Origin of the sequence: Sporosarcina sp. BP05, from assembly GCF_014282005.1 — a bacterium.
Classification (GTDB): Bacteria; Bacillota; Bacilli; order Bacillales_A; family Planococcaceae; genus Sporosarcina.
The window spans coordinates 113,445-171,115 of record NZ_JACFTD010000008.1 but is presented as its reverse complement, the minus strand read 5'-3'; the positions used below and the strand labels follow the sequence as shown (position 1 = coordinate 171,115).

58 protein-coding genes, 5 tRNA genes and 1 pseudogene (2 of these 64 cut by a window edge) are annotated in these 57,671 nt (G+C 41.5%); 7 read left to right on the top strand and 57 right to left on the bottom strand.

Features of this window, described 5'->3' with window-relative positions; genetic code table 11:
- From H2672_RS11810 to H2672_RS11615, 40 genes and pseudogenes are all read right to left on the bottom strand, one after another.
- Positions 1-922 carry the 5' portion of a YceG family protein gene (locus H2672_RS11810; RefSeq protein ID WP_186671547.1) on the bottom strand. 707 nt of this gene lie to the left of the window's left edge, so only the first 922 of its 1,629 coding nucleotides appear in the window; it begins with the start codon at positions 920-922; its stop codon lies beyond the left edge, outside the window.
- Between the two features lie 60 nt (positions 923-982).
- Entirely contained in the window at positions 983-1,786 is an 804-nt protein-coding gene (locus H2672_RS11805) for a haloacid dehalogenase (RefSeq protein WP_186671545.1), read from the bottom strand.
- Positions 1,783-2,895: a cysteine protease StiP family protein gene (locus H2672_RS11800; RefSeq protein WP_186671543.1), complete on the bottom strand. Its 1,113-nt coding sequence runs from the start codon at positions 2,893-2,895 to the stop codon at positions 1,783-1,785. The genes H2672_RS11805 and H2672_RS11800 overlap by 4 nt, the downstream gene beginning before the upstream one ends.
- A gap of 16 nt (positions 2,896-2,911) precedes the next feature.
- Positions 2,912-4,288 carry a phosphoribosyltransferase family protein gene (locus tag H2672_RS11795; protein ID WP_186671541.1) on the bottom strand — a complete coding sequence of 459 codons (1,377 nt, stop codon included), beginning with the start codon at positions 4,286-4,288 and terminating at the stop codon, positions 2,912-2,914.
- Positions 4,251-5,429 (bottom strand): HpcH/HpaI aldolase/citrate lyase family protein, encoded by a 1,179-nt coding sequence (locus H2672_RS11790; RefSeq protein WP_186671539.1) that lies wholly within the window; start codon positions 5,427-5,429, stop codon positions 4,251-4,253. Before H2672_RS11790 ends, H2672_RS11795 begins: the two co-directional genes overlap by 38 nt.
- Positions 5,430-5,507: 78 nt before the next feature.
- Positions 5,508-6,263 (bottom strand): TerC family protein, encoded by a 756-nt coding sequence (locus H2672_RS11785; protein ID WP_186671536.1) that lies wholly within the window; start codon positions 6,261-6,263, stop codon positions 5,508-5,510.
- Positions 6,264-6,320: 57 nt separating this feature from the next.
- Positions 6,321-6,899: a TerD family protein gene (locus H2672_RS11780; protein WP_186671534.1), complete on the bottom strand. Its 579-nt coding sequence runs from the start codon at positions 6,897-6,899 to the stop codon at positions 6,321-6,323.
- A gap of 225 nt (positions 6,900-7,124) precedes the next feature.
- Positions 7,125-7,703, bottom strand: coding sequence for a TerD family protein (locus H2672_RS11775; protein WP_186671532.1), 579 nt, complete (start codon positions 7,701-7,703; stop codon positions 7,125-7,127).
- 31 nt (positions 7,704-7,734) lie between these two features.
- The gene (locus H2672_RS11770) at positions 7,735-8,352 is read right to left on the bottom strand and encodes a TerD family protein (protein ID WP_186671530.1); all 618 of its coding nucleotides are present in this window, start codon (positions 8,350-8,352) and stop codon (positions 7,735-7,737) included.
- A 381-nt stretch (positions 8,353-8,733) separates the two neighbouring features.
- Positions 8,734-9,114 (bottom strand): hypothetical protein, encoded by a 381-nt coding sequence (locus tag H2672_RS11765; RefSeq protein WP_186671528.1) that lies wholly within the window; start codon positions 9,112-9,114, stop codon positions 8,734-8,736.
- A 168-nt stretch (positions 9,115-9,282) separates the two neighbouring features.
- On the bottom strand, positions 9,283-10,437 hold the full coding sequence (locus H2672_RS11760; RefSeq protein ID WP_186671526.1) for an RNA-guided endonuclease InsQ/TnpB family protein: 1,155 nt from the start codon (positions 10,435-10,437) through the stop codon (positions 9,283-9,285).
- Positions 10,421-10,999 (bottom strand): annotated as a pseudogene (locus tag H2672_RS11755) (IS607 family transposase). Before H2672_RS11755 ends, H2672_RS11760 begins: the two are co-directional and overlap by 17 nt.
- 224 nt (positions 11,000-11,223) lie before the next feature.
- The gene (locus H2672_RS11750; protein WP_186671524.1) at positions 11,224-11,679 is read right to left on the bottom strand and encodes a GNAT family N-acetyltransferase; all 456 of its coding nucleotides are present in this window, start codon (positions 11,677-11,679) and stop codon (positions 11,224-11,226) included.
- A complete protein-coding gene (locus tag H2672_RS11745) occupies positions 11,669-12,169 on the bottom strand; it encodes an NUDIX hydrolase (RefSeq protein ID WP_186671521.1) in 501 nt (166 codons plus the stop codon). The genes H2672_RS11750 and H2672_RS11745 overlap by 11 nt, the downstream gene beginning before the upstream one ends.
- Positions 12,166-12,318 carry a hypothetical protein gene (locus tag H2672_RS11740; RefSeq protein ID WP_186671519.1) on the bottom strand — a complete coding sequence of 51 codons (153 nt, stop codon included), beginning with the start codon at positions 12,316-12,318 and terminating at the stop codon, positions 12,166-12,168. Before H2672_RS11740 ends, H2672_RS11745 begins: the two co-directional genes overlap by 4 nt.
- 12 nt (positions 12,319-12,330) lie before the next feature.
- Positions 12,331-12,621, bottom strand: a complete 291-nt coding sequence (locus tag H2672_RS19960) for an ATP-binding cassette domain-containing protein (RefSeq protein ID WP_370569636.1) — start codon at positions 12,619-12,621, stop codon at positions 12,331-12,333.
- Between the two features lie 48 nt (positions 12,622-12,669).
- Positions 12,670-13,290, bottom strand: a complete 621-nt coding sequence (locus tag H2672_RS11730; protein ID WP_186671517.1) for a LysE/ArgO family amino acid transporter — start codon at positions 13,288-13,290, stop codon at positions 12,670-12,672.
- A gap of 268 nt (positions 13,291-13,558) precedes the next feature.
- Positions 13,559-14,761, bottom strand: coding sequence for a class I SAM-dependent rRNA methyltransferase (locus H2672_RS11725; protein WP_186671515.1), 1,203 nt, complete (start codon positions 14,759-14,761; stop codon positions 13,559-13,561).
- 209 nt (positions 14,762-14,970) lie between these two features.
- Positions 14,971-17,040 carry a DUF2339 domain-containing protein gene (locus tag H2672_RS11720; RefSeq protein WP_186671513.1) on the bottom strand — a complete coding sequence of 690 codons (2,070 nt, stop codon included), beginning with the start codon at positions 17,038-17,040 and terminating at the stop codon, positions 14,971-14,973.
- 109 nt (positions 17,041-17,149) lie between these two features.
- Complete coding sequence (locus H2672_RS11715; RefSeq protein ID WP_255485738.1) at positions 17,150-17,746, bottom strand: hypothetical protein; 597 nt, start codon at positions 17,744-17,746, stop codon at positions 17,150-17,152.
- Between the two features lie 402 nt (positions 17,747-18,148).
- Positions 18,149-18,865, bottom strand: a complete 717-nt coding sequence (locus tag H2672_RS11710; protein WP_186671511.1) for a MerR family transcriptional regulator — start codon at positions 18,863-18,865, stop codon at positions 18,149-18,151.
- 132 nt (positions 18,866-18,997) lie between these two features.
- Positions 18,998-19,417, bottom strand: coding sequence for a GyrI-like domain-containing protein (locus H2672_RS11705; protein WP_186671509.1), 420 nt, complete (start codon positions 19,415-19,417; stop codon positions 18,998-19,000).
- 175 nt (positions 19,418-19,592) lie between these two features.
- Positions 19,593-21,059, bottom strand: coding sequence for a carbon starvation CstA family protein (locus H2672_RS11700; protein WP_186671507.1), 1,467 nt, complete (start codon positions 21,057-21,059; stop codon positions 19,593-19,595).
- A gap of 145 nt (positions 21,060-21,204) precedes the next feature.
- Complete coding sequence (locus H2672_RS11695) at positions 21,205-21,936, bottom strand: LytR/AlgR family response regulator transcription factor (protein ID WP_186671505.1); 732 nt, start codon at positions 21,934-21,936, stop codon at positions 21,205-21,207.
- Positions 21,933-23,633 (bottom strand): sensor histidine kinase, encoded by a 1,701-nt coding sequence (locus H2672_RS11690; protein ID WP_255485737.1) that lies wholly within the window; start codon positions 23,631-23,633, stop codon positions 21,933-21,935. The genes H2672_RS11695 and H2672_RS11690 overlap by 4 nt, the downstream gene beginning before the upstream one ends.
- 297 nt (positions 23,634-23,930) lie before the next feature.
- Positions 23,931-24,494, bottom strand: a complete 564-nt coding sequence (locus H2672_RS11685) for a maltose acetyltransferase domain-containing protein (RefSeq protein ID WP_186671503.1) — start codon at positions 24,492-24,494, stop codon at positions 23,931-23,933.
- A gap of 41 nt (positions 24,495-24,535) precedes the next feature.
- Entirely contained in the window at positions 24,536-26,389 is a 1,854-nt protein-coding gene (locus H2672_RS11680; protein WP_186671615.1) for a glycoside hydrolase family 32 protein, read from the bottom strand.
- A gap of 160 nt (positions 26,390-26,549) precedes the next feature.
- A complete protein-coding gene (locus tag H2672_RS11675) occupies positions 26,550-27,416 on the bottom strand; it encodes an ROK family protein (RefSeq protein ID WP_186671501.1) in 867 nt (288 codons plus the stop codon).
- A 24-nt stretch (positions 27,417-27,440) separates the two neighbouring features.
- Positions 27,441-28,895, bottom strand: coding sequence for a glycoside hydrolase family 32 protein (locus H2672_RS11670; RefSeq protein ID WP_186671499.1), 1,455 nt, complete (start codon positions 28,893-28,895; stop codon positions 27,441-27,443).
- Positions 28,896-28,913: 18 nt separating this feature from the next.
- The gene (locus tag H2672_RS11665) at positions 28,914-30,518 is read right to left on the bottom strand and encodes an extracellular solute-binding protein (RefSeq protein ID WP_186671497.1); all 1,605 of its coding nucleotides are present in this window, start codon (positions 30,516-30,518) and stop codon (positions 28,914-28,916) included.
- A 17-nt stretch (positions 30,519-30,535) separates the two neighbouring features.
- On the bottom strand, positions 30,536-31,411 hold the full coding sequence (locus tag H2672_RS11660; RefSeq protein WP_186671495.1) for a carbohydrate ABC transporter permease: 876 nt from the start codon (positions 31,409-31,411) through the stop codon (positions 30,536-30,538).
- Positions 31,412-31,431: 20 nt separating this feature from the next.
- Positions 31,432-32,373, bottom strand: coding sequence for an ABC transporter permease (locus H2672_RS11655; protein WP_186671493.1), 942 nt, complete (start codon positions 32,371-32,373; stop codon positions 31,432-31,434).
- 115 nt (positions 32,374-32,488) lie between these two features.
- Positions 32,489-33,454, bottom strand: coding sequence for a LacI family DNA-binding transcriptional regulator (locus H2672_RS11650; protein ID WP_186671491.1), 966 nt, complete (start codon positions 33,452-33,454; stop codon positions 32,489-32,491).
- 421 nt (positions 33,455-33,875) lie between these two features.
- A complete protein-coding gene (locus H2672_RS11645; protein WP_186671489.1) occupies positions 33,876-34,394 on the bottom strand; it encodes a YcxB family protein in 519 nt (172 codons plus the stop codon).
- A gap of 90 nt (positions 34,395-34,484) precedes the next feature.
- Entirely contained in the window at positions 34,485-34,802 is a 318-nt protein-coding gene (locus H2672_RS11640; RefSeq protein ID WP_186671487.1) for a hypothetical protein, read from the bottom strand.
- Positions 34,795-35,697, bottom strand: a complete 903-nt coding sequence (locus tag H2672_RS11635) for a DMT family transporter (protein WP_186671485.1) — start codon at positions 35,695-35,697, stop codon at positions 34,795-34,797. Before H2672_RS11635 ends, H2672_RS11640 begins: the two co-directional genes overlap by 8 nt.
- A 34-nt stretch (positions 35,698-35,731) precedes the next feature.
- Positions 35,732-35,905, bottom strand: a complete 174-nt coding sequence (locus H2672_RS11630) for a hypothetical protein (protein WP_186671483.1) — start codon at positions 35,903-35,905, stop codon at positions 35,732-35,734.
- 128 nt (positions 35,906-36,033) lie between these two features.
- Positions 36,034-36,225 (bottom strand): YwbE family protein, encoded by a 192-nt coding sequence (locus tag H2672_RS11625; RefSeq protein WP_186671481.1) that lies wholly within the window; start codon positions 36,223-36,225, stop codon positions 36,034-36,036.
- A gap of 3 nt (positions 36,226-36,228) precedes the next feature.
- The gene (locus H2672_RS11620; protein WP_186671479.1) at positions 36,229-36,834 is read right to left on the bottom strand and encodes a class I SAM-dependent methyltransferase; all 606 of its coding nucleotides are present in this window, start codon (positions 36,832-36,834) and stop codon (positions 36,229-36,231) included.
- A gap of 94 nt (positions 36,835-36,928) precedes the next feature.
- The gene (locus tag H2672_RS11615) at positions 36,929-38,497 is read right to left on the bottom strand and encodes an amidohydrolase (protein WP_186671477.1); all 1,569 of its coding nucleotides are present in this window, start codon (positions 38,495-38,497) and stop codon (positions 36,929-36,931) included.
- A 107-nt stretch (positions 38,498-38,604) separates the two neighbouring features.
- Between H2672_RS11615 and H2672_RS11610 the strand changes: the two genes are divergently transcribed.
- The 5 genes from H2672_RS11610 to pstB all read left to right on the top strand — a co-directional run bounded on the left by H2672_RS11610 (position 38,605) and on the right by pstB (position 42,942).
- Positions 38,605-39,045, top strand: a complete 441-nt coding sequence (locus H2672_RS11610; protein ID WP_186671475.1) for a YtoQ family protein — start codon at positions 38,605-38,607, stop codon at positions 39,043-39,045.
- A gap of 196 nt (positions 39,046-39,241) precedes the next feature.
- Positions 39,242-40,174, top strand: a complete 933-nt coding sequence (locus H2672_RS11605) for a PstS family phosphate ABC transporter substrate-binding protein (protein WP_186671474.1) — start codon at positions 39,242-39,244, stop codon at positions 40,172-40,174.
- A gap of 120 nt (positions 40,175-40,294) precedes the next feature.
- Positions 40,295-41,233 carry a phosphate ABC transporter permease subunit PstC gene (gene pstC, locus H2672_RS11600; RefSeq protein ID WP_186671473.1) on the top strand — a complete coding sequence of 313 codons (939 nt, stop codon included), beginning with the start codon at positions 40,295-40,297 and terminating at the stop codon, positions 41,231-41,233.
- A gap of 1 nt (position 41,234) precedes the next feature.
- Positions 41,235-42,107 (top strand): phosphate ABC transporter permease PstA, encoded by an 873-nt coding sequence (pstA, locus tag H2672_RS11595; RefSeq protein ID WP_186671472.1) that lies wholly within the window; start codon positions 41,235-41,237, stop codon positions 42,105-42,107.
- 13 nt (positions 42,108-42,120) lie between these two features.
- Positions 42,121-42,942: a phosphate ABC transporter ATP-binding protein PstB gene (pstB, locus tag H2672_RS11590; protein WP_186671471.1), complete on the top strand. Its 822-nt coding sequence runs from the start codon at positions 42,121-42,123 to the stop codon at positions 42,940-42,942.
- A gap of 136 nt (positions 42,943-43,078) precedes the next feature.
- Here pstB and glmM read toward each other — a convergent pair whose 3' ends face one another.
- The 12 genes from glmM to H2672_RS11530 all read right to left on the bottom strand — a co-directional run bounded on the left by glmM (position 43,079) and on the right by H2672_RS11530 (position 52,342).
- A complete protein-coding gene (gene glmM / locus H2672_RS11585; RefSeq protein WP_186671470.1) occupies positions 43,079-44,428 on the bottom strand; it encodes a phosphoglucosamine mutase in 1,350 nt (449 codons plus the stop codon).
- Positions 44,429-44,467: 39 nt separating this feature from the next.
- On the bottom strand, positions 44,468-45,739 hold the full coding sequence (locus H2672_RS11580) for a CdaR family protein (RefSeq protein ID WP_186671469.1): 1,272 nt from the start codon (positions 45,737-45,739) through the stop codon (positions 44,468-44,470).
- Positions 45,732-46,568: a diadenylate cyclase CdaA gene (gene cdaA, locus H2672_RS11575; RefSeq protein WP_186671468.1), complete on the bottom strand. Its 837-nt coding sequence runs from the start codon at positions 46,566-46,568 to the stop codon at positions 45,732-45,734. The genes H2672_RS11580 and cdaA overlap by 8 nt, the downstream gene beginning before the upstream one ends.
- Positions 46,569-46,700: 132 nt before the next feature.
- Positions 46,701-47,336 carry an anti-sigma factor family protein gene (locus tag H2672_RS11570; RefSeq protein WP_186671467.1) on the bottom strand — a complete coding sequence of 212 codons (636 nt, stop codon included), beginning with the start codon at positions 47,334-47,336 and terminating at the stop codon, positions 46,701-46,703.
- A 12-nt stretch (positions 47,337-47,348) separates the two neighbouring features.
- On the bottom strand, positions 47,349-47,912 hold the full coding sequence (gene sigW / locus H2672_RS11565; RefSeq protein WP_186671466.1) for an RNA polymerase sigma factor SigW: 564 nt from the start codon (positions 47,910-47,912) through the stop codon (positions 47,349-47,351).
- Positions 47,913-48,883: 971 nt separating this feature from the next.
- Entirely contained in the window at positions 48,884-49,789 is a 906-nt protein-coding gene (rocF, locus tag H2672_RS11560; RefSeq protein WP_186671465.1) for an arginase, read from the bottom strand.
- 87 nt (positions 49,790-49,876) lie between these two features.
- Positions 49,877-51,601 (bottom strand): sensor domain-containing protein, encoded by a 1,725-nt coding sequence (locus H2672_RS11555; protein ID WP_186671464.1) that lies wholly within the window; start codon positions 51,599-51,601, stop codon positions 49,877-49,879.
- A gap of 206 nt (positions 51,602-51,807) precedes the next feature.
- Positions 51,808-51,882 (bottom strand) — tRNA-Gln (locus tag H2672_RS11550).
- 51 nt (positions 51,883-51,933) lie between these two features.
- Positions 51,934-52,017, bottom strand: a tRNA-Tyr gene (locus H2672_RS11545).
- Positions 52,018-52,098: 81 nt separating this feature from the next.
- Positions 52,099-52,170: transfer RNA gene (locus tag H2672_RS11540), tRNA-Glu, on the bottom strand.
- 18 nt (positions 52,171-52,188) lie between these two features.
- A tRNA-Thr gene (locus tag H2672_RS11535) sits at positions 52,189-52,264 on the bottom strand.
- A 3-nt stretch (positions 52,265-52,267) separates the two neighbouring features.
- A tRNA-Asn gene (locus H2672_RS11530) sits at positions 52,268-52,342 on the bottom strand.
- 197 nt (positions 52,343-52,539) lie between these two features.
- On the opposite strand from H2672_RS11530, the gene H2672_RS11525 reads away from it, so the two are divergent.
- Positions 52,540-53,202: a polysaccharide deacetylase family protein gene (locus H2672_RS11525; RefSeq protein WP_186671463.1), complete on the top strand. Its 663-nt coding sequence runs from the start codon at positions 52,540-52,542 to the stop codon at positions 53,200-53,202.
- Between the two features lie 228 nt (positions 53,203-53,430).
- Here the strand turns inward: H2672_RS11525 and H2672_RS11520 are convergent, their stop codons facing one another.
- Positions 53,431-54,111, bottom strand: coding sequence for a KinB-signaling pathway activation protein (locus H2672_RS11520; protein WP_186671462.1), 681 nt, complete (start codon positions 54,109-54,111; stop codon positions 53,431-53,433).
- 144 nt (positions 54,112-54,255) lie between these two features.
- On the opposite strand from H2672_RS11520, the gene gerD reads away from it, so the two are divergent.
- Positions 54,256-54,849 (top strand): spore germination lipoprotein GerD, encoded by a 594-nt coding sequence (gene gerD, locus H2672_RS11515; RefSeq protein WP_186671461.1) that lies wholly within the window; start codon positions 54,256-54,258, stop codon positions 54,847-54,849.
- 26 nt (positions 54,850-54,875) lie between these two features.
- On the opposite strand, the gene H2672_RS11510 is transcribed toward gerD, so the two are convergent.
- From H2672_RS11510 to rpsI, 4 genes are all read right to left on the bottom strand, one after another.
- Positions 54,876-55,931 (bottom strand): Mrp/NBP35 family ATP-binding protein, encoded by a 1,056-nt coding sequence (locus H2672_RS11510; protein WP_370569638.1) that lies wholly within the window; start codon positions 55,929-55,931, stop codon positions 54,876-54,878.
- Positions 55,932-56,012: 81 nt separating this feature from the next.
- Entirely contained in the window at positions 56,013-56,729 is a 717-nt protein-coding gene (locus H2672_RS11505; protein ID WP_186671459.1) for an N-acetylmuramoyl-L-alanine amidase, read from the bottom strand.
- A 325-nt stretch (positions 56,730-57,054) separates the two neighbouring features.
- Positions 57,055-57,351 carry a rhodanese-like domain-containing protein gene (locus H2672_RS11500; protein ID WP_186671458.1) on the bottom strand — a complete coding sequence of 99 codons (297 nt, stop codon included), beginning with the start codon at positions 57,349-57,351 and terminating at the stop codon, positions 57,055-57,057.
- Between the two features lie 92 nt (positions 57,352-57,443).
- Positions 57,444-57,671, bottom strand: the 3' portion of a protein-coding gene (rpsI, locus tag H2672_RS11495) for a 30S ribosomal protein S9 (protein ID WP_186671457.1). The gene runs 165 nt beyond the window's last position; only the last 228 of its 393 coding nucleotides appear in the window; its start codon lies beyond the right edge, outside the window; it ends in the stop codon at positions 57,444-57,446.

The window sequence follows — 57,671 nt, the reverse complement described above, 5'->3', positions numbered from 1 at the left end:
TTGGGCGTATAAACGCCTTTTCTTTCGCCAATAGAAAGATCTCGTCATATGTCGTTTTTAATGTAACTGCCACGGGGAGATGGTTGCGGAATTGCCATGGCTTATAATAAGCAGAACCTTCATGGTGAAGTACATGATCGATTTCTTTTGAAGCACGGTACGCGACTGTCCCTTGTCGTTTCGGCTCTTCTTGTGGGAAAGGTTGAATTTTCATCGTGGTCGGATATTCAGTCAAGAACGACCATTTGCTTTCAGGATCAAGCTCTTTAAATTCGTCTTTCCCTTCCGGATGAAGAATAACAACATCCATTCCCAACAAGATGGTGTAGAACAGAAAATACATCTGACTTTTGTTCATATCGCCATACCAGATGATGTGAGGTATATCTTTATCGATTGGTGTTCCCTTCACCCATGGATCGATGTGATTCCACGTCCATTTAATGATATCCAGAAAAACGCGTCGGAATTCCGGATGATGAAATGCACCCGCATGATTTTTCTTGAATAGTTCAAGCACCTCAATAAGTGCTGACCTGACTAATCTATTGAAATCAGGGTCTTCTCCGTATTTCGGAAGCAACTGTGCACCCTCCAAAAAGGCAACAAATCGATTAATCGATAGATTCGGTTGTTCTTGAATAAGATCATAAATACGTTGGATGGATTGAAAGCGTTCCGGCGGCATTGTCTTATCAAGAGTTTCAGACAATACATACACTCCAGGGGCCTGGCTAGCTGTGTATAATTCAATCATATATTCTGTTTCATCGAATCCTGATCCGACAATACGTGTAGCAATCTGACTGTATTGTATACGGTCTTCTCCCAATTGATAATCAGGGCGGGCGGCAATTGGTTTGCTGAGTTCGGTCGCCCAATTCGAATAATCAATCTTCTTTAACATCAGTTTCCTTATCATCTTCAATCCCCCCAATCACCTATTTTTATGCATCAATGGAAGGTTCGTAGTCCGATAGCTTCACCGGATTCCAGGAATGAATTGGAGGCGCTTCGAAAGAATCGTTTCAATGATTTCCTCCGATGCCAATATCCCTGTTTTTTGTGTCATTCCAAGGTGACCAAATGTAGCTGCCGCTTCCCCGTGACGTGGTATCAAACCGAAATCCGCCTGCTCAATCAAGCAGACATCCAGATTGGAATCACCTGCCGTATAAACCGTTTGCTTTCCTTCTTTTTTCGCAACATAGTTCACAGCATCCCATTTATTAATGAATGATGGAATGAAGTAAACCTTCCTGCCTTGAACTGAAAAGGACCAGCCATGCTCTTCCGCCCACTGTGAATAATACTTGACCCGTTCAGTTGATAGCGGTGGGTTGATAATCATGTACAAAAAAAATCCATCTACCACGCGTATCGAGTTCAACCAAGACGCATCCGCAGTCTCTTCTATTTTCCGCTTGACATCATCTACTGAAGCGGCACTTCCATCTATTTTAGTGCAGATATAATCCTGCCAATGCGTATCAATCTTTCCATCTTTTAGTACAACACCGCCATTACAAGTAATTGCATATGTAGGACGTATTTCTTCATGGAATAGCGAGACTCGACTATACTGTTCAGTTGTTCTTGTCGTTACTGGAACAAACATCATCTCTTCAGACAACTTGTGTAATAATGCAATCGCTTTTTTTGTCATGAATGAAATGTCTTTTCCATTAGCTACTTCAATAGTGCGAACAGGGATATTCAAGATTTCCCCGCCAAATCCCCGATGAGAATAAATCATTGTCCTGTCTAAATCACTTGCAAACATCATACTTTTTTCTCCAACGGTTTGATAAGTCCACAACAAGTATAAGTCATCTGTTCATAAACCTCCACAGGTACAGCCCTTTCCTTTGCCAATTGAAAAATGTGTTTAAGTCGTGGGTCATTTAAATCCTTAACCAGTATCTTCCAAGGTAAACGTCGTAGAAGAACACGCGTAGTTTCGCCAACACCAGGTTTGATAAGATTCACATTTTCAATTCCAAAGTGTTCCTGGATTAAAGCGATTGTTTTCATTCCCTGCCAAGTTGGCGTCATATCTGTTTGCTTTAAGGCTTCTTTCGCCGCTTCGATTAACGGGGCTGCCGCTTCAAATTCTGCCGTAATGACATCAATATGATGATTCGATACATCTTTATCTCGGAGTTCTGAATAGACCTTCGCTCCGTGGAAATCCGTCGAACCTATCCAACGGCTGTTTAGCACCGTGCGGCTGACTAGACCAGATACTGTTGAATTCAAGCAGGCGCTAGGAATTAGAAAATCCTCACGCGTACCATACAAAGAAGAACAATACCCTGGATCCGCCAACACAACAAGTTCATCGTCCAGAATGATGCCATATTTTTCTTTAAACAACTTAACAGACTTTGTCAGTTCTATAGATATCGCACCTTTACCTGTCCAGCCATCGACAAAAACGATGCGCTTATCAGGATGTTGACTCGTAATATACAGCATGGCATTTTCATCGATGCCACGTCCTCGGATGATCGATACGCTATAATGCGGTAAATTTGCTCCACATACCGCATGAATATAACGCTTCATCAAGATACCAATCGGAGTCCCAGCTCTCGCAAGGGAAACAAGTACAAGTTCCTCCCCTTTTTTCTCAATGAGGAGTTCCGAAACCGCGCCGACCGCTGTTGCTACTTTTCGCTTTGAAGTATGTAGCGATTCATAAAAAAGATTTAAATAAGCTTCGGTCGGCTCGTATTCAATGGGAAGCATTTCCGAATAATGGGCGCCGCCTTGAATAGCCTCTTCCCGTTCATTCAGACTTCTTTCAAGGCTCGCACCTGATAGATCTTTCAATAGAAAAACGACATCTTCAGATGAATAACTTCCTGTTAGCATTTGCGTTATTTGTTGCATCTTCTACTCACACCTTTCAAGTGAAGTCTACAATATTGATTGCAGGAAATCCTTTGAACTGGCGTAATATCGGTTCAAGCCTGTTGTCATCTATTGGACGTTCAAAAAATAAAAAGACTTCATCGTATTCCATGTCGGATACATTATACGCATAATTCATAGTTGCCGGGTCCTCGGGACTTTCGAAAGCCATTCTATTTTTTATTGGATAACTTTCTTGGTCAATTGGAAATATCGGGCTTCTCGTCGTTGAATGATACGATATACCCTCCCCCATGTAAACAGCTGTTTTCATCGGGATATGCATGAATTCCCCAGTACCTAAACATAATGCCCGTTTTCCTGTACGATACTTCTGCAAGTATTCTCCCACACGCTGACAATATGCCTCAACGTCTTGTTTGTTGTCCGATGGGATACCGAATCTTCCAGTCAGGGCCGAATAATTGGAACCATTTTTAAATCCAGAAGAATCAATTGATGAATAGGTATAGTGTGGAAGAGGGATAGGCAATGACTTCAGACTAATTCTCTCATAACCCGGAACTTCAACAATCGATTCGCCAATAATAGGGGTACCTTCAGCTAAACCAGGTGTTCCTTCTACTTGAATCGTTCCGGTCAATAAAGCATACGTCGAGATGCGAACATCATGCAATTTCTCAAACGCTTTTAATCGTTGCTGATCTTCCTCACTTCGCCAGTCCAAAAGCGATAAGATTGTATATTCCTTACGTGGAAAACGCTTCTGAATAGAAGCAATGATATTTAATGCAGTCTTACCAGTCGTAATTTCATCATCCACCAGGCAAATCGAGTGGTCATTATTCAAGTACTGTTCCGGGGCATAGCAACGCTGATCTGTAGCGTGGGAATGCTCTTCTTCAAAGTAGAGAATCACCTCTTGATCAGCAAGCACTTCTCTTGTCGAATGAATGTAAGTGGCGTCCGAAAAACAGTCAAAAACGCCGTGACCGAGCGCCGTTGCTGTTTCCGCAAAACCGATGAACACAACCGGCTCATCGAGTTGACATTGTAGCTGTTGTACAATCGAATACGCTGCCTGCAAGTTCTTCGGAGAACTATCCTTAACAGCTTCGATGAGCAGTTCTTTTCCAGGCATTTGTTTAGTTGTCTTACCTTCATAATAAACAGAGGCCAGCAATGCCGATGCAATCATGGGCACTTCGGGCGATATAGGGATATGCTTCCCAAGCACTTTACTAACGAATAAAAAAGAACGTTTTTTGTTTATTCTCGCGGCCATCTCATATAAATTTCCAACTGAAAGATCATATGGGTTTTGTTCGATTTGTACATGTACTTGCATAGACTCGCAAACTTCATGCGTGTAGTTACTCGGATAATAAATCGATGAATGTGATGTTTTCATTGTACACCCCGTATATATCAGACTTAATTAACACTTTTTGTGCCCAGTATAAATGGGGCTTAATCTCATTCATCTTGTTCATAAATTCACTTTTGAACACGCCTTTTTCACCTGTCGCCTGCTGGAAGATACTAAGCGCGTCCACATATTCTTCCTTCGTGACGACGTGCAATGCTTGAACGGGTAAAAGGTGAGATGGATGAATGATCGTTTTCCCGACTAATCCATTCGCTCTATCCAGCAATGTTTCCTGAATTAGCCCGTCAAAATCTTTCCGAATCAATTCTTTTCTCAGAAGAAGACCCACTGAACCTGAACTTTCTTGAAATGGCGTCTCACGGAGTTGTGGTTTTAAGATTCGACCGTTCGATGAGAAATGTTCCCACACTGGGCCCGATACTACGAAACCATCATGTTGCCTGGCAAATATATTGACGACATCCGTAATTAGCTCATTGACAATAGAAATCTCATAGACAGTAGTCTCACTATCCCTTCTCAACCCGTAAAGCCCACATAAATCAGTAGCACCAATCCGGATATTTAGAATGAATTCGGCATACCGATCGACTATCTCCTTTAATAGTAGCAATTCGTTCAACCGACGCTCCTTGTACAGCACATTAGGCGATTCAAGAATCGGCATACCATATAACACCGTGTTCGCTTGCTCATTCAACAGTCGCAGACCCGATAAATAGTCTTCCCCATTATCCGATGAAAACTTAGGAAATACAAAGCCAACAAGATTTCCCAATGAATCACCGAGCCGCTCCCCTATATCCAGCATCTGTTGTGCACTTCTTACCCGGACAAAAATAAGTGGAGTCGTTTCTTCTGTAAGCCGGCCGTCCTCAATTGCAGCGCTAATTTGTTGCATATGCGTAATCAGTTTATTTTCCGCATGTTCAACCTCATGATCGCCTATTGCATCTTCAAGACAGATGGCTACTGTGACAAGCTCCTTAAATTTGTTGGTAATAATGAGATGGGCTATATCCTCCCGTGTTGCTGGCATATACAATAGAGCACCCAGACTGTATGACAGCCGTTGTTTATCGGTATACTTCGTAACCGTCACCGGCTTCCGATAAAATAAATCTTCTATGCCTATAGCGGCTACGTCATTAAAATACTTCAATCTGAGCACCAACCTTAGTTATTATTCGATTTAGGGTAAAAGAAAAAAGAAGGGGCTAGCCTTCTTTTTGTCTTTGTATTAAGCCATTTTCTTTTTATTCATGTTATGAACGACGAACGTAGCTATAAATGTCAAGATTAGAATGATAAAGAATACGTAATGGTGGACTTCGAAACCAACAACGCTCAATCCCATTTTAATCGCGATTAACATAATTAGCACATACGCTGACGTTTCAAGTTCAGGTACTTTGTCGATTAACTTCAAAAATACGCCGGCAATTCCACGCATCATCAAGACACCAAGCATTCCTCCAAGAAGAAGTACCCAAATCTGTTCACTGACACCGAAAGCAGCAAGGACACTATCTACTGAAAACGCGATGTCCATAATCTCTACAGCAGCGATCGTTCCCCAGAATGTACCGAAAAGACGGATTAGAATACCTTCTGTTTTCATCCCTGCAATTTCATCGTCATTTCCTGCCTCTTTAGACTTATCCATAAAGTATTTAATCGCCAACCAAGCGAGATAAGCCGCACCTAATGCCTTGACCCACCACAATTTAATGAGGAAAACACCGACCCCGATTGCGATAAAGCGGAAGACATAAGCACCAAGAAGCCCGTAAAACAAAGCTTTTTTTCTTTGTTTTTCTGGTAAATGTTTGACCATGACCGCCAAAACAAGAGCATTATCAGCCGACAATAACCCTTCAAGTATGATAAGGGTACCGATTAAGCCCCAACTGACTGGATCTGATAATACTTCCACCCACATACCCCAATCAAAAAAAGCGGCATATGTATCAATTATTCCATTAAGTATCTCCATTAGTTCCTCCTGATAATAAAACAATAAAAGACTTCAACCTTTTACCAGCTCGTAAATTTATACTTCTAAACCATAATTTCGGCAAAGCGCTCCAAGGCCTCCGGAGAATCCGCTACCAATCGCATTGAACTTCCAATCATTCCCGTGCCTGTACAGTTCGCAGAAAACAACAGCCGTTTCAATTGAGAAATCTTCTCCTAAATCGAAACGTAGCAACTCTTCACCAGTCGCTTCATCTGATAATCGGACAAAGGCATTTGATACTTGACCAAAGTTTTGACTTCGTGCTTCTGCATCGTGAATTGTTACTGTAATACCAATGCGGTCAACGTACGCAGGTATTTTAGGGAAATCGACGATTACTTGCTCGTCATCCCCATCTCCCTCGCCCGTCCGATTATCGCCCGTATGTAGAAGAGCGCCACTCGGATGCTTAAGATTATTATAGAAAATGAAGTCATGATCATTCTGGCAACGATTGCTTGCATCCACTAGAAACGCAGATGCATCAAGGTCAAACTCCTGTCCGCCAGAATATTTATTGGTATCCCATCCAAGTCCGATAACACCTCTTACAAGGCCTGGATTTGTTTTCGTCAAATCGATTTTCTGACCTTTTGATAAAGTAATCGCCATCTGAATCACTCCTGTTTATCATGATTAGAACGCTGAATTTCCATAACTATATAGATTGAATGGGTGAGTTTCCATTGAATACCGCTTCGGCGCTAGGGGATGCCTCCCGCCATAAGCCAGGTAGCTTCGCCACCAGTCTTATGGCTTCGGCTACCCCTTGTAAGGCGCCTTCGCTTAGTTTATATAGGTATTCATCTATTCAACCTATATAGCTACATCATTCAATTAAGCCTGTAGTCCATAATCCTTTACTAGTGAAGCTAGTCCGCCCTGGTAACCGCTGCCAATCGCGTTGAACTTCCACTCGCTACCATGTCTGTACAGTTCCCCTACAACAACAGCCGTTTCAATAGAGAAATCTTCTCCAAGATCATATCGGATTAACTCTTCACCGTTTGCATCGTTGACAAGTCTTACATAACTATTCGAAACTTGCCCGAAGTTCTGGCTACGTTGCTCTGCGTCATGAATTGTAATCGTAAACGCAATTCTTTCAACTGTAGTTGGTACATTCATAAGTGCGACTTTGACCTGCTCATCGTCTCCATCACCTTCACCAGTCAAGTTATCACCAGTATGAACAACAGAACCATTTCCACCCTCAAGGTTATTGAAGAAAACGAAATCTTTTTCATCTGCACATACACCTGATGCATTTAATAGGAATATAGATGAATCTAAATCGAAGTCTTTTCCACCGTCATATTTATTCGTATCCCAGCCAACACCAACCGTGATATTTGTTAATCCCGGGTTACTTTTCGTTAAATCTACTTTTTGTCCTTTACTCAATGAAATAGCCATTTATGTCATCCTCTTTTCTGTTTTTTATAGTTTATGAATACCTTTTAACCATATCTCCAAGACCTGAATCTGATGACCCAGACCCCACTGCACCAAATTTCCACTCACTGCCATGACGATATATTTCCCCTACAGTTAAGCTCGTTGAACCTGCGTAGTTTTCAGACAGGTTGAATTTCAGTAATTCCTCATTGTTCGCAGAATTCATAACGCGGATAAATGCATTTTCCACTTGACCGAAGTCTTGCTTACGTTTTACACAATCGTAAATGTTTACGACAAATACAAGTTTGTTAACGTTTGCAGGTACTTTCTTCAAGTCAACAATCACTTGCTCGTCGTCCCCGTCGCCTTCTCCAGTGGTATTATCGCCTGTGTGCGTTACGCTACCACATTTACTTTTTAAGTTGCCAAAGTAAACCAAGTTGTCATTACTCGCAAATTTATCGTCTTGAAGCATAATAACAGAAGCGTCGATATCCATATTTGAAGCACCACTACCGCCACCACCGAAAAGTCCGCCGAGTAATCCGCCAGCTTTTTTCTTACTCTGAATTGGATCCCAACCGAGCCCTACAGTAATCTTCTCAAGACCTGGATGACCCTTCGTTAAATCGATTTTTTGACCCTTTTGTAAAATAATCGCCAAAATAATCACTCCTTTACATTTTAATGAAAATTTTTTCTTTTCGCAAAAACACCATCAATATATATTTTACTACATCTTATAACGAACTACCAAAATGAAGATCCCCTATAGCCTTTTCTCCCCTGCAATGCAAACGCCGAACTCAACTTTCACGACTTATGTAGTCGTCATTGGACAATGACTAGTAAAACCTCAGAGTCGACCTGACAAATCATCCAAATACCTTGGAATCCCAAATGCTTGTGTTACTAGCAATACTATATAGTCCGGATAGTATGCTGAAATGACCACTTTCCATTTCATCACAATCATCTCTTGTTACTAGTACGTACGAACATGCTAAATAGTTTCAAAAAAATAAATCCACAGTACTTGAGTTTCCTACATCTTCACTTCACTACTCATTTCAAACACATCAAAGACATTTTCTTTAAAAATGAGTGACATGATTTTTCCTTCTTTTTCGTAGAAGTGGATATTCCCTTTTCGTTCATCTTCAAGTTCCATCCAGCCCCAATTCTTTATTTCCTCCAAGTAATGCTCGGGCGGTTCTCCCTGCTCCCCACCAATATTATTCAGCTTGTACTTTGCAGATTTCGCAATTTCTGTCGTACACGCTTCTGGCTTTAGTTCGCTCGCATTTTTCGGAACCGGGAAGCCGTGATTGATAACCGCCATGCGATAGCCCTCTTCTGCGCTATACACATTCGAACAGCCCGCCATCATACCGACAATGAAAAGAAGTATGAGTATCCGTTTCATAGCGCCATCTCTGCTACTAAAAACATAGAAAAACGTATTTGTTTTTCTACGCTAGACGGTTTCCTGCTTCTTCGTACTCCGTCTCGTCAACTGCTCACTACTACGGTTGATTTAGCACTCCACAGGCGTAAATTCGGATGTAGCCCACCCTACATATATGCGGTTTCGTTAGATGAGAACCGTATATTCTTTTGCGTATTTCAGATTCAAACTTGCATTAAAATCTCGGTCAAGAACAGTATCACAATTGTCACACGTGAATGTTCGTTCAGAAAGACTTAGTTTTGTCTTTTTGGCACCACAATTTGAACAAAGATTAGAGGATGGATACCACCTGTCTACTAGTCGGAGTTCGATACCCTTCTCAACGCATTTAGCAGTAAGCGTTTCCCGGAAAGCATAAAAACATTGCTGTGCGATAGCTTTAGATAAATGCCGATTTTTCATCATGCCTTTGACGTTTAAATCTTCAATTGTAAGATAAGCTGGTTTGGTTTTCACCAACACACTCACAACATACCGAATGTATTCCTGTCGGATGTTCGCTAGTCTAGCGTGCAATTTTTGAACAACTACGAGTTGTTTTTGCCTATTTTTAGCGCAGAATTCACCTCTCTCTCTACTCCTATTTTGTTCATAGCTGCGACTTAGCTTTCGCTGCTGTCGCTTTAATTGCTTTTCTAACTTGGCGACTGCTTGAGTCTTATTGATGTTTTCAAACTGGATATGATGACTGCAAACCGCTAAAGTGCTAATACCTAGGTCAATACCAATCCCATCATGCTTGGGCGCTTCAACTACATTAGATGAATCTTCTTCACACAAAGTAGAAATGAAATAGCGCCCCGCTTTGCAAGAAACTGTACAACTTTTAACGTGGGCTTTGGTTGGGATGTAACCATATTCCTTTAGTCTTACCCAACCAATCGTTGGGATTTTAATTCGATGACGTTCAACTGTCAGGTCTGTTGTATTGTTTTTCGGGAAATAAGCTTTTACATCTTGGTTCTTCTTCTTTTTGAAGCGTGGAAACTTAGACAATCCTTTAAAAAAATTCCGATATGCCTTATCTCCATTCATGATAGCTTGCTTCACAGCTTTACTAGAGACATCTTTAATCCAGTGGTCTGTTTTTTTCGAATGGACATTGTTAAGCCATTTAGAAAAGTCGTAACCAGATAAGTGTTTTTTCGTTTCTTTGTAGTGTTCCTGTGCAGTATGAAGATATAAATTATAGACGTATCGACAAACGCCGATGGTTTGGTTGACTTCTTGCTGTTGTTGGTCAGAGAGAAGGATTTCTGTTTTATAGGCTTTCTTCAAAACTTTCATCCTCCTCTATTTTCTTTTTGTATTTACGTAATCCGTAAATGCGACAGCTAAAGACATGAATAATTGAGATTAAGTCTTCAACCAACTTTTGTTGGGGTGATAATGAATCATTTTTGACAACCAAAATTTCAACGCCCCGTTTTTCTAAGAAAGAGGCAAACCAGTCGTAGCCAAAACGAACGAAACGGTCTTTATGTGCAACGAGAATCGTCGTAACGTTACCCTCAAAGTAATCGTCTAACAAGACGTTCCATTTCTTACGTTTGTAATTCAAACCACTTCCAATGTCAGTCAATACTTCGTCTACAATTAATCCTCTAGCATTGGCAAAGTCGCGTAAAAAAGAAAGCTGGTTCGCCAAGTCTTCCTTTTGACCCGCACTTGAAACACGCCAATAAATAACAATCTTACCTACTTTATTTTCTTTCTAAATCCCCATATACGCTGCATATTGCTCGTGCGTATAGAACCTTCTTCCTTGTGGGTTTCGGTAATCAATTAACTTTTGAGCGTTGTCCCAATTCTGTAATGTTTTGACCGTCACATTCAACATTTCTGCGAATTATTTTGGTTTATATGTTGTTTTCATGCCTATATTATACTATGAATTTATATGTTATCACACATTTCAGTCAACAGTTAGCTACTCCTCACAGAAAATTCACAACACATTACTTCAAGTTTACTAGATGTAGAGAGACTTGTCACGGGACGTATTTGTGACAACCTAGATGGGAGAATCCACGCTGGCGTTAAAGCTTAAATGACCTAAATCAATCAGTAAATAGTCATTGATAGTCGAATCATATCCCTGCACTGAATGCCGTTTTCAAAGATTTCTTCCTCATAGCGATCAACGAAAAAGTCTTTTATAACACCATCGATACGAAACCCGCATTTCTGATAAAACGCCAATTGACCTAGACTGGAATTTGCCGTCCCAACTTCAAGCCGCTTGCAGCCCTTCACCTTTGCGGTCTGTATTGCGTCACCCATTAACTTCTTACCAATCCCGCGACCATGGATACGCTCATTTACAGCTATATTAATAATCTCCATCGTTGTAACACCCAACTTGACAAGCACGTAGACACCAACGATTTCGCCTTCTTCTTCAGCAACACAGCACTCCCCACTGGCTATATACTGCTCTACCAGTTCCCGCGACGGGTCGGCAAGAAGTAGAAGTTCAAAAGGCGGGGTTTCATGTTGTAGCAATTTCCTAATTTTCATTTATACACCTTCCCCACGCTTCACGCATAATCTGTTCATACGTTGCATGCCAACCTGTATAGTATTTGGAGACATCTTCGGATGAGATAAAAGTTCTTCTGCTTGATTCATAACCCGCTTCAAAAGGATGTAATTCCGTAATGTCCATTTTATAAAAAACTTGATAACCTATTTTCGGATAAGGACTCAGTTCATTCCACAACGGATTTTCATTATGGTCGATTTCAATTGAACCGAGGAGTACGCAATCTCCCGTTACATAGCCTTCTTCCATCGCCTCGCGTTTAAAGCACACCTCCGCAGTTTCACCGACTTCAATATGACCACCCGGAAAATCCCAACCCCGATCATCCAAATCAACCATTAACAGTTTCTCGTCCTTAAAACAGAAGCCATGGACACTCGTGATCAAATCCCCTTTCGGCAAGAGACCACTCTCCCATGTCAGCTTCAGCTTATGGCCTTCCCACTCTACATATGTACTTGTCAAATACGCACTCCTTTCCCTAATGAATAACCTTCAAATAGCCTACCACCATATGGGTTCAACACTTCATCTGCAAGCATGATGACTGCGAGAAATGCACCGAAGAAAATACCGATAATAAGGCGATTGCCAGGCTCACAATTTGCTTCCATCCTCCAGAAAGCTTATCGAAGTATTTTTGTTGATTTACCCGCCCCGTTTTTCCCGATAACCACAATGACTTCGCCTTCTTTTGCTTGAAAATCCACTCCTTTTAAAACGATGTTTGTTCCGTACGCTTTTTTCATGTTGCTAACGTTGATGATATTCAAGGTTACGTCGACGGAATGATTTTGCAAAATTGAATGCGGAACTTCTGGAGCTTTGATGGCAAGAACAAAGGCGCTTGAGTCTAGACGTAAAATCTCTACGTTACAACTTATCCACAGTACGGGGTTTACTAATTTTCTAGGCACACAATGAGCCTTATTCGAGTGATTCCGTGTGCGGCTATTATCCATTATTCATCCAATGTTCCCCGCTAATTTTATTGCCATATAGACAGCGACTCCCCAGACGACCAAAGCAGATACTTTATTCAACAGTGCCATAAGCTTACCAGTTGAATCCAACTTACCGAAATAACGCCCCGCAGTTGCGAGCCCGATAAACCAAAGCCATGAGACAACGATTGTTGTTAATGTAAATGCTATTCTTACATCCCCCGCGTAATTTAATGAACTCGACCCGATAACCCCAATCGTATCTAGGATTGCATGAGGATTTAATAAAGAAACCGAAGCTGCAAAAAGGATTTGCTTCTTTGTCGAAAATCTCACGCCATCCACTTTTGTCGACATCGCATCACTTTTCCATAGGACAAAACCGATATAAAGGAGAAAGACAATGCCGATACTGAAAACAACATTTTCCAGCCAGGCAAATGTTAAAACAAGAAGTGATACACCCGACACCGCTGCAACAATCAGGAGCGTGTCACGAAACCCTGCCGTCACAACAACCGGCAAAGCTCTCACGAATGTCGGTTGCAATGCCCCCTGATTAAAAACGAACACATTTTGGACACCTAATGGCACTATAAGTCCAAACGCAAGAATAATTCCATGTAATATCGCCTCGATCATATTGCCACCCCAATTCAATCTCTATCTTAATCCATTCTCGATTAAAACCCTTTGTCCTCCTCCACGAATCAAAAATAGCCGCACCAGATTATCTCCGGCACGGCTTTCATTTTCTTCATTTATCCCGCATTAACTGGCAGTAAGACACCCACTTCAAGTCTTCAAGGACACAAGAAGAATAAGCGGGTGGCAACTGCCCGTAAAAGCCCGAATGGTTAAACTAACAATCAGTTGGGGATGAGGATCCCCCTCTACTTGAAGATTAACTTTATTTCGTCTTCTGCACAATAACAACCTTCAGATAGTTGAATTCAGGGTAATCACGGTTTGTCCGGAAGTCTTTCGGCAATGTTGATTCCTCGAGAATTTTATACCTAGATCCAGCTTCTTCGAAAGCCTGATCGATGAACGTTTTGAATTTCTTCATTCCGAAACTCGCATTATTCGTCGACGCAACAATAATACCATTTTTCTCAGTAATCGAAATCGCATCCATAAGAAGTGCCGGATAATCTTGCGCTGTACTGAACGTATACTTTTTAGTACGAGCGAAACTAGGCGGGTCAAGAATGATTAGATCGAATTTCAAATCATTCCGTTTTGCATAGCGGAAGTAATCAAAAACGTCCATCACTTTAATATCCTGCTGTTCGTAATCGATACCGTTGACACTGAACTGTTCGATTGTTTTTGCATTACTACGCTTCGCCAAGTCGACGTTTGTCGTCTTCACCGCGCCGCCAAGTAGTGCCGCAACAGAAAATGCGCCTGTATACGAGAATGTGTTCAATACATTTCTACCCTCAGAATACTTATCGCGAACCGCTTTACGCATATCACGTTGATCAAGGAAAATACCGGTCATTGCACCATCATTCAAATTGACAGCGAAATTCATGCCATTTTCTCGCACAATAATCGGGAAATCACCTTGTTCTCCTTTAACGAAATCATCCTGTTCGATGTATCCGCCTTTCGTGTCAAAGCGTTTCTTCTCATATACACCTTTGTAATCAATGATTTTATCAAACACGCTGTAGACATGATGCTTGAGCGAATAAATGCCTTCGCTGTACCAACTCACCATAAAGTAACCGTCGAAATAATCGATTGTCAGTCCGCCGATGCCGTCGCCTTCGCCGTTGAACACGCGGAACGCTGTTGTGTATGCATCCGCAAATAAAGTTTCACGTCTCGCAAGTGCCGCAGCGATTCTTGACTCGAAGAAGTCAAAGTCGATTACTTCTTCCTCTTTCCGCGTCAGTACCCAACCAAGACCTTTGTTTTGTAAGCCGTAATAGCCTTTCGCAACGAATCGACGATCTTTATCTACTAATCGTACGATTGTTCCTTCTGCTTCCGTCGCAAGCACGCTGGAATTGATAATTGCATCTTTTAAAATTAGCGGATAGCCTTTTTTGAAGTCTTTAATATTTCTTGCATTTACTTGTAAATCGATTGTTTTTGTCATTGTGTCACCCTTACTTCATCGTTTTCCTTATTATCGCACGTTTTATCATTAATTGCGAAATTAGTAAAGCCTTTTGCTCTTTACACTTAATTGAAACAACTTGCCTGGTATCCGCAAGGCAAGTTATATCTTCCTTCATCCATATAAAAAGGCAGTGGAACTGTTCATTTCCACTGCTTAAATACTTTTTTGATTTGTTACCTCTTGCCTCAGTCTTCCTTCAACAACGTCCGTGAATACACCAGTCCGACAACACCAACGATGGTGAACAAAATTGCTCGAACAAGAATGGAAATGCTTGATAAGTCGACGATGAAAAGCTTCAGTACACAAATGATAATGAGCACTGCTCCGATAATTTTGACATACTTCCAATTCATTTTCCCACCGATACTGATTGACACAAACGCAAAAGCAAACAACAAGAACGTATGCGCAAACAACACATACTCCAAATCCCATTCATAAGCTTTCGTGAAGGCTAAGTACCATTTATTTAAGACGATGAAATAGATAATCTGCAGGACAACCGCCAGTTGCGGCGTCTCCCACTTCAGCTCTTTCCGCGAAAGATAGAAGCGGTCTTTCATAATCGCCCACACTATAGCTGTAAAAGCAGCCACATAAGCAAATTGTACGAAGAAGTTAAACAAAAACTCACTATGTTTATAAGATGAATTCAAGCCAGACAGTAACATCCCGATACCCGCTATCAGAAACAGAATGACTGCTCCATGCGTCAAGTACAATCCTTTACTCCACCTATGGAAGACATACATAGCACTAAGAATCACCAATAACACAAGCGCCTGGACATGGTTACCTGTTTCAAACGATACATAAGTATTCGCGAGCCCTAGCCCCGTTAATTGAAAGATATAGAAAAGAACAAACAGTTGACCAACAATCAAACTCTTATCAATTGACTTCGTTTTGCCCTTCAAACGAGAAGGCGTAAATTGATAGAGCGTGTAAAATAGCCAACTGAATGAACCAATAAAGACAAGCCACACTGCATGTTCTAAGGACCAAAATGCATTTATTTGCATCGTAGTCAGAACTGTTGGGACCGTAAATAAGTAAATTACTGAGCTGGTCACAATCGTCCTAAGCGTGTCAAAACGCAAACCTACCCATATTCCAATTGCCCCATTCAATAGAAGTAACATCAAAAATACCCGAGTATCCTCCATATCGAAGGATAGGATAAAGACACTGATCGCAAATACGGCTACAGCAGACAAAATACCTTGTAGCGTGCTTTCCTTCTTCCAAAACGAGTATGCCGCAAGCGCACTATACAACAGCGCCAACATGCCGTAAACAAACACTTCCTCCATATGTCCAAGTAGCTTTATCCAGCCGATTGTAAAGACAAAATTCGAGTATAGAAGCGCTTCTGAAAATACATCCCTTGAAATTCTCCCTTTTAAGTAAAAGAATAAAATCACACCATGCTGAATTAACACCGTCGCAACAAGTATCGATTCTTCCGCAAACGCACTGTCCAGAAGTGCATAAACGAACAACGTTAAATGGAATAATACGAACGTTACATAGAATGTATACTTATGATTTTGACTGAGTGACACATAAAACAGTGATAAAAACAACAACAGGATGTACGCACAGAATTGGACGGAAGTCGCTCCTTCCCCTTCCAATAAGAAAGGGAGTAAAAAACCTGCAATTCCAGAAAAGATCGTCAACGTTTCCGATTTCGTCTTTCTCGATAACAACAACCCTGCGATAATATAAGCCACACCTATCACAAATGCAATCGTGAAATTCAGATAACCATATAAAAGATGTGCCGCAAATGTCGTCAAAATCCCAAGCCCAATAAAACCGCCAAGCAATGTTAGACCAAATCCTTTTTTCCCACTATTATAGTAGCGCGTCCCAAGAAAATAGAGCAAGATCGTTCCTGTATAACCCATTCCGACTCGAACCGGATTGGTGATAAACCCATGATCCATTCCAACTTTCAATCCCCATAAGACACCAAGCAGTAGAATAAACATAAATACGCGCGGAAGCCAGTTGCTTAACACTTTCTCTAGATCGAACTCTTTCCTTACTTTCTGCTGAATCGGAACTTCATCCCGAACTAGTTGCTCAGGCAAACTCCCCATTATTGAGGACAGATGAACATTCTTCACTTCCTCCGCAACATGGCTTGAAGGGGCTTTCATTTCAACCAATTGCCGTTTTAACGTACTTACTTCCCCTTCTAGATCAGAGACCCGTTGCAAAATAGCCTTCAGTTCTTCATCCAACTTGATCCCTCGTTTCCTATTTACTAGCTTCATAGAACACAATTTAGATATAAAAAAAAGAGCCCCGCTCGACAAATCGATGTGCTCTCATAAAAAACAAGTTACTTATTTAGGCCAGTAATCGAAACGCTAAACTTTTCCACATACTCATACGAATAGGCGGCCGTTCTTGCTGGCCCCTGGTCTGATCTAAGTACGTCTGTAAATCACCTTCAAAAACAGGCTCTAAGCAGGGCAGTTGTGAAAAATGATGCGGCTGCACTAAGCTTGGAGAAATGTTAAACATTTGTAAGCCGCCTTCATTTACGACCATCGCTACAAATTGCGAACAGAAAAATGCATGCTTGCGTTGAATTCCCTTATTCAGAGCCACACCAAACAAACCAATAAAATTATATTTATAAAGTTCTTTATTTTGTTCAATTAAGCGAATTTTATCAAGCATGCGCGTGTATTCTTCCATTGTCACTTCACAACTATAAACCTCACATGTTGCTTGTCGGAATATCCCCTCTGTAGCACTTTCTTTCACAAAGCCGCCTACAAATGGATTATGCCGCTGCTTCCGACCGAAACTGTACATCTCGTTCAGCTGTTCATCAAACGCGATTGACGTATGATTTAAATCTTTCCTCGTATACATCCCAATTGCTTTTGACAGCAACGTTCCAGTATCCGTAAGCACAATATATATTGTTTTTTTCATGACTATCAACCCCTTGCGATCTCTTACTGTTACATCCATTATGTACGTTCCGATAGGTTAACTAAACCGGCTGTGGATGGAAACTGTCTAAGACCCGGGACCTAGATAGTAACGGGTATTCAAGACAGTCGATAAACTAACTTTCTTTATACTTACTATACGTTTCAGAAGGAGCTGGGGTTTCATTTCCACGAGATGATTCGGATACTGAATTAAAAAACAGAGCGAACGAATTTGTTCACTCTGCAAATTAGTACAGCCATGATAGACACCCATTTGTTCAGATGCCCCCATTTTAAAGTCCTTGTTCTACTATACGTTTCTCGTAAGCCAATATACATGACTTTAACACAGACCTACCGAGATGCAAAGTTATTTCCTAGACTCTTTGTATTATTTTCCCTATTCGACATAAACCGCCATAGCATCCCTCATAAACACCGCGAGCCCTTCACCGAACTTATCAATATTCTTTGTGAATCTTTCATCAGCTACATACATTTCCCCTAATCCTCGGAATGCTTCCAACGAATAGTTTCCCATCTTATTTAAAAACTCAAACCATTGGCCGATTGCTACTTGAGCTTCATCTGAGTTCGGTGACAGATGGCGTAGACTCGCTAAATTGAAGTAAATACGATTCATTTCCTTCTCGAGATCCGGCCCAAACTGTGCCGCCTTTTTATTTGATTCATCCACTGCCTTGTCACCCCAGCGTTCCCTAGCCTCTTGTTCATATGGGTTTTCACCAAAATCGAACCCTTTAAACTTCTCTTCATTCGTCATTACTAATTCCCCTTTTCCATGTTGAATTGTCTTCTCAATCGTATTGATCATACTATCAAGCTGCTTTCGCTTCTCAAGGAGCATATTACGCTGCATTTCAAAAGCTTCCTGACGGCTAAACGCAGGACTTGTTAGCAGCTCCCCGATTTTTTTCAAAGAGAAGCCAAGTTCGCGAAAGAACAATATTTGCTGCAACGTCGCCAAATTATCGTCCGAATAAAGCCGGTACCCTGCTTCCGTCGTACAATCCGGCGTTAATAAACCGATGTCATCATAATGATGAAGTGTGCGCACACTAACACCGGTCAACTGCGATACTTCTTTCACTTTCATCGCATCTCGCCTCCCTTCAAAACTAACTATAAAGTATGACGTAACGTGAGAGTCAACAAGTGATTAGCATTTTTCTTTCAAACAAAAAAAAGAGATTCGCGGCCTACACCGTAATCTCTTCTCCTATAGTCTTTACTCAATCGCTAACCAAACTTCAATGTCAAACCCGTCCGAACCTTTAGGATGAACGTATCTTTCAAAACTAAAGCTGTTACGCAGTTGAATACTATCCGTTTTCATAAGTACATTAAACGCCGTTTGTATCGCGTGGACTCCACCTTCTACCTTAGCAACCATGAACTTCCCGGCTGGCACGACAGCTTCTTCTATATTTTGCAACCCTTCGGCAAGATTCGATTTGATACCAGCGATGTAATGAATTTCTCCATCTTTCATCGCCAGGCAAAGCCCAAATGATTCTTCCGCAACGATGCCTTTCTCGGCAAGTTCCTTATTCAGCACGTCCCATTTTCCCGGAATTTCTGACAGCGGTCCTTTCATTCCATACCCTTTAACTTTGAACTCCTCAACTTCTTCGATGCGTGTTTCCATATGAATCTCCCCCTTTATTTCACTAGTAACCTACCCGTTCGGCTTAAGTCATTTAGTAGTAAATTATTTTGATGAAAAGGCTCATTGCTGTCAATTCCACCCTACTATACTAAAAAGCGACTTGATGAGCAATCTAAGCTCGTCAAGTCGCCTATTCAATATTCGATTTCTTATATTACGGAATGACAGGTTTAGTTGTTTCATCCCAGTCCGGTGCATACGAGTCGAGTGGTATTTGTTGCGCACGGGCTTTGCCTGCCGCATTGAAGAACACTAAAACCAAGATAATTGAAATGACAGTAGCCCCAATCAATGCAGCATCCATTGGTAAACGGAAACCTATTTGAGCATTCAAAATATAAGTGGTCGTCGCCATTAACATGAACACGCCGGGAATTAATGCAATCCAGTAATTTTTCTTCGCGATGAATAGATACATCGCCGCGACGAAGAGTGCAATAACTGCGGTTGATTGATTTGCCCATGAGAAATAGCGCCATAAGATAATAAAGTCAATCTTTGTTAATGCAAATGAAATTGCAAACAGTGGAAGTGCAATCCATACGCGGCTCATTATTTTCAACTGAGGTAATTTGAAGTAATCTGCAATGATCATACGAGCACTTCGGAATGCCGTATCACCAGAAGTAATTGGTAGAATGATAACGCCTAGTATAGCAAGTGTTCCGCCGATTGCACCAAGTATTAATATGGAAGCCTCGCTGACAATCATAGCCGGTCCGCCTGCAGCCAAAAGTTCGTTTAGACCAATTGGTCCATTGAATAGTGACATTCCTGCAGCAGCCCAAATCATTGCCACGATTCCTTCTGCAATCATCATACCGTAAAAGATCTTGCGTCCTTGTTTTTCATTCTGAGTCGTTCGTGAAATAATGGGTGTTTGCGTTGCGTGGAATCCAGACAAGGCTCCACAAGAAATCGTTAAGAATAGTAATGGGAATATGGGTAGATTATCAGGATGAAGATTTGCCAATGTTATTTCTGGGATTGCTGCTCCGGTTAGTAGTAGACCTCCACCAACCCCTAGCGCACTAATGATCAATAATAGACCAAACAGTGGATAGACACGACCAATAATTTTGTCGATTGGCAAAAGTGTAGCTAAAATGTAATAGATGAAGATTGCTGCGATGATATAGCCCATTCCCATCCAGCCATTCATCAGATTATATAGCAAACCTGCTGGCGCGGATACGAACACCGTTCCGACTAGGAGAAGGAGTAGGATAGCGAAAGCATTGACGATATGCTTCATAAATTTACCTAAGAACTTACCTGCAAGTTCTGGAAGATGAGCTCCCTTATTTCGTATTGAAATCATTCCCGTCAAATAGTCATGGACAGCTCCAGCGAAAATTGCACCGAACACAATCCAAATGAAGGCCACAGGACCATATAAGGCTCCCATGATAGGTCCAAATATTGGTCCTACTCCTGCAATATTCAACAGTTGAATCAGCGAGTTCTTCTTAGTATTCATCGGAACATAGTCAACACCATCCTGGTTTGCAAAAGCCGGTGTCTGACGTTCCTCTTTTACCCCGAAAACTTTCTCTACGAATTTACCATATGTAAAATAACCAACTACCAACAGCACTATCCCAAATATAAACGTATACATGAAAACTCCCCCTTTTTGAATGGCATCGCTTTCATTCATTGTAGGTGAAGTTTTCTGATAATATGATTGTTTTAGCCTAACATGCTTTAAATCTAGCCCAAGATGTGAAAGTAGTAGATTAACATGCTCTAACTCTTTTCATCTATCACATTTCCAATCGTTGTCGAAGATCTTTCACGTAGTTACGGCTGACAGACAACTTCTCATCTCTGCCTTCTAATTCCAGTTGGTAGGCCCCATTAAACCATGGCGTTAACCGGCTAACATACTTCAAGTTAATGAGATAGCCCTTATGTATCCGAAAAAATGAAAACGATACTAAACGACTTTCCAATTCTTTCAACGAAGTCTTAATTTCATAGTCACACTTTTGTGTAATAATTTTTGTCACTTTCTCATCACGATACATGTACAAAATATCCTTAATGTAAATGTAGTCAATTTCACCTTCCTTTTCAACTGCCAATTTACCAAGATTGCTTATCGCATCCACTTTTTCTTTTGGGTAGACAACTTTATCGATTCTTTCAATCGTCTGTTTCAGTTGCCCCTCATCATACGGTTTCAATAAATAATCAATGGCATTAATTCGAAACGCTTCAGCTGCAAATTGAGGATAGGCCGTTGCAAAAATGATAAGCGGAACTTTTTTTAACTCTACCAGTACTTTAGCGACTTCGACCCCATTCATTTTAGGCATCTCCACATCTAAAAAAACGACGTCTGGCAGTAATTGTACTGTTTTTAAAATGGCGGTTTCTCCACTTTCTGCTTCCCCCACCACTTGAACGTCGGGAAATTTGCTGAGCAAATACGTTAATTCTTCACGGGCATATCGTTCGTCATCTACGATTAAGGTACGGATTGTTCGCATCACACGCCTACCTCCAATTTGGGGATACGAAATGAAATTACCGCCCCTTCATTCCGTTCGCTTTTGATTGATAATGCGGCTTGGTCTCCAAACGTCATCATTAAGCGGCGATTAACATTGAATAGCCCCACTCCCGTTCCAGTTTCAGATTCAATCTGCGCCAATCCTAAAATGGCAATCCGTTCTGGAGTTATTCCCTTCCCATTGTCTTCCACCCTTATTTCTATTTCCGTACCTACATTATGCACAGTCATTTTAATGATACTATTTTTCACCATATCATTAATGCCGTGGTGAATGGCATTTTCAACAATTGGTTGCAATGTGAAAGGCGGAATCTTTTGAGCCAATAGATTATCATCCACGTCATACAAAATGGTCAGTCTATCTACAAATCTTGCTTCTGTAATTTGCAAATATGCTTTTACGTGCGACAGTTCTTGTTCCAAAGATATTTGAGATGCCGTTGTACCTGTTACATTCTGACGCAAGAAGTAGGATAGAGACGTCAATAATTTCCTCGCCTGATCGGGATCCGTTCGAATTAAGGACACAATAATATTCATGGAATTAAATAAAAAGTGAGGGCTAATCTGTGCCTGCAATGCTTTGATTTCCGCTTCTTTTGCCAACTGATACGCACGATCGGTTTCCGCGATTTCTAATTGGTTACTTAATAGCGAACTTAATCCAGCAATCAGCTCGATGCTGACATCCGTAATCACTTTTTCAGATGGATAATACAGTTTTAGCGTCCCAATCGTTTCTCCACGCCTTATGAGAGGGGCGATTACTGCCGCCCCTAATCGACAGCCCGGATAATCACAGTGGATGGTACCATCATTGACAACAACCAACTCGCCATGATGAATGACATCTCTTGTTTCATCCGTACGAATCGGACTGCCTACCTTGTGGTGGTCACTGGCTATTCCAACATGGGCAAGGATATCTGTTTTATTCGTCATGGCAACCGCACTGGGTTGTAATTCACGAAATAAAATCGTGCAGACAGCTTGAGCAGTGTCTGTGTTCATGCCCGTTCGCAAGTAACCGAGTGTCTGGTTAGCAATGCGCAACGTTTTCTGTGCCTGCAATGCCGTCACTCTCTCCTGTTCACCAACGACATTATGGACAATCAACAGAAAAAGGGCTGTACCGACGCCATTGGCCAGAATCATCGGCACTCCGATTACCTCAACCAGAGTAAATGCTTTTTCATATGGTTTGGAAATCAATAGAATCATGCTCATCTGCATGGCTTCCGCAAGTGCACCAATGCCAAACACAGTAAGTGGTTTAAGTGCTTTCCCTTTACTATAAAAAGCACCGGCGACCACCCCTGCAACGATTGTTGACAAACCACAAGAGATTGCTGTAAAACCACCCAATGTCATGCGATGAATTCCGGCAATCAGTCCCGCCCCAATTCCCACACGGTAGCCCCCTAATAAACCAGCAGCAACAACGCCAATAACACGCGAGTTCGCAATTGCCTCATCCGACGTCAATACCGTTGCGACACTATTAAAATGCAGTGTATTCATATTAAGCGCAACCCCAAAATACGTACCCACAATACCGAAAAACCCAAAGAACAAAATCGCCGTAATCTCCTGCTTGCGATTCAATTTATCATGATGAACCAAATTTTTAAAGAACTGAAATCGAGTTAAGATGAAGGCAACCGCTACAATCATACCCACTCTCTCCAACATTATGACAAGCAAGTCTAACAGCGTAATCCCCCCATTTTAAAAGCACGTTGGCTAAATTATACTGTAAACTCGCTTATATACATATCTTTATTTTCAGTTATTAACAGAAGGAAGTGAGAGTTGGAAGGATACGAATAATTCCACAAAAAAAGCGACAGCCACTTGGTTGAACAAGTGTCTATCACCACAAACTATTATTTCAAAGCCTCCGTCATAAATCCTATTACTTCTTTACTCATCGTACTTAGGCTTTTAATAATCCCGTGGTATAAGTAGCCATCACTCCACATCAATCTCTTTTATAACTTTCGCCGGGTTTCCACCTACAACCACATTATCCGGTATATCCTTTATCACAATCGCACCTGACGCAATCACCACATTATTTCCGATTGTTATTCCAGGGTTAATTACAGCTCTACCACCAATCCAAACGTTATCACCAATTGTGACTGGCTTACCATATTCCACACCCGAAATTCGTGCTGTAGGATCTAGTGGATGAGTAGCTGTGTAAATATGTACACCTGGAGCAATCATACAATTATCACCAATCCTAATTTCACATACATCCAAAAACACACAATCAAAATTGGCGTAAAAATTTTCACCGACATGGATGTTAGAACCATAATCACAGCGTAAGCTTGGCTCAATATTAAGATCCTTGCCAGTCGAACCAAATAGCTCTTTTAATAATCTAGTCCGTTCACTATGCTCACTTTCCATCGTCTCATTAAATAACCTCGTTAACCGACGAGCGTTTTCCCGTTCTTTTGTTAATTCAAGATCCGAGGGACGATACAATTCGCCAGCCAGCATTTTTTCTTTTTCTGTTTTCATTGTGCGTCTACTCGTACTATGAAATTTGAGTGCATTAATTTTCACGAATGAACCCTGACCTTCATCACCTTAGTAACCTTGCCACTTGCATCACTTATAGTAATATTCGTAACACCAGATTCCAAAGCTTTCACAGAAATCGTTGAATCATCCTGCTCTGTGATTCCCACTATATTCGGCAGTTCAACTTCCCATGTATAGCTTTCATCATAAACATAACCATTCGGCTTCACCTGTGCCTTAACAGTCGTCATTTCTCCAACTTTTAACGTGATATATTCTTCACTGACTACAATCCCCGTCATCTCATCTGCTTGGGGACGTTTTCGCCATGTCGAATTCAATTCAAAGAAGTCCAATAGCACGACATCCACACTACCACCCTTTGTATATAATTCAATTGCATTATTTGTCGGTTTTGTATAGATCAATTTAGTGAATGTAAATTCACCTTCATTGACAAATAGCTCAATTGAAGATTCATCCACAAGACCTCTTATTTTAATCTGTTTTCGCCCCATTGGATATTCTGTTTCGTGACGATTGCCGAACTGAAACATATTTCCGTTGCGATCCGTTAATTGTTTCAGCCCTGCATTTGAACGATCCAAAAATATTTTTTTCGTCGCTGTATCGACGCCAAATACAGTTTCTTCCTCCTCAGATTGTCGGAGACGAATGCCGAACTCTTCTACATCATCCCATTCAACAATCATTTCAAATTCAAATGTTGTACTCATAAATGTATCAATCGGATGGTCGCCTTCTAATTGGAATGCCTCCACATGATGAGCACCTGCCCGTAAGCTCTCTATTTCTTTAATAGGTCCTTGGAAAATTCGAATACTACCATCTTCAATTGTCCGAAGTGATAACTCACGCGGAATCGTCATTGAGCCCATCCATGGATCTGTTGGGGATTGGTATGGATAGCGCCAATTCGCCATCCAGCCAAGCCAGATCCTTCGACCATCCTCATCAGGTATATCAGAAAATGACTGTGCCGCATAAAAATCTTGTCCAAAATCAGTTGTTAGTACTGTTTCTGGGGGGTTGTCATTTACAAACGTCATTCCATCAAATTCTCCGATGAAATATTGAGCCGTTGAACCATTCGTTACATCATTATCCCCGACACTAACATGCAGAACCCACTTCTTATTTCCCTTTTCCCCGTCCACAGATAGCTGGAATAATTCCGGACACTCCCATACAGCGACATGCGAACCTTCATCATCTCCGAATTGACTCTGAAACGTCCAATCAATCAAGTTAGAAGAATTGTAGAACGTAACACTCTGATTCGTAGAAACCACCATTACCCACTTATTTGTATCCTCATGCCAAAATACTTTAGGATCGCGAAAGTCTTTTATACCTGGATTTCCAATAATCGGATTGCCTTTATAACGCTCCCATGTTCTCCCTTTATCCTTACTATAGGCCATACCCTGTGCTTCTCCGCCCTCAGTACTCGTATAAAAGGCAACTAAACCTACCTTCCCATCAAACAATCCGCTGGAATCATGCCAGTCCACAACCGTGCTACCAGATAAGGCCTGCCCAAGTAAATCATGCTCCAAAGCAACGGGGAAATGCTCCCAATTAAGCATATCTGTACTAATGGCATGCGCCCAGTTGCCATTCTTTTGATGAAATAAATGATATTCTCCTTCAAAGTATATTAGTCCATTCGGATCTGCTAAATTCCCTGATGGCGTTGAAAAATGGTACTGTGGCCGATACATTTCCGTATAATAATCAGCATTCGCTGCCGGCTTGTCACGAAGACCCACTACCTCCAAATCTTTATCCCCCTTTATATCTGGTTCAACTTCACTGCATCCGACTAGAAAAATCAACATCCCCATCATCGTAACAATTAGTCTTTTCATTTTCAATACATCTTCACTCCCCCTAATTTAAGAGCTTTTAAGCAAAATTTAAGACCAAACCAATTGCATAAATACAATCGATTTGATCTCGAATTTTGATTCTAGATAAGTTGAAATTAAGAATGCCATTGAATCCGCTTCGGTGTTAGGGGGTCCCTATTTACAACTCACCCTTCGCCAAATAAAATGCACCTTTAATCGCTGAAAACCCTTCAATGCCAGGTGTTACAATATAATCAGATATCTGGTCCTCTAGCTGTGGGAAAGCCAAATAATGATTATTCATCGCCTGCAAATGTTTATAAATAACAGGCAACAATTGTCTTTGCCTCATGACCCCACCACCGAGAATAATTCTTTCGGGTGATAGCGTTAGTATATACGTCATTAACGCTTGAGCGATATAATAGCCTTCGATTTCCCACACTTCCGGTCGACCTTCAAGCAACACAGCTTTCTGGTCCCATCTTTTTTCAATCGCTGGTCCAGAGGCTAGTCCCTCCAAACAATCACGGTGAAATAGACAATCGCCCTCGAAATGATCATCTGGATGCCTTCTGACCGTGACATGCCCCATTTCAGGATGACTAATTCCATGCAGCATCTTACCCTTATTCACCGCGCCCACGCCGATTCCAGTCCCAACTGTGATATAGATACAGCTATCAACATCCTGAGCAGCTCCAAACTTCGCCTCACCCAATGCGGCAATATTGACATCCGTATCGAACACCATCGGGACATCCAAGTACTCTTTTAACGATGACAGGATATTAAAATGCTGCCATTGTACTTTAGGTGTCGTTGTAATACAACCATAACTTGCAGAGTTCGGGTTAATATCAGCCGGACCGAATGAGCCCACTCCTAATGCTTGAATCTCAAATTGTTGAAAGAATTCCTGAACTTTCACCATAGTCTCAGCAGGGGTTGTCGTTGGAATTTCAATTAGCTCAATCACATTAAAATCCATATCCCCCACAGCACAGATAAACTTTGTTCCACCTGCTTCAATTGCACCTAGCAAGACACATTCTCCTCTCCGTACATATCATGAGTGACTTGCTGAAATATAGCTATTTGTTAACTGGATAGCTCCACCTGATGCAAAAAGGACAATCTCTTCACAGACCTTATCCGGATAAATCAAGCTCGTTACAGCATAAGCACCCTCATTCACGAATATTTCAATAGACGATGAATCTACAATAATTCGCAATTTCACCTGACTTGTAACTTGTAGGTTCAATTCTTGGAGATTCGAAAAGTTTTTCGAGAATGTAATTTCTCCCGAATTCTTTCTATCCAACGTGATATGATTCGTCTCTGAATCTATTGTTAGTAATGTTTTTTGGCTTTCCGTATGGGACAACACGATACCGAATTGCTTCGCGTCATGATTATCAATCTCTAAAACAATCTCTACACTTGGCTTATCCACAGCAAATGTTTTCGTCTCTTCGCTGTTGATTAACACATCGTCAATTTCAACAACTTTTGTAAAGTATGAATCTAGTTCCTTGACAGGATTTTGAACGACCAGTAGTTGATCTCCAATATGTTGTAACGCTAGTGTTCTCGGCAACGTCATCTGACTTCTCCAACCCTCAGTCGGTACTTGGTTGGCATAGCGCCAATTACTCATCCAGCCCAGATAAATTCTTCGACCATCTTCCTTAGGTATATCCGAAAAACTAACACCTGCATAATTGTCTTTGCCAAAATCCAGCCACTGAATCTCTTGGTTATCAGCTGTAAAAGTAGAGCCATCAAAAGAACCTACAAAGTATTGCGTTCTTGAGCCACTCTCGAATTGAGGGCTGTCCCCAATACTGACCAATAGCACCCACTTCTTCTCTTCACTATTGTCCACACCTAATTCAAATAGATCAGGACATTCCCAAACGCCATCATGAGAACCAATATTATCCCCAAATTCACTTTCAAACCGCCAATCTATTAAGTTTGATGAAGAGTAAAAAGTTACCGTTTGTCCTGTCGCTAACGTCATCAACCATTTGGCCGTTTCAGTATGCCAAAACACTTTCGGATCCCTAAAATCTACTTTTGTTGGGTGTTGAAGTACAGGATTCCCTTCGTACTTTGTCCATGTTCGGCCTTGGTCATGACTATAGGCAAGACTTTGGGTTTGAATGGCCGGCGTTCCATCTTCCTTATCCAAATGATGCGTAAAAATCGCTACAATTCCTGGCTCAACCGGGAAAAAACCCGATGTATTATGCCAATCTACTACAGCACTTCCTGAAAAAATCGTCCCTAATTCATCTGGATAGAGGGCAATCGGCAACTCCTGCCAGTCAATCATATCCTGACTGACAGCATGGCCCCAATGCATGGGACCCCATATACTATCATTAGGATTATATTGAAAGAATAAATGATATTCACCTTTAAAATATACCATTCCGTTCGGATCATTCATCCAATTTTTTTGTGGTGCAAAGTGTAAGGTTGGTTTATACTTCTCAAGATTATAAGTCGTCAATCACTATTTCCTCCTCTATTAGTTTGAATTCCGGTCATAACCAACTTGTTTAATTTGTAGCCAGATAGGGAACTTCAATCGATCTAGCTCTGCTAAATACTCATCCCACTCTTCTTCGGATTTCCCAGTTTTAATCCACTCTGCTCGCTTTCTGTGAACATAAGCGAATAAATCTGCTTCGATCGTCGATAGCTCTTTTAACTCATCAAGAGAGAAAAATACTTTTGGATATATATTGTCGGCATTCATATGTGGCACCATTACTTCTTTCATTAAATTTAGTCTCCCCACAGCATCATCCGGCTTTGTCGTAACTGTTCCATAGTATTCATCCAGAATTACTAATGGTCCGCCTATATTTGTTTTTTGTCTTAGCTCAACAGGTGCCGTTCCTTCCAATGCAAGATGTTTTAGCATATTGGCACTTTCGTCAAACTCAAAGATATTTTGTTGCTCTGTATCGCCATAAGTTCCCCAGTTATTTTGCACAGATTGCACCGGATCATAAAGTTGGTCAATCCATTTGGCCGTTAACTCCAAGTTTTTATTAGTACTTGTAATGACCATTTTCCCTCTGTCAAAGCCCATACCATTTGTACGTGCAACATGGACATTTCCTGTCGCATCAGCAAGTGGTGGCATTAGTTCATACTGATCATTGTCGCCAGTAATATTGGCTTTGTCCCATGTGAAATATAATCCATATTTCAGGTCTTTTCCTTTGGCCAAATACGTATTGAAGTCTTGTTCAAAAGCTTCTTCATCAATGAGGTTGTTTTTATATAGGTCAGCAAAATACATCATTGCATCGCGATAGCCTTCGTCAGCTGCTGTAAAAACGACTTTACCGTCATTGGAAACGACCGTATGATCCCAGTTATCGCCCAAACCAAATGGATTGAATAAAAACGCAAGGTCTTCCCCTCCATGGTTAATGATGAAAGAAAGTGGGATTTCATCGGCTTGACCATTGCCATTCGGATCATCATTTTTGAAAGCCAGTAACACTTCTTTTAGCTCTTCTGCATTGGTTGGCATATCCAATCCTAAATTGTTCAGCCACTCCACGTTAATCCATGGGAATGTATCAATGGAGTGAATACTTTCTTTCCCTGCACCCAATTCCTCAATCCATGGAAAAGCATAAATATGGCCGTCTGTTGCCGTAATCATGGATTTGTACTCTGGTTTTTCCTCCAATACTTTTTTAAAGTTAGGCATGTACTGGTCGATGAGATCTTCCACAGCAATAATCGTGCCATCCTTCCCTAACTTTTGAAGATCATAATCATTGTAGCCGGCATCTAAAATAGCATCTGGTAAATCGCCACTCGCAACTGTCAAGTTTCTCTTTTCAACAAACGAATCACTCGTATAGTTTTTCCATTCAATATTGACACCCGTTTCTTCCGCCAATCGTTTGTAAATTAGTTTTTCGTTAGGATCTGTCGGTGCTAAAGGCGAACTTTGTGTCATGAACTTTAAGGTCACTGCTTCTTCCAATGGAAATGTGATATCTTTTAGCTCATAAGCTTCGGATGCTGCGTCACTGTCCTTGCTACATCCTGCAAATAATAACCCCGTAACGAGTAGAGCTAACAGTGCTTTATTCCCCTTTTTCATACTAAAACCCCCATTTTTTATTTTATTGAACCAACCATTACGCCTTTTTCAAAATACTTCTGGAAGAAAGGATACATAATGATTAGAGGTAAACTAGAAAGAATAATAGATGAGTATTTAATCATTTCCGACATCTTTTTCAACTCTGCCATGGCCAGCTGATCACCAATCATGCCAGGCTGTACTTCATTTTGGATAAGAATCGAACGTAACACTAATTGCAATGGATGCAATTTAGCATCTTCTAAGTAAATCATGGCGTCAAAATAAGAATTCCATTGCCCTACAAAGGCATATAATGCAAGAACAAAAATAATCGGTTTAGATAGCGGTAAGATAATCTTGAAGAATATAAGTAAATCAGATGCCCCGTCGATTTTTGCCGCTTCTTGGAGTTCCTTAGGGATTGCCTTGAAATACGTTCTAGCTAAAATAATATTCCAAACACTAATTGCACCTGGCAAAATAATAGCCCATATGCTATTTAACATCCCTAGATCCTTGACCACTAAATACGTTGGGATTAAACCACCACTGAAAAACATAGTGATAAGGAAGAATATCATAATGACTTTCGTTCCTCTAAAGCCCTCAACGGATAATGGATAGGCGGCAAGTATGGATACAATAACTGTCACCAAAGCAAATCCAACTGAGTACAGAATCGAGTAAAAGAATCCTCTAATAATCGCTTCGTTTTGCAAAATCTTCACATAGCCTTGCACACTCCAATCGTCCGGATTGAACGATATGCCTTTACTTAGTAAGACGTTAGGTTCTAAAAACGAGGCTAACAGCACATAGAGCAATGGCAACAGAATTATCAACGTCGCAATAATAAGGACATACTTATTTATCATGAGCAGAAATCGATCTTTTTTCGAATAATTCATATCCCTACCTTGTCCCCCTTTTAATAAAGACCTTCACCTTCATTAAGTTTTTTAACTACGTAATTCACAAAAACTAGTAAAATCACATTGATAATGGAGTTAAATAATCCAACTGCCGATGAATACGCATAGTCTCCGGCTTGTAGCCCCACTTTGTAGACATAGGTTGCAATAATTTCAGACGTTGGAATATTCATAGCGGTTTGCATCAAATAGGCTTTTTCAAATCCAATGCCCATGATTCCACCTGCCGAAAGGATAAATAGAACAGCCATCATAGGTTTTAATGTCGGAAGATCGATATGCTTTACTCTTTGCAACAATGATGCTCCGTCAATGGTTGCTGCATCATGTAGCTGAGGATCGACATTAGAAAGCGCTGCCACATAAATGATAGAAGCCCAGCCTGCCCCCTGCCAAATACCCGAAAGAATATAGATGGATACAAATGCATCTGGGTCAGACATGAATGAAATTGGATTGTCCATGAAAAACGATAAAATCGTATTAATGGGTCCCGTTGGTGATAAGAAGATAAACAGCATTCCCGTAATGACAACAACCGAGATAAAATTCGGTGCATACAGGATTAATTGAATATTCTTCTTTATGGATGCTCGTTTCACCTGATTTAACATTAATGCTAGAATAATAGGTACCGGAAACCCTAACACTAGGCCGTAAACACTTAGTTTAAGCGTATTCATAAAAATGTCTCCAAAATTAGGAGAAGTTAAAAACTTTGTAAAATGCTCCAACCCTACCCAATCACTTGCCCATATACCTTTCATAGGACTGAAATCTTTGAAGGCAATAATAGATCCATACATCGGAATATACTTAAAGATAATTGTCAAAATAATCGCTGGGGCTAAAAATAAATACAGCATGTAATTTTGTTTCATGTACTGGAACAAACTTTTTTTCTTATGGAATACGTTTGTTTTTGAATCAGTAGTCATTTTTTATATAGCCCCCTTAAATGTTTTCTAATTTATAAGTTAATAATATGTCAAGTACACAAACATGTCAACCGCTTGACACACGTAAAACTAAAAAAACCTAATCTTAAGAAAATTAGGTTGTCTCACTGATTAACAAGTGAACAGGCAATACAGTTTCATATGAACCTGAACACTCTGGGTTATCAATCATATCCATTAATTTTTTCACAGATGTTTTAGCAATTTCCTCAATTGGCTGTTTAATTGTTGTGAGTTGAGGTAATAACCTCCTCGTAGTTTCCGTTCCATCGTAGCCAATGATTTTTAGCTGCTCAGGCACTTGGATGTTCAATTCTCTTGCAACTTGCAAACAAGCAGCAGCCATCATATCATCACTGGCGAATATGCCATCTGTTTCCGGGCGATCCAACAAAATTTTTCTTATCGATAAAACCATATCCTCATCGCCAAACAGCAATTCATATGTAATCGGATTATCGATTAGGTCCTCATAAGCTTTCCGCCTAAATTGAGCAGGTGTTTCTAATTCAAGTGGACCATTTATATGAATAATTGACCGGCATCCTCTATCAATTAGATGCTGAACTGCCAATTTTCCGCCCATGTAATTATCAGATCCTACTACAGGTACTGTCGGTGCCAAGTAATGGTCAATCGCAACAATCGGAAGCTTTGGATACTTATATGTATCAATTCCCCGATTATATGAACAGACAATGATACCATCTACTTGATGTCGAATCAGCATGGTTGCGTAGGCTTTCTCTTTTTCAAGCTGCCCTGAACTATTGCAAAGAATAATCTTATAACCCAAAGAAGAACAGATATTTTCAATATACAACGATAATTCCCCGAAAAAAGGATTGCTAACTGTCGGGACGATCAGTCCAATAAAATTCGTTCTCTTTTTGAACAGAGACCTCGCAACATCATTGGGGTAATAATTCAATTCTTTAATAGCGTTCTCCACTTTTTCTTTCGTCAGCTCACTAATATACCCCCTATTATTTAACACGCGAGATACAGTAGTTGGAGATACGCCCGCTGCTTTCGCAACATCTTCTAATTTAACTTTCATAATATATCTCCTTAATATATCATATTTATTCCCAATATTAATTACATCTTAGCATATACTCCTGTCTGCTTACATGCTAAGGAAACCCTTACGAGCAAAGCCTTAAGATAAAACGCAAAAAAACCGTCCTTCTTCATAAGAGGATAGGTTTTCTTGTTTATGCTGTGATATTCATTTGCTCTTTCTTAAATTCACCAAGCTTTTTAGCGGTATTATTTTCCGTCGGTTTACCAAGCTGATCGATTTTACTAGTCCAATCAGATAGACGTTCACGATTTGCTGTTGTCGTTAGACCCCTAGCCCCATCAAGCGCGATTTCATGCTTCAGCAGGCAGATAATAAAATGTTGAAATACCCAGTAAAAGAGCTAGCGGTAAAAGGGTGAAATATTTTTTTCTGTGCATTTTTATTCCTCCACAATTCAACCATTATTCATTACCTTAGATTGAATATATTGCTTAACTTCATCTGCATGATCAATCTCCCTTTTCGGAAGGATATAGGCACTTACTGAGCTGTTGTAAAGATAGTAATATCCCTCGTCTTCTTTGAAACTTGTTATGCCGGACCAAGTTACTTTTGTTTCTTTGTTTAGGGACGTATCCACTAATCCTTCTTCTGTCATTTTCAGTTGATGATGACCGATTAAACCGTCATTTTTTCCTTCTTTGATCATTTTCTTAGCATTACGGGCAATGAGTTTGTAAAAGTGCTTCGGGTAAAAGATAATCCATAGTATACTCATTATGAAAAAAGTGATAAACAGCGGTAGAAAAGGCATGTCACTAATCGCAGCATAAACATAAGAAATAATGATAAAGAATAATGGAGATAAAAACCTTTGCACTGCCAATGCCCGTTTACCAGTTTCAGAATTTTTGATATGATACAAATTAAAATTTATATAATCTTCTTCTGTCAAATTGTAGTGAATTTCCATTGTAGCCTCCTCAAACTTTCATCATCTAAGTGACAGGCACCAGAACTAATATGATTAAACAAATTACTTTCACCGGTAATTACCCTGACGTTATTTTTCCAATAGTCTTTCAAACTTATAAAAAGAAAAAAGCCTATATAATACAGGAATTACGGCTATAATTGACACCCACTTCAACGAGCCAAAAGCAAAGCCGATACCTACTAAAACTGCCATTACAAACAAGAAATTGCCCGAAAAACCATTAAGCGGTTGATTGTCTAAGAAAAGTCCCCTGAACCCTTTCAATTCTTTTACATAACAATCTTCATGATAAGCAACTACAACAAAAAATATAGTCGCGGTTACTAAATCCCCTCTAAACTTAATTTCTTTAGAGCATTTTTCACAATAAACAGCTTTAGACACGGGTATCCCCCTTTTCAAACATTCCGTTCAGCCGTTTCTTTTTCAAAAAACTGAACTTTGTTTCGGATATAATAATTGCTATGAGGATGAGTACTGCACCGATAATCATTTTGGTTGTCATGACCTCACTTAATATCGCTACTGAGAAGGCCATGCCCCAGAAAGCTTCTGTCGATAGAATAATCGCAGCCTTTGTCTCCGTAATATACTTTTGAGCAATTGTTTGCAACAAATAAGCGATTGTTGTCGAGAAGATACCCAAGTAAAGGAGCGGCAGTAGCCCTTCCGATTCCACTGAAAATGATGTCTCTCCTTTGAAAATGACAACTATCCAGCTAATCACTGCAGCTATTACCATTTGAACAATTGTAAGCAAAACAGCGTCCTCGTCTTTGACAAATTTAGCTGTGTAAAAGATATGGAATGCAAATCCAACCGCACAGCATAACGTCAACAAATCTCCGATATTGATTTCTGCAGATAGTTTAAGTGATAATACCGCTACGCCTACCAAAGCTGTAACTGCTCCAACTAATTCAAACATGTCAATTTTTCGCTTGTATAGTAAAAATCCGATGAAAGGTACAATGACGACATTTACCGCCGTTAAAAATGCGTTTTTTGAAGGTGTCGTGTATTGCAATCCCACTGTTTGGAGCACGAAAGCAATATAGAGAAAGAGTCCTAATATAGTCCCTTTAATAAGTGTACTTTTTTTGATATTCTTCAATCTTTTATAAAACAGAACGCATAGAATAATAACTCCGATAATAAATCTTCCCGCCAAAATCTGATAGGGCGTGTAGTATTCCAGCGACACTGCACTAGCAACAAATCCACTCCCCCAGATAATTGCTGTAATAATAAGTCCTATTTCCCCAATATATTTCCGCATTTAATCCATCGCCATCCTTATCAATATCATTTATTCAGTGTACCAAACTAAATAGCGGAATGGCGGCTTCTTTCATTTCAGTATTGAAACGGTTACGAATGCTGTGCGCTGCAATGACCGGAACTTGAACAGCTTCAAGCAATTCTTCCAGAGGCATCAACAGGATATAGTGCAGTCTCACCATCAATAAATGGAAAATCATCTTCAATTTTCAACGTCGTAGGTTCTGTAAGGGTTGCTGTTTTGATATGGTCACTAAACCACAAAAACCCATTCCAAGTGTTTAAGAATGGGTTTTTGTGATACTTTGAATGAGTATACAGCTAATTAATTACCTTACAAGATCTCGCAAACCCGTCCAACTTGTCCGTCTTCCAAACGTACTTTAATACCATGTGGGTGGAAGCTAGAGTTCGTTAATAAATCTTTAACGACACCCTCCGTCTTTGTACCCGACCGCTGATCTTTTTTCAATATGACTGCCACTTTTATTCCCGGTGTTACATCTGCACGATTCTGCCCATTCATTTGTTACTCGTCCTCTCTTTTTTGAAACATACTTTGCACAACGTGGGCGGTTCCAGTATGCAACTGCCCCTCCACGCGATTAACTTCCCCAATATGGAAGTGTTTAACGAAATAGCCGTCGAATTGTTCGAGCATCTGAACTGGATCACACAACATTTCTTCAATCCGTGGGCCACCAGTTCCGTAGAGCAGTTGCTCTTTCGAATACAGTTCGCTTATATAGTAGCCGCCCGGTTTCAACGCCTTTTTTATCCCCAATAACGTACGGTCCATGACGTTTCCCGGGAAATGACCGAAGATGTGGACGATTGCATCCCATTGTTCTTCTTCCCACGTTACCTCCGATAAATCTCGAAGCTCAGTTTTTACGGCGACACCTTTTTCATCTGCTAACTGCTTGGTTTTCTCCAGTCCGGCTGGCGCATAATCCCACGCCGTCACGTCGAAGCCAAGCGTTGCCAAGTAAACCGAGTTACGCCCTTCTCCTTCTGCGATGCAAAGCACTTTCCCCTTAGGTAACCGCTGTGCCGCCTCTACGAGAAATCCGTTGGGCTCTTTGCCGTAGACATATTCTTTTGCTAAGAACCGGTCGTTCCAACTGTTAGACATTTGCCAGACCCCTTTTACTAGATTGATTCTAGCTTACCACATTGTTAGCAAGGTTTATGATTGGTTGCCGCTGACGAACCAAATATGTTCAACATCACCCTCTAAACATCACTTCACCTGCAACAACAGTCATCACAACATTTGCGCCCACTATCTCTTCATCTGCCACTTCGAATAAATCCCTGTCGAGCACAGTGAAATCAGCATCAAATCCCGGTGCTAGTTTACCGCGGACGTCCGCTTTCCCAATTGTGCCTGCACTACCCGTCGTAAATAAACCGACTGCTTCAAAGCGACTCAGTTTTTCATCTGGCAAATAGCCTTCATGGGTTTCCCCTGGCTTCCGACGCGTCGCCGATGCATAGATGCCAAGCAGTGGATCAACCTCTTCAATCGGTGCATCTGAACCACCACCGCAAATGAATCCACGGTCGAGCAATTTTTTCCACGCATATGCCCAATCGAGACGATCTTCCCCTAATCGTTCCAATACCCACGGGAAGTCTGACGATACAAACACTGGTTGTATATCAAGGATGACTGGCAGCTTTTCCATCCGCTCGACTAGATCTTCACGCAAGACATTTACATGGATAAGGCGATCACGTTTGCCAGTAGGTACTGGGTACTTCTCAATCGCATAGAGCGCTTTTTCAACAGCTGCATCGCCGATGACATGGACAGCAATTGCTTCACCATGTTTTCGAGCGAGTGCCACCAGTGCATCGATTTCTTCATCAGTGACGACAGTCATTCCAGATGTTTCCGGCGTATCCGCATACGGTTTACTTAACAAAGCCGTTTTACCACCGAGCGCTCCGTCGATGAAAAACTTCATCTCGCCTGGCTCAATCCAAGGTTCGTGATACGTAGCTTTTTCTTCCATCAATTGTTTGAAAACAGTTGACCGTCGCAATAGATGTGCACGGAACTTCTTCTGTTCACCGATGACGTTTTTGAATGCTTGCAGTGGCTTTTTGTAATCGCCATAATACCCAAGATCATCTGTCACGCCCCCTGTCAGTCCAACTGATAGCAAATCATCCACTGATCTCCGCAATGCCAGTGTCAATGATTCTTCCGTCGGCTCCGGAATAAGGGCGAGCACAATCTCCTGCGCTCCTTCTTTCAAATAGCCCGTTGGTTCGCCGTTTGCATCGCGCATAATGACGCCGTCTTCGGGATCTAGTGTATCTTTTGAAATACCTGCTAGCTCAAGCGCTTTTGAATTTGCGAGCGCTGCGTGCCGGCATGTCCGCTTCAAAAGCATAGGCGAATCCGTCACCTTATCCAATTCATGTCGCGTAAGAATCTTTTTATCTGGGAAATTGTTTTCATTCCAACCTTCTCCGATAAACCATTCGTCTGACTTCAAATCAGGATGAGCATTCATCAGAATGTCCATCATGTCATCAGCGGACGATGCCTTCGATAAGTCCAGACTCAGTAACTTTTCGCCGTGGCCAATCATATGCATATGACTATCGACGAATCCTGGATAAAGAACGGAACCTAGTAAATCAATTTCATTATCTGCCTGTTCTTTTAAATCCTCAAATGTACCAACTGCATAAATCTTACCGTTTTCTGTGAGCAGCGCCTCAACTTGACCGCCTTCTTGTTCCATCGTATACATCGTGCCGTTATGCCAAAGTGTTTTCATCCTAGTTCCCCCTATCTCTCTAGTCATAGTCTAAACTTTCGGTCATTCATGAGCAACATTTTGAAGATGAGTGCTACAATTAAATTTATTCAAGAGGAGGAATTTAGATGAGGTTAACTGTTTATCTAGCAGGCGAAATTCATAGTTCATGGCGTGAGGAAGTGAAGATGAAGGTTGCTGCACTTAAGTTACCAATTGATTTCGTTGGTCCCATGGAAGACCACGACCGTTCTGATAACATTGGAGAAGATATTCTAGGCAAGCAGCCGAATGCAATTGCCAAAGATGCTGCGGCATCGGGCTTTAATAATTTACGCACGGAGCTATTAATGAAGCAAGCTGATCTTGTCATCGCTCTTTTCGGGGAGAAGTATAAGCAATGGAACACAGCGATGGACGCTAGTGCCGCGGTCGCATTTGGCAAACCACTTATCCTTATTCGCAAAGAAGAACACCATCACGCACTAAAAGAACTGTCACGCAAAGCAAATGCCACCGTCGAAACGGTCGATCAGGCTGTAAAAGCATTGCATTATATTTTCGAATGAACTTCAACCATCAGACGGGCTGCCCTATTCTCTTTAGGGCATGCTTTTTTTATTTATGAAGGGGTTCCCGCCGACCATATAGCTGACAGCCACTTACACCTCATTTACAAAACCTTAACCAATGCTTCATACCCCCACAACAATTCCCCTCTATCATATGAATTGTAGTCAAAACACTTTAGGGGGACAAAAACAGATGAAAAACATGAAGACACTTGCAACACTCGGACTTGCATGCTCGATTTTCCTTGCAGCTTGCGGCGGAACAGAAGGCAATACATCAGCTAAAACAAGCGAAGGCTTGAGCGGTAGTGTAGCGGGTGACGGATCGTCAACTGTTGCGCCAATCATGGAAGCAATTGTTGAAGAATATGCACAAGCTGAAAAAGACGTTAAAGTCTCTGTGGGTGTTTCGGGTACAGGTGGAGGATTTGAGAAATTCATCGCTGGTTCAACAGACTTCTCAAATGCATCCCGCCCCATTAAAGATGAAGAGAAAGCTAAACTAGATGAAGCAGGCGTTGACTATACAGAACTTAAACTTGCGAACGATGGCTTGACAATCGTTGTGAATAAAGAAAACACTTGGGTCGATTCACTTACTGTTGAAGACCTCGCAAAAATGTGGGCAGAAGATGGAACAGCAAAAAAATGGTCTGACATTAATCCAAGCTGGCCTGCTGAAGAAATCGTCTTCTATTCACCAGGTACAGATTCTGGAACATATGACTACTTCAATGAAGTTGTCCTAGGAGATGCTGACCTTGTAAAATCTGCAACACTATCTGAAGATGACAACGTTCTTGTTACAGGCATTAAAGGCGACAAAAACGCAATTGGGTTTTTCGGTTACGCCTACTACGAATCAAATAAAGACTCTTTGAATGCAGTATTAATTGATGGAGTTGAACCGAATGCAAAAACGATCGAGTCAGGCGAATACACACCGTTCTCACGTCCACTATTCGTTTATGTTAGCAATGCTGCACTAAAAGAGAAAAAAGAAGTTCGTAACTTCATGGAATATGTAATCGACAATGCTGGCGAAATGGCAAAAGCAGTCGGTTATGTCCAACTTCCTGATGCGGACTACGAAGAAGCACGAAAAACATTGGATTCCGTGAAATAAAACCTGATTATCTTCAAGCATAGAAGTAATTCAGGCTGTCCTGCATAGTAGGGCAGCCATTATCCTTTCAACAGCGCACTCTCTAAACTAAACAACGTTATCCACTAGGAGGTCCACGGATTGACTTCAATAAAACCGACAGAAAAGTTGCGAACGCGCGATGTCATTGCTGCTGCGAAAAAGAATGAGAAGTTCGGCAAAATCATCCCGCATCTTTTACTTGCTGTCACTTCCGTTACTGTACTGGCAACATTCGGGATTATCTACACATTGCTGAAAGAAACATTCATCTTTTTTCAAGAAGTAAAGATCACCGATTTCATTTTCGGTACAGAGTGGGCACCTTTCTCCAATGCTGATCAGGCATTCGGTGTGCTTCCTTTAATAACCGGTACATTAAAGATTGCAGGCGTCGCACTACTAATTGGGGTCCCTTTCGGACTTGCGTGTGCGATTTTCCTCAGTGAATATGCAACACCTAAAATCAAAAAGTTCATCAAGCCAATTATTGAGTTACTAGCTGGTATTCCAACGATTGTTTACGGATTCTTCGCATTAACAGTCGTGACGCCATGGCTACAGTCATTCATTCCACAACTAAAATTATTTAACGCACTTAGTGCCGGAATTGTTGTCGGGATTATGATTTTACCAATGATTATCTCACTTTCGGAAGATGCACTTTCTGCTGTCCCCGCTTCATTCCGTGAGGGATCTTATGCACTTGGGTCTACCCGATTCGAAACAGCTATCAAAGTCGTCTTTCCTGCAGCTATTTCTGGGATCGCCGCATCGATTATTCTTGCTGCATCACGTGCTGTAGGAGAAACAATGATTGTCTCACTTGCCGCGGGTTCCACGCCAGTATTCAATATGGACTTTACAGGTTCAATTCAAACGATGACTTCGTATATCGTTCAAGTCGCAACAGGCGACGCAGGTTATGGTACAACAATCTACTACTCCATTTACGCGGTTGGTTTCATGCTGTTCCTGTTTACATTCCTAATGAACCGGGCTGCTTTATACATCAAGACGAAATTCAGGGAGGAATACTAATATGGACCGCGTTCTCCAGTCAAAAATAAATCGGCGGCTGACAAAAGATTCGGCGATGAAATGGCTGTTCGGCGCAGTCGTCGCTGCCGTTCTAGGAATTACTTTCTTCCTGTTTTACGGTATTGGTGCAGATGGGGTCGGGCGGTTGAATCTTTCATTCTTTACGAACTTCGGATCTCGCTTCCCTGAAAAGGCGGGCATTAAAGCAGCGCTTGTCGGCACACTGGCTCTCATGGCCGTCGTTATTCCGGTATCCATGTTCCTAGGTCTTTGTTCGGCTATTTACCTTGAAGAATATGCTAAAAAAAATAAATGGACCGCTTTTATTGAGATGAATATCAGTAATCTTGCGGGCGTGCCTTCTGTTGTCTTCGGACTTCTTGGTTTAACTGTATTTGTCCGCGCATTATTGCTAGGCAACAGTATCTTGGCTGCTGGATTGACGATGAGTTTGCTAATCTTACCCATCATCATCGTAGCTTCCCAAGAAGCACTTCGTTCCGTTCCAGACACACTTCGAGAAGCGTCATACGGCATGGGCGCAACAAAATGGCAAACAATCATTCATGTGATTTTACCGTCCGCAACAGGTTCTATTTTGACAGGTAGCATCTTATCCTTCTCACGTGCCATCGGTGAAACAGCACCGCTTATCGTTCTTGGGATCCCGGTTATCGTTCAATTCCTGCCAACTGGACCGCTTAGTACATTTACAGCTCTTCCGATGCAAATTTACGACTGGGCCAAACGCCCACAACCTGAATTTGCAGATGCTGCCTCTGCAGGTATTATCGTGCTGATGGTTTTGCTCATTACAATGAACGGATTTGCAATCTACTTTAGAAATAGATCGGAAAAAAAGCTTAAAAGTTGATAGGAGGATTAGTATGACAACAACACTCGTTCGACCTACTGAAGACGCCAAGCTCCGCGTCATGAAGAATGAAAACTGGACAAAAGCAGTTTACGAAACAAACGGTTTGAATCTTTGGTACGGCACGGCACACGCGTTAAAAAACATCGACTTGTCCATCAATGAAAAAGAAGTAACGGCAATTATCGGCCCTTCCGGCTGCGGAAAATCTACGTATTTAAAAACACTGAACCGTATGGTAGAAAACGTAGGTGACGTCACCATCTCTGGTAATGTTACATTTATGGGTAATAATATTCTTGGCAAAGCAATGTCCGTGGAATTGCTTCGTTCAAAAGTCGGTATGGTATTCCAAAAACCCAATCCATTCCCAAAATCCATCTATGAAAACGTGGCATACGGCCCGAAAATTCACGGTATTCGTAACAAAGCAATGCTAGATATGATCGTTGAAGACAGCTTGCGTAAAGCCGCTTTGTGGGATGAAGTAAAAGACCGTCTGAACAAAAGCGCATATAGCCTTTCTGGCGGACAACAGCAACGACTCTGTATCGCACGCTGCCTTGCAGTTGACCCAGAAGTAATCTTAATGGATGAGCCAACTTCAGCACTTGACCCCGTTTCCACACATAAAGTCGAAGAATTGATTCGCACCATTAAAAACGACGTGACAATTGCAATCGTTACACATAACATGCAACAAGCAGCACGAATTTCAGACCGTACTGCATTTTTCCTAAACGGCGAAATCGTTGAATGCGATCGTACATCTACACTATTTAGCACCCCTACAGATGAACGCACCGAGGACTACATCAATGGCCGATTCGGTTAATAATCTCATATCGCAGGCAAAAGGGTATCTCAAGATAGTGTTTCCTTCACTATATTGAGATACCCTTTTTATTTCGGCAAAATAAAAAACCGAAGATATTGCCAATAACGGCATCTTCGGTCAATAATTCAGTATCTTACTCGGTTCCCATTTCTTCTTGTACAACGTCAACAATGCGCTGGACAAGACGTACACAATCTTCTTCAGAAGACGCTTCTACCATAACACGTACAAGTGATTCAGTGCCTGAAGGGCGAACAAGAACACGACCGTTTCCAGCCATCTCTTTTTCTACGTCCGCAATTACTTCTGCAACTAGTGTATTATCCGTCACTGCATTTTTATCCGTTACACGCACATTGACGAGTTTTTGCGGATAAATTTTCATGCCTGACGCAAGTTCAGATAACTTACGTCCAGTAATTTTCATAATGTTCACAAGCTGAAGACCTGTAAGAAGCCCATCGCCTGTTGTATTGTAATCTAGGAAAATAATATGGCCTGATTGCTCACCGCCAAGATTATAATTCCCTTTTCTCATTTCTTCGACAACATACCGATCACCAACAGCTGTCTGAATACTCTTCATGCCGTGTTCCGTAAGTGCTTTATAGAAGCCTAGATTACTCATAATCGTTGAGACAATTGTTCCCGATTTAAGGCGGCCTTCTTCGTGTAAATGACGTGCGATGATGAACATAATCTGGTCACCATCAACGACTTCTCCACGTTCATCGACTGCGATAAGACGATCTCCGTCTCCGTCAAACGCTAAGCCGATATGGGCACCTTTTTCAACAACGATTTTACCCAATTCTTGAGGATGAGTTGAACCAACACCGTCATTAATATTCAAGCCGTTTGGCGATGCCCCCATTGTTGTCAGGTCTGCATCAAGGTCAGCAAACAGATGTGTCGCCAGTGTAGATGTCGCGCCATGTGCACAATCGAGTGCAACATGAATTCCCGTGAATTCCTCGTCGACAGTCTGTTTTAAGTACTGAATATATTTATGTCCGCCTTCGAAATACTCTGTAATAGAACCGACATCTGCACCAGTTGGCCTTGGCAACGAGTCCTCCTGCACGTTTAACAGTTGCTCAATTTCCTCTTCCTGCTCATCCGTCAGTTTATAACCATCTGCACCGAAAAATTTGATGCCATTGTCTTCGACAGGATTATGTGAAGCTGAGATCATGACTCCGGCCTGTGCGTTCATGACGCGCGTCAAGTAAGCGACACCTGGTGTGCTGATAATCCCAAGAGTCATCACTTCAACACCCGTCGATAAAAGACCCGCAATTAGGGCATTTTCAAGCATATGACCTGAGATACGCGTATCTCTGCCGACGAGTACTTGTGACTTTCCTGGTGATTCTTTCGTTAACACATGCCCACCAATTCTACCTAATCTAAAAGCGAGCTCCGGTGTCAATTCCTCATTTGCAACCCCACGGACGCCATCGGTCCCGAAATACTTTGTCATTTCCATTCTCCCTTTCAATCCTACACATTCAACCGAATGTCAGGCAAGTTCAATATGTATCGTTACTTCTTTATCTGATAGTACCCACTGTACATCTAGGGGTCCTACAACCAAGACTGAGAAATTCTGTTCTCCTTCGTCCGTTGTTTCAGATGCATCGATATAGACGGTGAAATCAGATTTCTCCAATGTATCAATGACATCTTGTTCCGCCGTAACAGTTAGTACAACCAAACCAGCTGCCGGTTTCCGAAATGAACTTGTGAAGTTCTCATCAAGCCCTTTTACAGTAACAGGCATGTCTTTAAATTCCTTCGTAACTACTTTTACGTCTTCAACAGGTGGTTCCGGATTGTGTACTTCCAAATCTGACTCGGTCACCGTTGCGTCTATTTTCACTTTAACTATATCCAAAGACATCTTTGAGACACCTTTAGGCTTTTTCAAATCAATCACCATTGTTCCTTGTCCTTTTACTTCGGATACATCCACATCAATGCTGAATTCTTTAATATAATCCAGCACTTTCCGCGGACCGAATAAACGAATCGTTTTTTCCTGAGCTGAAATGGTATTGACAGTGACATCTGTTACTGGAACCCCTCGCGATTTAAGTACGATTGGCACTTCTTTACTATATTCGGAAATCTCAACTTTGACAGTCACATGTTCAGGAACAATCGTAACATTAAGCTTCGTTAAATCTTTGTCTAGGACCCGGACCCGCGCTTGCTGCTCGAATGATTTGTTAATTTCCTTGTCTCCTGTTATAGAAGCTTTTACAAAACTAATCGATTCAATAACACTTTTCGCGCCTGTCACTTCAATAGTTGACGGGATGACATCTATTTTATCAACATTGAAGTCTTCAGCCAGTAGACGTTCATTCAGTTCGGGATCTACTCGGAATGTTTGTGTAATTTTCTCTTCGATGATAACTTCAATTGTCGCGGGATCAAACTGCACTTTCAACTTTTCAGAAATATTCTCAGGTTTAATCTTAACTGTATGCCTGCCCATTGGTAAGCTCGACAAATCAACCCGCAACGTAAAATCTTTTAATAGTTTCGTTGTCTGTACAATATTCGCTGGGCCTTCAATAGTCATATTGACCGTTTCTGGGACTCCGGTCACGACAAGGTTTTCATTGTCATAATAGACTTGTACGGGGAAATCACGAATGATATCCATCGCATCCCCAACAGCTTTACTACCTTTTTTTTCTTCTGCCTGTACGGAGAAAAAAAGAATAATTGCAAGGAATAAGGCTGTAAAGCGAAGAAACCATGGGTTATCCATAAACTTATCCATTTTTTCTCCACCTCCACTTCCAAATCGAAGTCTCCTTCTTTTCAGGTGTTAAGCCAAACCAAACTCTTCGCAACCGTGCTTCAAATTCCTCCATATCCAAATTTCGATCTATATCCCCGTTCGCAGTAAGACTTACCGCTCCAGTTTCTTCTGAAACGATAATCGTTACAGCATCCGTTACTTCACTAATTCCAAGGGCTGCCCTATGCCGTGTACCAAGCTCCTTCGAGATGAACGGACTCTCCGACAGTGGCAAATAACATCCTGCTGCCGCAATACGGTTACGCTGGACAATGACTGCACCATCATGAAGCGGTGTGTTTGGTATAAAAATATTGATAAGGAGTTCGGATGTAATCATCGAATCCATGCCGGTACCGGTTTCAATGTATTCACTAAGACCTGTTTCCTTTTCAATTGAAATAAGCGCTCCAATTCGACGTTTCGCCATATAACTGACAGATTTCACAAACGCCTCAATCAGACGGTCGCGTTCCTCTTCTTCCTGCATCATTGTCCGAGCGAACAGTCGCCCCCTCCCAATTTGCTCGAGAGCACGCCGCAGTTCCGGCTGGAAGATGATAATAATAGCCAGAAATCCAAATGGAAGAACCTGATCCATCATCCATTGCAACGTATTTAAGCCAAAAAACTCTGTCAGAATACGAGCAATGATAAGGACGAAGATCCCTTTTAACAGCTGAACCGCTTTCGTTCCTTTTATTATCGTAATCAATTTATAAAAAACAAACCAGACGAGAAGCACATCTACGATATTAATAAATGCCGCTACTGGACTGAAATCAACTAATTCTTGCCATTTTGGCATGTGCTTCGCCTACCTTCATAAACAGTTTCTTATGCGTCTAGTATAGCATAACAGCACTGCACTGTCCTTTCCCAGAAAATGAAAAAGAGCGAACCGCTTATCACTTTTAACGGCTCGCATGGGTCACCCTGTCTACTTTTCATCTTGCACGTCGCCTTTTGAGGATGGGAAGATGTCTTTAGCCGTCTTTTTCATTTTATACCATAGCCAGTCAAACATTTTGTCAATTTCCTCGCTCTTGCCAGTCACAATCGCTGTAGAGGCCATATAGTTAGAACCCCTAATAACTGTGACGTTGCCATCCACTTCTCCTTCGATACGGAGCGTGCCATTTTTAACGACAATGTCACCTTTAACAGTTTCACCAGCGGGCACGAGTACAGTTTGACCTTGGACAACTAGATTCGGTTGTTTCGTCACCGAAAACTGCTGGTCGTTTCCATAACTTGAAAATAGCGTTGCACTCATAAGGATTAAAAACATGGCTGCAGCGGCCAAAAACGGATGGCTACGCAACCAGCGTTGAACGCCTGCTTGCGATTTTTCTTTTGGAAGCTGCGCCATTACACCGTTGACAAAGCTGTCCGGCGCCTTTATATTTGTAGCACTTCCTATAAAAGCAATAGACTCAGTTAAGCCATTCATGATTTCCTTACATTCTTTGCAGCTAACCAGGTGTTCTTTCAATAGTCGCTCTTCGTCACGGCTAATATCACCGTCTAAATACGCGTGCATATAGTGAACGATTTGTTCCGGACACGTATTCATAGTAATTCCCTCCTATATATTACCCATCTGTTTCCGAAGTGCTTCCCGCCCTCTATGGACGCGGGTCTTTACGGTTCCTAGTGGTAATTTCAAAATGTCACCTATTTCTTGCAGCGGCAATTCCTCGATATACCTTAAAACGATGACAGAACGGTATTTATCAGGAAGTCTTCCAATTTCGTAGTGGATGCGTTCCTGTAATTCCATTCTTTCAACTTCATCTTCAGGTAACTCACCGGAAGCGGCAATTTGTGAGTACATGTTCAGACCATCTGTACCCGGTACATTCGCATCCAGATAATAATCCGGTTTCTTTTTTCGGATTCGATCAATGCATAAATTCGTCGCAATCCGAAACAGCCACGTTGAAAACTTCCGTTTTTGGTCAAATGTATGAATATTGATATAGGCACGGACAAATGCTTCCTGCGCGATATCTTCTGCTTCTTGTGCATTACCAAGCATCCTGTAACACACTTGATATAGACGATGCTGAAATAAAGTTACTACTTCTTCAAATGCATTTTGATTGCCTTTTAAGACTTCATTTATTCTTTTATTGATCAGTTCATCCAATGTAGTTCACCCTCCGCCCTATGCGGCTGTCCCTTCTATACGTTTGAAGGTATCGACAGGTTTCATTTTTTTCATTAATTTTATTTTAACAGATATTGCTAATTATTTCCACGTCTGTTGATTAACCATTTACTTGCATAAAACACTAGTGAGAAGGGCTCGAAAACCCCCATTTTCACTAGATCATTTTCGGTTCGCTTACGGCGAACTATTCATGACAGATTTACTGAGGGTCCAAGTGTGTCTAGAAGTGACTCCGTCACTTCTAGACACACTTTTTTCAGTAATCATGTTGTGAATAGTTGCCTGTCGCGTTCCTACAACATTCAAGTGAAAAATGCAGTTGTTTTGGGAGAAAGAATAGATGACATTCTATAAAGAGTGTAAGTGCCCGAAGATGCAATTTCGGGCACTTTTGCACGCTGTATAATGTGCTTCTTGCTTACTTTTAGCAAAGAGTATACATCTAATCATGTGATGTCTTATAGAAAGCGACATTTCTTTACTATATAGGTTGAAGTATTGAATACGTCATATGAACTGAGCGCAGGCGCCTTACAAGGGGCAGCCGGAGCCATAAGACTGGCAGCGAAGCTTGTCAGGCTTCTGGCGGGAGGCATCCCCGAAGCGATATTGAATGGAATCATTAGCTCAATCTATATATATATAGATTCGGCACTACTTATTTAGAATCAACTAGGTGGTATATCTCACCCGAATAACGATCAAATCTAGCGAAGAAGCGACAAGTGTGAGCCGAAGCAATAAGACTGACAGTGATCTTCTGACAGGCTTATTGCGTAAGGCCATCACCAAGCGACTAAGCGTTTTTGGAAGAACACTCTATTTGTTAAGTGCCAACTATACACATAGCTCCCAGTAGGTGATCATGTTATTCAATGGTTATTTTAGTTAATCAACAGGTGTGAAAAAAGCCCATCTAAGTTACTAGACGGGCTTCCAAGAACTGATTAAAGTAGTTTTTCTCCAAACAGTGAGCCCATTAAACCCACCGCAACATCAGCTGTTTTATTCTTCTCATCCAAAATCGGATTTACTTCTACAAATTCAGCCGAAGTAATCATGCCTGAGTCTTCCAGCATTTCCATTGCAAGATGGCTTTCTCGATAACTAATTCCGCCTGGTACCGGCGTTCCGACTCCTGGTGTATACAGGGGATCGAGCCCATCTAAGTCAAGTGACAAGTGGACACCGTCGACATCACGCGAACGTAGATAGGCGAGAGCGTCTTCCATAACCGACGTCATTCCGTAGCGATCGATTTCATGCATCGTGAACACCTTGACACCTTGTTCCTTGATCAATTGACGTTCTTCCGGATCCACAGAACGCGCTCCTATGATGACAACATTCTCTGGTTTCACTTTTCGTCCTTCACTATGTATATTAACGAGACTTTCATGTCCTAATCCGACACTTACAGCAAGAGGCATTCCATGAATATTACCGGAAGGCGATGTCTCTGCAGTATTGAAATCTGCATGCGCATCATACCAGATGACACCAAGGTTTTTATACTTGTCCGAAAGGCCAGCGAGTGTTCCAATAGCGATGCTATGATCCCCTCCTAAAACAAGCGGAAACCTGCCTGCTTCCACAACTTCAGCCACTTTTCGTGCAAGTTCTGTAGTCGCTTGAATGACTTCATCTAAGTTCTTCAGATTCGAATCGCTATGTGTTTTTCGTTCCACAGCACTTACCTGAACATCACCCTCATCCGTCACCTGATGGCCAATCGATTCCATTCTTCCTACAGCACCTGCATATCGGATTGCGCTTGGCCCCATATCCACTCCACGACGACTTTGTCCAAAATCAAGTGGTACACCGATTAATGAAATATTCAACTGTTGCATGTCAAATTACCTCCCCTTATCTATATCCCTAGTATAAGTCCATTGAAAGTTTGGCTCAACTCAACAAGTATCTGAATATTTATTCGTTTACAACTGTTTCCTCATGAACTGTTCACAGGCGTCAGGGGAAGTTGGCTTGCTATAGTAATACCCTTGCCCCTCGCGACAACCTAAATTCATTAGGATAACGGCTTGTTCTTCATACTCTACACCTTCCGCAATGACGTTTAGGCCCACAGTATCAGCTAAAGTTACAATAGCCTTGACGATTGCCCGACTATCTTCATTCAAGTGTATATCTCGCACAAAGGACATATCGATTTTAATCGTATCAGCTGGCAGTTCTTTGATATAACTAAACGTACTATAACCTGTTCCAAAGTCATCAATTGACACCGTAATACCCAATGCCCTTATCTCACGAATTCTAACCTGCATATCTTCCCGATCCGCAAATGCACTTTCCGTTAATTCGATTTCAATCAAACCCGTCGTGACACCCGTCTCATCGAGAATTGTTTTAATTGTATGCAAGATAGTTGGTTCTTCCAATTGTACAGCGGACATGTTGACAGCAACACGAAATGGGCTATACCCACTAGCCTGCCATTTCTTTGCCTGTTTGCAAGCCTCACGTAGTACCCATTCCCCAAGAGGTATAATGATTTTCGTTTCTTCCGCCACAGGAATGAACTTATCGGGTGGAATCCTGCCAAGATCAGGATGGTTCCAACGCACTAACGCTTCCACACCTACCAATTCCCCCGTCTTCAAGTTCACTTTAGGCTGATAATCAAGATGAAGATGACCGAGATGGACGCTTTTCCTTAACTCATTCTCCAGCAAGATCCTATCTAATGTTTTGGACGCTGTTCCGTGTTGGTACATCTCACATCCTCCACCCCCATTCGCTCTGGCGATAGAAAGAGCTTTTTCCGCTTTCATTGCGAGCTCTGCAGGTTTTTTAGCATGCTCAGGGTACAGGGCGATCCCGAAACTTAAAGATGGTGTATGCATTTGGTCCTTTACTTCAATAGGTTCCTCAATATATTGCTGAACTTCTTTTGTTAGTTGTTCAGCGTGTTTCGTATCCTGTATATCTAGTAGAAGAAATGCAAACTCATCACCTGAAAGTCTGCCAATAATCGTGTTATCTTTTAGAATCGTTTTTAATCTCTTGGCAATAACAGACAATATAAAATCGCCTACCTCATGTCCAAGCGAATCATTCACATAACGGAGGCGGTCGATATTCATATAAACAAAGGCCCGATTTGTCCCCTGTTTTTTCGCCACTTCTATTTCTCGATAAAATATTTTTCGAAACGAAGTCCGATTAGGTAAACTGGTTAATTGGTCATTATATGCAAGATCTCGTATCATCCGCTCAGACTCTTTATTCTTAGTGATGTCATAGCGGATAGAGATATATTGAAAGGGCTTTCCATTATCATTTAAAAATGGCACAATCGTGGTGTCAACCCAATAAAAAGATCCATCTTTGGCTTTATTACAGATTTCACCATGCCATGTATTTCCCCCGCCGATTGTCGCCCAAATCTCTTTGAAAAACGATGAAGGATGAAAGCCCGAATTAATAATCCGATGGTCGACTCCCACGAGTTCCTCTACGCTGTATTGTGCTATTTTTGTAAACAGCTCATTCACATACACTATTTTCCCGGTCCGGTCTGTAATAGCGACAATAGCTGACTGATCAAGTGCATAGGCAATGTCCCTAAGCATTTTTTCCGGACTATGACTGCCATCATGGCGAATCAAATCTTTTATCATCTTATTACTTTCTTGCATAAAATCACTTCTTTCCTGAAAACCTCTTCAATATGCAGAGCCTTGCAAAAAAATATATCCATAGTTATTCCTTCATTCAGTGTACAGTAAATTCGTTCTTTAGGGCTAGATTAAATCAAATTTAAGACAGTAAAAAACCCTTCTCACTTACGTGAAAGGGTTAATAAAGCTATTTGGATTTCACATGGTTTGGTAAAGCAAAAAAATGGCTGGGGTAGCTGGATTCGAACCAACGAGTAACGGAGTCAAAGTCCGTTGCCTTACCGCTTGGCTATACCCCACTGTTAATTAAGGTTAACTTATTTTAACGCTTCGCGTCAAAAAAGTTTTATTGGTGGTGGGGGGCAGATTCGAACTGCCGAACCCGAAGGAGCGGATTTACAGTCCGCCGCGTTTAGCCACTTCGCTACCCCACCATGATAAATTATGTAGAATTATATTCAAAACCTTAAGAAACAGGCAAACAATTTTCAACACATCGTATTAAAAAAGTTTTATGACCCCTACGGGATTCGAACCCGTGATACCGCCGTGAAAGGGCGGTGTCTTAACCGCTTGACCAAGGGGCCTTGTTCCTAAAACTGCTCTGGAGCTTCCAACCGGATTCGAACCGGTGACCTCTTCCTTACCATGGAAGCACTCTACCTACTGAGCTATGGAAGCATATGGCTCCGCAGGTAGGACTCGAACCTACGACCGATCGGTTAACAGCCGATTGCTCTACCACTGAGCTACTGCGGAATAATAACTATTCATTTAAACTTGTTCATGTCGTTTAGGACAATCTCTATTATAACAAACAATAATTATTTTTCAAGACCTTTTTTAAAAGTTTGTTTCGTTAACGACAGCAACTTATATATAGTATCATGCCTTTTGCATAATTGTCAACACACTTTCATAAACTTACGATAGATTGTTCAAAAAGGGGACAACATATGCGAAACAAGTACATGATCACCGCCATTATTTGCTGCGCGCTTTTTCTGCTCCTTCCCGCTTTACCTAAGCAATTGTCTCTCGTATCCGTGTTCCGCGTAACGGAGGAGCCTGCTGTTATTGTACGCGGCGCTAGCGGTTCTGCACTAACCGTAAATATATCATTCGGGGATTTAGAAGTGGAAAAATGGATTCGAGAACTTAGTAAACCTTATCCACTTCTACTCGTTGATATGAAATGGGCTGGACGTTTTCCCGAAACAGTACAACTTATCAAAGAAAAGAATATTTCTGTCGGGCTTCTCGGTGATAATGGAATAACCTATGATCAAAACACCCCATTGTTCATAGAACAACTTGAGCAGTTCGAAAAAACATTCGGAGTAAAACCTCTTTGGTTCCGTACAGTTGACGAAGTTTTCCCAAGCACCTTGCATAGTATGCTCTGGGAAGCTGAAATTAATGCACTGGGTTCATCTGTTGTTTGGGATGGCGGCGACCTTCCTGTTATCACTAAAGGGGAAATCATTTCTGTCCCACATCACCGGGATAATCGTGTTGATTTAGCTAAATTAAAAAGGTTAGATAAAGATCGGACCTTTATATCTGTGGAAACTATGTTGTTCGGGACAAAAGTGAATGTCAAAAAAATACCCGAATAATTCAATCGATACAACTGCTCTTATAAGAAAAGCGCAGGGCGCCGTTTAGCCCCGACAGACATAAGACGGTTTGCGAAGCGGCGTAATTCAGTCCCGCAGCAAAATAGCTCATGACCGGAGGGGATTGCGCCTGGAGTCTAGACACCAATCCAAGTAGATAAAACTTATAGTGTCTTATCTTATAAAGAAACAGCACAATCCGCCACTACTGGCAATTGTGCTGTTTCTTTATTTTACTTTAGCAGATTTCGCAACTTTTCCTCGTGCTTTTCTACGCGCTTCCAGTTTCACCTTGTCTTCATCTGACTGCTTGTTGAACTTTGGCAGTACTAAGATTTGATAGGCATTCACTGCAAGTAGTGGGAATAGCATGATTGTGACCCATGTATCAATATTACCTGAACGTACCATCAACGCCGGTAACCATTCAAGTGTTGTAATAACGATCATGAAGAATAGTGCTGAAATGAGCGTGTGTTTCTTCGTCCATTTCGCCTTGAAATAAGCGGTTACTGCAGAAACACCAATAAGTGTTGCGAGTAACCCAAGGTACAGCAATGTGCGACCCGTCTCACCTGACGTCAATTGGAATCTGAAGAAGATGAGGTCAAACAGGACAATTGCAATGATTAAGAGCTGAACCCAGTTCCACAATGTGAGTGTCTTAAAGATATTCACACCGAATTGATGGACTGTTAAATAAGCAAAAAAGCCCATTTGCGCAACGACGCTCATCGTAAATCCGAGGAAGATCATCCACATAAACGCACCTATAAATTGGCCGTATTCACCGTTGGATAAATATTGAGAGAAGAACTCCCAGCGGACAATTAATCCTACAACTGCCGTCACGAATCCTCCGATTAGTAATGCTGTAAAAAAGAATTTGACCCAATTTCGTATTGTCACAATAGTGATCCTCCGTTTTGTTTTTCCTTTCAATAGTGTAACAACGTTTTGCTAAAAAATCTATTTCATTAAACGATTCATGCATATTCTGCGTCGTATTGTGAACAATAAATGAAAATGCTTGTGGAAGGGAATTTGATTTCAATGAAAAAAAGAATTGGTCTATTCCTGTTTTCAGCTCTTTTATTGACGGGATGCAGCATGCAGCAGACTGCTCCAACATACGACGAAACGAAAAAAATGATGACCGACGCGCTTCAGTCGGAGGATGGAAAAAAGGCAATTCGGCAAATGTTCGCGGATCCGGATTTTAAGGAACTACTTATTCTAGAACAACCGGAAGTAAAGAAATCCGTCGAAGAAACCCTCCTTTCTAAAAAAGGAGAAGACTTTTGGAAGAAATCGTTCGAGGATCCAAAGTTTACTGAATCCATTGCGAAAAGCATGAAGGAACAGCAGCAGGATATCATGAAACAACTGATGGATGATCCGTCATTCCAAAAACAGTTAGAAGAGTTTTTCTCTCAGCCCGACATGTTAAAACAGATGGAAACTGTTACACAGTCAGCGAATATGAAAAAACATCTTGAAAAAGTTGTTGAAGAAACCATTAACAGTCCTTTGTTGCAAACGAAATGGCAAGAACTTATTTTGAAAGCCGGTGAACTGAAACCAGTAGATAGCGGGGGTAGTGAAGCTGCTAAACCGGAGAAAGGTAAAGGCGGAGAAGGCAAATAGCCTTCTCCACCTTTTTTAATTAGGTATTATTTCGCTGTTTTCTCAATAATATTTTCCGCAATACCCATGTAAATTTTCCCGATAGGATGATCTTCTGCATAGACAGAAGGTGCAAAATCTTCTTCATCCCAGTCTGGCTGACCTAGTGGTATTTGCCCAAGTAACTCTGTGCGGAGTTCCTCAGCTAGTTTTACACCGCCGCCTTGGCCGAATACGAATTCGCGTTTACCTGATGTTTTTGATTCGAACCAAGACATATTTTCAATAACCCCAAGCAATTCATGATCCGTCTGAAGCGCCATTGCTCCAGCACGCGCAGCAACAAATGCAGCTGTCGGATGCGGAGTTGTTACAACAATTTCTTTAGATGTCGGAATCATCTGGTGGATATCGAGCGCAACATCCCCTGTACCCGGTGGCAAGTCGAGGAATAGGTAGTCAAGATCTCCCCACTCAACGTCACGGAAGAACTGGTCAAGTGCTTTCCCAAGCATTGGCCCGCGCCATACAACCGGTGCGTTATCCTCAACGAAGAAGCCCATAGAAATAACTTTTACGCCTAGACGTTCAACTGGAATAATCCGGTCACCACGAACAACTGGCAAGTCAGTTACACCCATCATGTCAGGTACACTAAAGCCATAGATATCTGCGTCAATTAAACCGACCTTTTTCCCAAGACGCGCAAGCGCTACAGCAAGATTTACCGACACTGTCGATTTACCAACGCCGCCTTTACCAGACGCAATTGAAATAAATTCAACGTCATTAAGCGGTGACAATAAATCTTGCGCTTCCGATTCCGTCACTTTTCCACGGAACTGTTCCAGCACTTCTGCCGATAATTCTTCAAAACGGATGCCGACTGAATCAGCACCTGCTCCTTTCAATGCATCGACCACTTTCGTTTGAAGACCCATCTGTTCAGCGGTATTAATTTTAGCGATGGCTATCTTCACGCTGACATGCTTCTTCTCAGGCTTGATTGTTACACCTGTAATTCCACTCGTCTCCGCAAGCGTTTTATGTAAAAACGGATCTTTCAGCTGTCCTAACAATTCACGTACTGTTTCTTCATTCATCAACGTAGACACCCCTTGGAGGTTTATTCATTCACCTCCAAGTATACCATAATAAGCTATCCTTAAATCCCATTTAGGCTCTCACTTTTCATCTGCAGTATGAAATTCAACGATTCCTTCCATGATCGCATCAGCCACTTTACCTTGATAAGTTGGGTCAATTAGAAGCGCTCTTTCCTCATTGTTTGATAGAAAACCCGTTTCGACGAGAACCGCCGGAGTCGGTACTTTTTTCAATAAATATACACCCTTAATTGCCATCGCTACTCGTTCCGTATTTTTTAAATTAGTTCGGAATGATTCTTGAATTGCTTTTGCCAGAAATTCACCATTAGGATCTCCCCCTGGATGATAAAACACTTGAGACCCGCGCCATCTTTCCTCGGGTATTGCATTAACGTGAACGCTGATGAACATATCAGGTTTTTCACTAATCGCAATGCTTTCCCTCAATTTCAAATCAGCCATTTTGCGTTCGCGAGTCGTTCCAAATTTCTCAGTCGGGGCATGTTCGGCCAACGCGTCGCCATCTTTCGTCCGCGTCATGATAACTGTCGCCCCTTTCTTTTCAAGTCGCTTCTTCAATTCATGGGAGATGCTTAGTGTAATATCACGTTCAACCACATCATTGGATGAAGCGCCTCCGTCCATCCCTCCATGTCCCGGATCGATAAGTATCTTCACGCCGCCAAGCTCTGCGGGCATGAAAAAATTCCGATCTGATGAAGCCTTAACGCCATACATGACAATTCCAAGAGAACACACAAATAATAAACAGATCACAAACCACCGTTTCATATGGACACCGCCTTTTTCCTTCACTATACGCAGAGGCGGCGGCAGATATGTCCTACTTTTAACAGAGATGAAAGTCGATAATGTTTTTGCTGAACTAAACAATGTTTCGGCGATAGTTCGCAACACTTTCATGAAACTAGGCAACGCTTTACAAAAACGAAACAACGTAACGGCAAAACTTCCTAACATGCAACGAACTTAACAACGCCTCGCTAATAGTTCGCAACGCTTTCACGGAACTAAATAACATCCCTCCGAAACTTAACAACACTCCCCTCATTCGAAAAATAAAAAAAGAACCCCGCAAGGTTCCTTTTCAAAGTACTTATTCAGTAGCGCCTTCCCATTCAAGCATGCCGCCTACCATGTTTGTTACATCATAGCCCTCATCCGCAAGGAACTCTTGTGCACGGCCGCTACGGCCGCTTGAGCGACAGATAAGTATATACGACTTAGAGCTGTCAAGTTCGCTCATACGTACCGGTACGTCGCCTAGAGGGATATGAATTGCACCTGGGATCATCCCCACCGCTACTTCATCCGCCTCACGCACGTCGACCAGGTTAAGCTGCTCGCCCTTTTCCAACCGCTCTTGTAATTCGGTAGTTGAGATTTCTTTCATAACAAATCATCCTCCCACTGTTTCTACATCTATACTTTAACACAAAAAAGCCCTTTTCCACGAATGGAGAAGGGCTTTTCTTAAATATAAAATTAACGTTTTGAGAACTGTGGTGCACGACGTGCGCCTTTAAGACCTGGTTTTTTACGTTCTTTCATTCTTGCATCACGAGTAAGAAGTCCAGCTGATTTAAGTGCTGCGCGGAAGTCTGGGTCTACTTGAAGTAGAGCACGTGCAACTCCGTGACGGATTGCTCCTGCTTGTCCAGTGTATCCACCGCCATCAACGTTTACAAGGATATCGTAGCTTCCAAGAGTTTC

Coding starts and splice junctions, on each gene's coding strand:
- H2672_RS11805 (WP_186671545.1), bottom strand. CDS start 1,786: ATGATGTTTGCAAGTGATTTAGACAGGACAATGATTTATTCTCATCGG.
- H2672_RS11800 (WP_186671543.1), bottom strand. CDS start 2,895: ATGCAACAAATAACGCAAATGCTAACAGGAAGTTATTCATCTGAAGAT.
- H2672_RS11795 (WP_186671541.1), bottom strand. CDS start 4,288: ATGAAAACATCACATTCATCGATTTATTATCCGAGTAACTACACGCAT.
- H2672_RS11785 (WP_186671536.1), bottom strand. CDS start 6,263: ATGGAGATACTTAATGGAATAATTGATACATATGCCGCTTTTTTTGAT.
- H2672_RS11780 (WP_186671534.1), bottom strand. CDS start 6,899: ATGGCGATTACTTTATCAAAAGGTCAGAAAATCGATTTGACGAAAACA.
- H2672_RS11775 (WP_186671532.1), bottom strand. CDS start 7,703: ATGGCTATTTCATTGAGTAAAGGACAAAAAGTAGATTTAACGAAAAGT.
- H2672_RS11765 (WP_186671528.1), bottom strand. CDS start 9,114: ATGAAACGGATACTCATACTTCTTTTCATTGTCGGTATGATGGCGGGC.
- H2672_RS11750 (WP_186671524.1), bottom strand. CDS start 11,679: ATGAAAATTAGGAAATTGCTACAACATGAAACCCCGCCTTTTGAACTT.
- H2672_RS11740 (WP_186671519.1), bottom strand. CDS start 12,318: ATGGAAGCAAATTGTGAGCCTGGCAATCGCCTTATTATCGGTATTTTC.
- H2672_RS11730 (WP_186671517.1), bottom strand. CDS start 13,290: ATGATCGAGGCGATATTACATGGAATTATTCTTGCGTTTGGACTTATA.
- H2672_RS11725 (WP_186671515.1), bottom strand. CDS start 14,761: ATGACAAAAACAATCGATTTACAAGTAAATGCAAGAAATATTAAAGAC.
- H2672_RS11715 (WP_255485738.1), bottom strand. CDS start 17,746: ATGAAAAAAACAATATATATTGTGCTTACGGATACTGGAACGTTGCTG.
- H2672_RS11710 (WP_186671511.1), bottom strand. CDS start 18,865: ATGAAAGTGAAAGAAGTATCGCAGTTGACCGGTGTTAGTGTGCGCACA.
- H2672_RS11705 (WP_186671509.1), bottom strand. CDS start 19,417: ATGGAAACACGCATCGAAGAAGTTGAGGAGTTCAAAGTTAAAGGGTAT.
- H2672_RS11700 (WP_186671507.1), bottom strand. CDS start 21,059: ATGTATACGTTTATATTTGGGATAGTGCTGTTGGTAGTTGGTTATTTT.
- H2672_RS11690 (WP_255485737.1), bottom strand. CDS start 23,633: ATGATTGTAGCGGTTGCCTTCATCTTAACTCGATTTCAGTTCTTTAAA.
- H2672_RS11685 (WP_186671503.1), bottom strand. CDS start 24,494: ATGAAAACAGAAAAAGAAAAAATGCTGGCTGGCGAATTGTATCGTCCC.
- H2672_RS11680 (WP_186671615.1), bottom strand. CDS start 26,389: ATGAAAAGACTAATTGTTACGATGATGGGGATGTTGATTTTTCTAGTC.
- H2672_RS11665 (WP_186671497.1), bottom strand. CDS start 30,518: ATGAAAAAGGGGAATAAAGCACTGTTAGCTCTACTCGTTACGGGGTTA.
- H2672_RS11660 (WP_186671495.1), bottom strand. CDS start 31,411: ATGAATTATTCGAAAAAAGATCGATTTCTGCTCATGATAAATAAGTAT.
- H2672_RS11655 (WP_186671493.1), bottom strand. CDS start 32,373: ATGACTACTGATTCAAAAACAAACGTATTCCATAAGAAAAAAAGTTTG.
- H2672_RS11650 (WP_186671491.1), bottom strand. CDS start 33,454: ATGAAAGTTAAATTAGAAGATGTTGCGAAAGCAGCGGGCGTATCTCCA.
- H2672_RS11645 (WP_186671489.1), bottom strand. CDS start 34,394: ATGGAAATTCACTACAATTTGACAGAAGAAGATTATATAAATTTTAAT.
- H2672_RS11635 (WP_186671485.1), bottom strand. CDS start 35,697: ATGCGGAAATATATTGGGGAAATAGGACTTATTATTACAGCAATTATC.
- H2672_RS11625 (WP_186671481.1), bottom strand. CDS start 36,225: ATGAATGGGCAGAATCGTGCAGATGTAACACCGGGAATAAAAGTGGCA.
- H2672_RS11620 (WP_186671479.1), bottom strand. CDS start 36,834: ATGTCTAACAGTTGGAACGACCGGTTCTTAGCAAAAGAATATGTCTAC.
- H2672_RS11615 (WP_186671477.1), bottom strand. CDS start 38,497: ATGAAAACACTTTGGCATAACGGCACGATGTATACGATGGAACAAGAA.
- H2672_RS11610 (WP_186671475.1), top strand. CDS start 38,605: ATGAGGTTAACTGTTTATCTAGCAGGCGAAATTCATAGTTCATGGCGT.
- H2672_RS11605 (WP_186671474.1), top strand. CDS start 39,242: ATGAAAAACATGAAGACACTTGCAACACTCGGACTTGCATGCTCGATT.
- pstA (WP_186671472.1), top strand. CDS start 41,235: ATGGACCGCGTTCTCCAGTCAAAAATAAATCGGCGGCTGACAAAAGAT.
- pstB (WP_186671471.1), top strand. CDS start 42,121: ATGACAACAACACTCGTTCGACCTACTGAAGACGCCAAGCTCCGCGTC.
- glmM (WP_186671470.1), bottom strand. CDS start 44,428: ATGACAAAGTATTTCGGGACCGATGGCGTCCGTGGGGTTGCAAATGAG.
- H2672_RS11580 (WP_186671469.1), bottom strand. CDS start 45,739: ATGGATAAGTTTATGGATAACCCATGGTTTCTTCGCTTTACAGCCTTA.
- cdaA (WP_186671468.1), bottom strand. CDS start 46,568: ATGCCAAAATGGCAAGAATTAGTTGATTTCAGTCCAGTAGCGGCATTT.
- H2672_RS11570 (WP_186671467.1), bottom strand. CDS start 47,336: ATGAATACGTGTCCGGAACAAATCGTTCACTATATGCACGCGTATTTA.
- rocF (WP_186671465.1), bottom strand. CDS start 49,789: ATGCAACAGTTGAATATTTCATTAATCGGTGTACCACTTGATTTTGGA.
- H2672_RS11555 (WP_186671464.1), bottom strand. CDS start 51,601: ATGCAAGAAAGTAATAAGATGATAAAAGATTTGATTCGCCATGATGGC.
- H2672_RS11525 (WP_186671463.1), top strand. CDS start 52,540: ATGCGAAACAAGTACATGATCACCGCCATTATTTGCTGCGCGCTTTTT.
- gerD (WP_186671461.1), top strand. CDS start 54,256: ATGAAAAAAAGAATTGGTCTATTCCTGTTTTCAGCTCTTTTATTGACG.
- H2672_RS11510 (WP_370569638.1), bottom strand. CDS start 55,931: ATGAATGAAGAAACAGTACGTGAATTGTTAGGACAGCTGAAAGATCCG.
- H2672_RS11505 (WP_186671459.1), bottom strand. CDS start 56,729: ATGAAACGGTGGTTTGTGATCTGTTTATTATTTGTGTGTTCTCTTGGA.
- H2672_RS11500 (WP_186671458.1), bottom strand. CDS start 57,351: ATGAAAGAAATCTCAACTACCGAATTACAAGAGCGGTTGGAAAAGGGC.